Source organism: Paenibacillus sp. Soil787 (genome assembly GCF_001429545.1).
Classification (GTDB): Bacteria; Bacillota; Bacilli; order Paenibacillales; family NBRC-103111; genus Paenibacillus_E.
Window position 1 is genome coordinate 461,371 of the sequence record NZ_LMSP01000012.1, and the last position, 57,671, is coordinate 519,041.

Consider the following 57,671-nt stretch of genomic DNA (forward strand, 5'->3'; position numbering starts at 1 on the left):
GCTGCTTTTTATGTAAAGTCCCTTTGTTCGTGAGAGGTAGATAAGATTGTTGGTTACAAGCCTCCAGAAAATGAAACAGCTGCTGTGCCAAGCCTCTAGGATGTAATGGCGCTGCCGCATCTGATGTGTTTAATTGCCCTGAACTTTCGCCTTCCCACAACTCAAGAGCCAAATCCTCTTTACCTGTTTGAAGCTGATCTGAAGGAAATAACAACAACTGCCACGCTGCGAAAGCATCCTCAGGCAGGATAAAAAGCTGCTCCCCCCACGCTTTGCGGAAAGCGACAATTACGCCTGCTCTTCTAAGTCCTACAAGGCCTAGAGCGATTTGCGCACCCGCCATACGAAGAGCTGCTTGCTTTTCCAACGCGTCTCTTGTAAACGGTTCACAGCCAAATGCGGATATGATGAGTCGCAGCGTATGCTTTTCATCCAATGACAAATGCCGGTTCAATTCAGCAAGGTACTTCCGATCAGTCAATAAATCAGGGAATGCCACGCCTTGTTCCAGCAAAGAAGAGCACCATTTTTGTTCCATAATGAGCTTTCTTAGTTCTCGGGGCATTTTCCTATCGATATGTTCAAATCTCATCCTTTGCTCCTTCTCGCCATTTCGCCGCTTGATTCCAACTCTTTATGCTATATTGATAGCCCTGTTCAACTAGAAACAACTGCCTTTTTATCGCAAAATCCTGCTCCTTCGTATCCTCGCTAATGAGTGAATAGAAGACAGCTGCGTTCGTACCGCTGCTCTTAGGGCGAAGGATGCGCCCAAGCCGCTGCGCTTCTTCTTGCCTCGAACCATAACTGCCCGACACCTGAATGGCTACGACGGCGTCGGGCAGGTCTACAGCAAAATTGGCAACCTTCGATACAATAAGGAGGGGCAGCTGACCCTTCTTGAATTGTTCGTATAGGTCCTCTCGAATTTCATGCGCCACTCCGCCGCTGATCATGGGCGCGCCGGTATGGGCAGCGATAAGCTCTAATTGACTAATATATTGGCCAATAATTAATGTCTGTTCATCAACATGAAGCCGCAATAAGTAGTCAATAACGTCTAGCTTAGCGGCATTTTCTCCAGCAATCCTGAACTGCTGCCTGGCACCCGAGGCTCCATAACGATCCCGATCCAAAGCCGATAGAGGCACTCGTACTTCCTTGCAGGCGACCTTGGCTATCCAGCCCTTGGACTCAAGCTCTTTCCAAGCCATATCATATTTCTTCGGCCCTACAAGCGAGAAAACATCCTCTTCACGGCCGTCTTCCCTAATTAAAGTAGCCGTTAATCCTAGTCTGCGAGTCGCTTGTATCTCTGCTGTGGCCCGAAAAACGGGGGCTGGCAAAAGATGTACCTCATCATATATGATCAAGCCCCAGTCTCTCTGACTAAACAGCCGCATATGCGAGAATTCGTCCTCTTTTTTTCCTCTATGCGTCAAAATCTGATAAGTCGCAATCGTAATAGGCCTTACTTCCTTCGTAGTGCCGTTATATTCCCCTACCTGATCTTCCGCTAAACCCGTTTTGCTCAAAATCTCACGCTTCCACTGCTTCACCGAAGTCACATTGGTTGTCAAAATTAATGTCGCACAATTGCACCTTGCCATCGCAGCAATGCCGACCACCGTCTTCCCTGCCCCACAAGGAAGCACTAACACACCGCTGCCGCCTTCTCCAACACGGTTAAAGGCATCTACAGCATGCTTTTGGTAATCCCGCAATTGGAACGGCGCTTCCATCGTTTCTTCATTCCGAAGCTGTATCGGAAGATACTCACCGCGGCGATAAGCGGCTAAATCTTCAACAGGATACCCCAGCTTGATAAGTTCTTGCTTCAAGACCCCTCGTGAAATCGGAGAAATAGCAATAGCACGCTCTCCGCGGGTATCCTCTAGATAACTCTTCAACGAATCGTAAGCGCTAATTTCTTTTAACACGACCGTATCATCGCTAACTAAATAGAGCTCATTTCCGACATTCTCCATACGCAGAATGCCATACCGCTTCACATATTTACGTATGCTGCTTAGTACCCCGGTAGGGACACCAAATTTGGCATTTCGTTGTAAAAAGTCCGACATTTCTTCTATTGGCATCCCAGCAGCTGAAGCATTCCATAGCGATAATGGCGTAATCCGATACGTATGGAGATGCTCCGGGCTTTTGATCAGATCCGCGAAACGGGATATCGTCCCTCTTACAGCTTCAAATTCCGGGTGATTCGCTTCCACTAATATCGATAAATCACTCTGTACAATCAGAGGACGGGTAGGATCCATGGCAATCATGTGCTGCCTCCTTTTTTCCTAGTATGAAAGGAAAGCACTTGATTTAAACATCCCCGCCATGCTAACGTCTAAAACATACTTAAGGAAATGCTTTCGATCTATGCTTTCTTACAAAGAAAGTTTCCTTACGAAAACTTAAAGGAGGTGCTTCATGAGCAAATGGATGATCTCTCTTGCTATGCTGCTTAGTCTAGTTATCTTGATGACTGCTTGTGGGACTAAACCCGCGGCTGTAGCTGGCAGAGAGCGTGTAAAAGTAGAACGTATCGTGGACGGTGACACTCTTGAGGTCACAATGAAGGGGAAGAAAGAGAAAGTTCGATTAATTGGTGTGGACACACCTGAGACGAAGAAACCTAATACACCGGTTATGTTTTATGGGAAAGAAGCTAGTGCTTATACGAAAAAGCGGTTGGAGAAGGAAACCGTCGAGCTTGAATTTGATGTAGATAAAAAGGATCAATATGATCGCTTGCTTGCTTACGTATGGATCGGTGAAGAACTTTTTAACCGTACCCTGGTTCAAGAGGGGTATGCGCGGATCGCTACATATCCTCCGAACGTCAAGTACGTGGATGCTTTTAAGATAGATCAAGAAACAGCCCGCAATAAAAAGAAAGGCTTATGGAAGGATTACGATAAAGCATTTGATACCAAAAAATAACCAATAACTACCAAGGCAAGACCGTTACCGCTGAAACGCAAAATGGGCAGCTAGCGATATTACCGCTAGACTACCCGAATTTTAAGCTAAAACGTACAGCTGTATTATCATGCCAAAAGGCAATTATCGATGCCAATGAAGGTTTTTATCCAGTTAATGTCTCGATCTACTCCACACGGATTGCATTCGCCTGAGCAAGCAAACAAAGCTCTGCTGCTTTGAACGTATGCGCCTGTGTCATAGCATGCTCTGTACGATTCAGACAGTCCAAAATCAACTGACCGAAGAAAGGAAAGCCTACTTGTCCATGGAGACTGTAGTGCTTTTCTCCTTGCTGGTTGACCAGGTATAACTGATCTCCCTGCGGATCACGAGCGATGTCAATATATTTACGCAGCTCAATATAACCTTCTGTACCTAGAATAACTGTCCGTCCATCTCCCCAAGTACCTAGACCACTCGGTGTAAGCCAATCCACACGGAAATAGTTTGTCGCCCCGTTATCCCCGATTAGTGTTGCGTCACCGAAATCCTCCAGCTCCGGATAATCCTTCGCATGGTAATTCGCCACTTTACTGCTTACAACAGTAGCATCCTTGCAGCCCGCATAATGCAGAAACTGTTCAATTTGATGACTGCCGATATCACAGAGAATGCCGCCATAATTTTCTTTCTTGAAAAACCAATCTGGGCGATTCGAATGACTCAATCGGTGCGGCCCTAAACCAATGACCTGTACGACACGGCCAATTGCACCCTCTTCAATGAGCTGTCCCGCAAATACGGCGCTCTCCACATGAAGACGCTCACTGTAATACACTGCAAATTTGCGACCCGTCGCTTCAACCGTTACCTTGGCGGCAGCCAGTTGATCTAACGTTGTGAAAGGAGCTTTATCTGTAAAATAATCTTTGCCATTCTCCATTGCCCGGACACCTAATGCTCCTCGTTCCGAAGGTACGGCGGCTGAAGCGATTAGCTTGACTTCGGCATCGTCAAATATCTCTTGCTCAGACGCAGCTACCTTCACATGAGGATACTTCTCCACGAAAGCCTTTACCTTAGCAGCGTCCTGGTCATAAACCCATTTGAGCTCTGCTCCTGCTTCTTGCAAGCCATTGCACATCCCATAGATATGACCGTGATCCAAGGCAATCGCTGCAAAAACGAACTCCCCTTTTTGAACGACAATGTTCGGCTTCCCTTTTGGTGCGTAATTCATTCCATCGCTTTTCTGCATGTCCCAATTCCTCCACTATCTTACCCCATGTACGCATTTGCGCGGGGTGTTCATGTTTTTAAACTACAAGTGTTTTAAAACCAGCCTCTTTATTGACAGTGGAATTTTTTATCTTATCTTGCAAATGCTGCTCGAATAATTCTTCGTCAATCGGCAGGTCTACCCAATTGTCTGTCCACGTCGACAACAGCATGGCATTGGATAGCATCAGACCTTTGATTCCTTCTTCTCCTGGCGCGACGAGTGGAGTGCCATGTAGAATGGCATCCACCCAGTTTTGCGTGATGCCTTTGTGGCCTGTTTCTTGCCCTTCAATTGGAATCTCGCACTTCCAGCACTCCGGTTGGCCGAATCCACCCTTATAGGTTTCATTAAACTCTCTCTCGGATACGCGTAAACGCCAGAAAGTTAGCTTGCCATCTTCGATCACAATTTTACCGCGGTCACCGGACAATTCGAACCGGTTCGTACCCGGTGCTTCGCCCGTTGTTGTAACGAATAGGCCCGTAGCACCATTCTCATACTCTACGAATGCGGTTACATCGTCCTCAACTTCGATATTGCGATGCTTGCCGAAATAACAAAATGCACGAACTCGTTTAGGCATCATATCGATCGTCCACTGCCACAAGTCAAGCTGATGCGGGTCCTGGTTAATGAGTACACCGCCGCCTTCGCCCGCCCATGTTGCACGCCAGCCGCCTGAATCGTAGTAGCTCTGGGATCTATACCAATTCGTAATAATCCAGTTCGTTCTGCGAATTTCACCAAGCTCGCCAGATGAAACCAGGTCCTTCAACTTTTTATATAATGGATTTGTACGTTGATTGTACATCATACTGAATACTTTACCTGAAGCTTGCGCAGCTTCGTTCATTTGACGAACTTGTTTGGTGTAAACACCTGCAGGTTTCTCACACAACACATGGAGTCCGGCTTCAAATGCACGGGCAGCTACTTCCGGGTGATCATAATGTGGAGTCGCAATCAATACACCGTCAACTGTCCCTGAAGTAAGGAATGTATCGAGATTGTCGAATAATTGGACGCCTTCACCTAGGTTTTCTTTCGCCCATTCCAAGCGGTCAGCTCTGAACTCACATACAGCCGTTAGCTGAGCACCCTTCACTTCATTGTTCACCAAATATTTGGCATGTCCGGTTCCCATATTGCCCAGACCAATAATACCAATCCTTACTTTCTCCATATGGTTATCACCTTTTTCTTGTAAGTTTCATAATTATTGAACACGTTATCAATGTAGCATATTTAGAAGACCGCATCTTGTCGCAGATTGACCTCCTTATTGCGAACTTTGACAGTTACGAGATATGTACTAATGAAAAAAAGACCAGTTTCCTGGTCCATTCTTTCCCTATATTATGCGTGGATCATCTTATCTGCTGCCGACTAGTGTTTTGTCTGATGAGATTTTGCTAAGCGCTTCACCTGCTTCATCCTCAAAGCTGCCGCGAACCGCTAGGTCACCGATGGCTACGATTCCGACAAGCTCGCCGTTCTCCACGACTGGTAAACGTCGAATTTGATCCTTAGCCATTATTTTGGCGGCTTCATCAACAGATGTATCCGGGGTTATTGTGGCGATATCCTTCGTAATTACCTTATCGACAGCAGTAGAACCAGAATGCTTTTCTGCGTAACCGCGAATAACAAGGTCACGGTCTGTTACAACACCAATGAGCTTCTTACCCTCAACCACGGCAACGAATCCAATATCGTGATTCTTCATTTTCAAAGCAATCTCATAAATATTATCCTGCAGAGTAACGGTCACGCAATCTTTACTCATGATATCCCTTACTGTTTTACCTGCCATGTCCCATAATCCCTCCTCGGAGTTAACTTACCTCTATAGCATTCTCCAAAGGAAGGACGGCATTCATGCCATATAATCCAAAGCCATTCCTAACAATAAATTAGCCGCATTCAGCATGGATTTCTCGTCAATATCGAATTTCGGATGATGATGCGGATGTATAATGCCAGCCTCAACATTACCTGCACCTACGAACATAAAACAGCCTGGTCGGCGGTTCAAATAATAGGAAAAGTCCTCTCCGGCCATAATAAGTGGGGACTCGTGCACGGCTTCTGCCCCAAACAATTCGGTACTGACTTTGAAGAAACGCTCAGCTTCTTTCCCGTCATTAACAACCGTAGGGTAACCTAATTTATAGTTTATCTTATAGGAAGCCTGATACATCTCACAAGTGGCATGTACAATCCGTTCTAGGCGCTCCTTCACATCTTGTCTAAGTTCTGCATTGAAAGTGCGCACAGTGCCATTCAACACACTTGTTTCGGCTATAACATTGAAGCTAGAACCTCCGTGGAAGGATCCAACGCTAACCACACATGGTTCTATCGGATCTATTTGTCGGCTCACGATCGATTGAAGATTAACAACTAATTGTGAAGCTACATAAATACTGTCAATGGTTTGATGAGGTAACCCCCCATGTCCACCTTTTCCTTGAATTTGAATGGTGAATTCGTCGGGTGCCGCCATTAAGGGACCTGCTTTGGAATAAACATGGCCAACAGGAAATGGTGTCCATAAATGAACGCCAAACACGGCATCAACACCTTCAAGAGCGCCATCTTGGATCATGGAATCAGCGCCACCAGGCGTAATTTCTTCAGCATGCTGGAACAGGAAAACCAGATTCCCTTTCAGTTGAGAACGATGCTGACTCGCCACTTTGGCAATACCAAGCAGTGTCGAGGTGTGTGCATCATGTCCACAAGCATGCATAACTCCCTTCGTGAGCGAAGAGTACGCACAATTCTTTTCATCTTGAATAGGCAGTGCATCCATGTCTGCTCGAAGCGCAACTGTAGGACCTTCGCTGCTGCCGCGGAGCAATCCGACAATCCCATTGCCTCCTACATTTTTGCGCACTTCTATATCCCAACTTTGTAAATGATTCGCCACAAATTCAGCGGTGCGATATTCATGGAAAGAGAGTTCCGGGTTTTGATGTAAGTAGCGCCTCCAGGCAACCATTTCTTCATAATTCGCTTGTAAGCTAGCTTGAAAATCGTTCATAAGGAAAATCCTCCGCCCATCCTTGTTTCTTAACTTTTTCACGCTTGCTGTGTCATTGAACCTATTCTACCAAATAAATGGTCATGTTTCATCTGTAAAGTGCCATCAAATATTAGAAAATTGACGTTGCTATCGACTTGCAGAACCTTGGGAAACATACTATCATGAATAAAGAATGCATACGTACAATATGGAGGCGTTAAAAGTGATTATTGAAGCAACTGGCCTAAAAGGCTTAAAAAGTGATTTGGCTCACCTGGATGAAGTAACGACTAAACTTGGTTTTGTGCGTTGGCAGTGGGAATACACGCGTGCTACTTATGATTTTAAAATGGAAGATAACGCAAGTAAGTCCGTCTATTTCTTACGTGTAAATGCTCGCGTAGAAACCGGTAAACTAGAATCTCCTTATGCAATCTTATTCTTAGAAGATGCTTACATAGGTAAAGAAACGTTCCCGCATGGCTTGGATTACAATTCCCCTATCCCTGAGTCCGTTCTTAAGATCTCCAAACAAAAATTAGATCAGCTGCAGCAATTATTAGCAGACTAGGCGAGGTAACAGCATGAATCCCCCTCGAAGAGGAACGCCGGATTTTCTGCTGCTATTTTTAACCTTTGTACTTGTTTGCTTCGGTCTTGCCATGGTCTTTAGCGCAAGCTCAATGACAAGTGCTTATTATGCCAAATTTAACAATGATCCATGGTTCTTTACAAAAAAGCAGCTCATGGCCGTAGGCATAGGGACGGTCGGCATGCTTTTTTGCATGAACCTCCACTACTCCAAGCTGAAGAAGTTAGTTATTCCTGCTTTCTTTGTTGTCGTAGTGCTGCTCGTTCTCGTTATTTTCACTTCAAAATCAAATGGTGCAGCCAGCTGGTTTAATGTAGGTAAATTTGGTATTCAACCAACGGAATTTGCCAAACTAATCGTAATACTTTACTTAGCTTCTCTCATAAGTAATAAAGAAGAGAAGTTTCGTAATTTCAAAAAGGGGCTGCTCCCTGCCATACTTATCGTTGGCTTTGTATGCTTTCTAATCATGCTGCAGCCAGACTTTGGCTCCTGTATGATTCTGCTCGCTTGTGCAGCCATCGTCATCATGGTCGGCGGCTCCAACTTGAAGCATATTTTCTTTATTGGGACAGGCTTTTTTTCCATTGCCGCGATAGGTGTTGCCCTTTACCTGCTCAAAGGAAAAACCGATAACAACTACCGGATAAACCGTCTGACCTCCTTTCTAGACCCTTTCTCTGATCCACAAGGTAATGGTCTTCAAGTTGTTCAATCATTGTACGCTTTTGGTCATGGCGGATTAACTGGCGCAGGATTCGGACAAGGTATTCAGAAGCTGCATTATTTGCCTGAAGCTCATACTGACTTCATTTTTGCGATCATCGGGGAAGAACTTGGATTCATTGGCAGTGCCTTATTCATACTTATTTTTCTTATCTTCCTATGGCGAGGCATTCTCGTTGCAGTTCGCAGTCCTGATATGTTCGGAATGCTAACTGGTGTTGGTATCATGGTTATGTTTGCTTTTCAAGCCTTTATTAATATCGGCGGAGTAACGAACACCATCCCTTTAACAGGTGTAACCTTGCCCTTTATTTCAGCAGGAGGTTCATCCATGATGGTCTCACTCATCAGTATGGGGATCCTGCTCAGTATATCTCGGGAACAAACACACAAAGAAGATGCAAAACCCAAAAAAAGACCCAATCGATTTCAGTGAATTCGATTGGGTCTTTTTTCTATTTTACACGATGTGGATCGTCTGCCAACTCTTCTTCCTTAAACGCGACGCCTTCCACCTTGACGTTGACTTCCACCACGGTTAGTCCGGTCATATTTTCAACAGCTTCTCTCACGTTTTCTTGAAGATCCCTGCATACATCCTGAATACGGGAACCGTAATTGACGATAACACGCAGATCAATAGCTGCTTCCACTTGCCCAACCTCAACAGAAACGCCACGCTGCACATTCTTACCACTTAATCGCTTAGCTAAGCCTTCCGAGATACCGCCCGACATGCCTGCTATGCCTGCTGTCTCCAGAGCTGCAAGTCCTGCAATTGTCGATACTACATCATCAGAAATACGAATTAAGCCGGTTTGATTGTCTTCGGACATACAGATCAACTCCTCATATATAGTATATGGACCTTTAAGCTTGCTTAAAGTCTTTCAATGTTGAGTGGAGCTCAAAGTCTCTCCACTCAGGTATAAATCTATTGTAATAAGTTCACTAGATGAAAGCAAGAACATCAACAACAGTCAAATCGAATTTACATTGGGTTCCAAAGTAGGTATATTAAAAGAAGTCAAAAAGTACCAATAAAAGAATGAGTCGGAGGGTTTATTTTGAAAGGAAAATTGTTTTACATCGGGTTGATCATTTCTTTCGTTGCAACGGGTATCGCTCATTATATGCATCTGAATTCAACACTTCAATTCGTTATTGCTTGTATAGCGATCATTTTTGTAGCTGGATTTCTAGGTAAAGCGACAGAAAGTGTTGCCCACTATGCAGGTGAGCGAGTAGGTGGATTCCTCAATGCAACATTCGGTAATGCAGCTGAGTTAATTATTGCATTCTTCTTAGTTAGAGACGGATTGTTCGATGTCGTCAAGGCCAGTCTCACCGGAGCCATAATCGGCAATCTGCTGCTTGTTCTAGGACTGAGTATATTTGCAGGTGGATTAAAGTTCAAAGAACAGTCATTTAACGTAAAACTTGCTTCACACAATTCTTCCTTAATGATTCTTGGTGTTGTTGCGCTATTCATTCCAGCCATCTTCACCGGAGGATTGACAACCAAGGAAACGTCAACAACGAGCATGATCGTCGCCATATTACTGATCGTGGCCTACTTGCTTTGGCTCCTATTCTCCATGGTTACACACAAAAGTGTACTTTCTGATGAAGCCATTGAACATGGTGAGGCAGCGTGGTCCAAAGGAACTTCGATTCTATTTCTAATCCTTGCCACAGTCATGGTAGCTTTCACCAGTGAGTGGTTAGTTGGTACATTAGAAGAAGTCACCCATAGATTTGGACTATCTGAGTTATTTGTAGGTGCATTCCTCATTGCTATTATTGGAAATGCCGCGGAACATAGCGCAGCCGTGATGATGGCTATGAAGAATAAAATGGGCGCAGCCGTTGAAATAGCCATCGGCAGTTCATTACAGATCGCCTTATTCGTAGCTCCTGTGCTTATACTTATCAGCTTCTTCGTAAGTGGAACACCTATGAACATTGTCTTCTCCACCTATGAAATTGCTGCCATCGGAGTCGCTGTCTTTATTACGAAGTCGATAACCCAAGATGGCTCGACCAACTGGTATGAAGGACTTCTGCTGCTCGTGGTCTACATCATACTAGGTGTCGTATTCTTCCTCGTTTAACTACATAACAAAGACAAAAAAAGTAACCCATTGTGAAGGGTTACTTTTTGTTATTCAACGCTTCATATAGCTGCGCAAGGTTCCGTTCAAGCTTGCTGAGAATTTGTTTACCAGGCATTTCGGAAATAAGTCCCGCTCGAATGGCAAAATCAATTTCTCTAGAAAGTCCGTACATTTGCGTATCTAAAACTTCTTCATACAATGGACATTGACGCGTTGTCAAATTCTCCATTTGTACTTCGATTAGTTTTTCGATTTTATCTGCATCTTCTTGGAGAAGATTAAGCGCTTTTTGATTCATGTCCAGCAATAGATCAGATGAAGACATTCCCAACTTCCCCCTATACGCATAGTCATCCGTCCTTATATGATCTATATTAAGCGAAAATGGATCAATATACAAGAGAAGGTACCCTCAGAGATTCTGAGAGTACCTTCTTTAAGCATGAACTCTATTCTTGAACAACATTTACGCCCAAATTGTGCTTTGCGAAAACTTCAGCCATAGCGACTTTCGCTTCTTCTGCATCAGGCCCATGGACATGAAGATCATAGTTGCTGGAGCTAAGTAATGTAGTAAACAAACCTAAGATACTTTTTACATCGATATACTTATTATCATATTGGAGAACGATTGACGATCTGAATTTATTAGCTGTTTGTGAAATTTCAACAATTGCGGCATTATTAGCACTTGGCATATTTTCATTCCTCCATTTATTCGCATCTGAATTGGTCGACTTGCTCCCTATATGATAACTTGGAAAGGTTACTTACGCAACTAAAAAATTTCCTTCATTCTCCAAGTAAAGCGCTTTACTTCGTCTTTGCTGCAATGGCTTTCTTCACGCCGTTCCCCACTAGAATCAGAACAACGAAAATACCGAGCAACAAAAGTAATCTTCCCTTATATCTCTGGAAATGAAATAAATCATGCGCAATCATCGATTCCAGAAATACGATCGGCAGTTTCCCCAGCAAGGTCCCCCATAGAAAATGAGTAAACCGCATTCGAGTTAGCCCCGCACCATAATTAATTGCCGAGGAAGGTAAAATCGGAATCAATCTGCCTAAAAGGACATATAGGAATCCACGCTTCTCCATCCGCTTACTAAACTGCGTCACTAACGGAAATCGCTCGAGCTTTTTCTCTACCCATGCATGTCCATAATAGCGAGCAAAGTAAAAAGAGGAAATAGCTCCCAAACAAGACATTATGTAATTAACAAGAAACCCTATTTTAATACCGAAAATAGCAACATTCGTACCTGCAACAACAACAAACGGAATAAACGGAAAGAACGTTTGAAAAAAAATCAAAGCCATTCCGATGATTTTACCGGGCCAACCAATCTCCCTTAAATGTTCAGATAGCTGTCGCATGTTACTGTGAGTAAGTTTAATGCCTGTAGGGTTAAAAAATAAAAAGGCAATCAGGGCAACAAGCAAAATACAAATAAAAAAACCTAGCAAAATGTGCTTTTTGTTTCTGTTTCTGTTTCTGTTTAACACCGACAAATTTCGACCATCCTTCCCTTAGACCAAACCATTGTAACATTTTACAGAAGGTTCAGGAAGAGAAAATTGAGGAGTTATCTGTTCAACAATGGCGAAGTACTCTATCCTATTTCCATCCTTCATTCAGTTTACCCTACCTATGCAAATTTATTAGATAAGATAGCTTTTATCGACATTTTTTGCAAGTTGAGCAACCACGTACTTGATGTGAAAAGTGTTAAAGCGAAGCAAAAGCACCTGTCCTTTGACAAGTGCTTAGTACTAACCGATTCGAATTTGGTTGCGACCGTTATTTTTCGCTTGATAAAGAGCCATATCTGCCCGGTAGAACAGTGATTCTACACTAATCTTATCTTCTTCCCAATTCCAATCCGAAACACCACAGGAAACGGTTACTTGCGGATTAGTTTCCTCAAGTACGCGAACACGAATACGTTCAGCAATTCGAATCGTTTGAGCCTTGGCAACTTGAGGTAAATAAACCGCTAGCTCTTCCCCGCCCCACCTTGCTGCAATATCACTATCCCTAATACTAGTTTTAATAATTTGACTTACCTGGATCAAGATTTTATCGCCCACCTGATGGCCGTAAGTATCATTAACTCGTTTGAAATTGTCAATATCAACTACGATGAGTGAGCCGCAAAAGTCCTTCTTTTGCATCGAATTAGCCTGTTCATCCAAATAATGACGTACATAAAGTCCTGTCAAATTGTCTGTAATCACCATTCGTTTCACTTCAGCATGCAGGGAAGCATTCGTCATGGCAAGGCCGATATGCCCCGAAAGAACCTGCAGCAATTTGTAGTTATCATAGGAAAAAAAATTGGGTTTGCTATGCACGACTAGAATAACGCCCTCAACTTGTCCATTTACGAGAATCGGCGAACCAATAAGCGAGCGGGAGTTGGTTAACTTCATCAACTTTGACTCTACTTTCTCATTGCTCCAATAGTCCGAAATAATAAGCGGTTCTTTGGAAGTATAGACAACGCCAGAAAAGCCTTGACCTATGGTAAAGGTCTCATGAAACATCGCAGGCAAATTAGTTGCCTGCACGATTAAATTCTCACTATTTTTATCCGCTTGCAGAATACAACTATAATCCGCTCCGAAAATACTTAAAATCTCGCTCGATGCTGAATTAAAGATTTCATTTAAACGCAAGCTCTGATTTAACTGCTTGGTGATTTCATTAATAAGTCGAAGCTCGTTAATCAGTAAATTGGATTGTTCATACAATTTAGCGTTTTCAAAAGCAGAGCCAGCTGTATCCGCAAGCAATGAGATGAATTGCAAATCCGAAGCGTGAATCAAATCGCTCTTAGACGTCATATATAAAACACCATATACACCCTGTTTGCCTGATAATGGGGCAGCTATATGACCTGATCTTGGACCACTGCTCTCGGATGAAGGTTCAAATATTACATGCCCTTCCATGAAAGCCCGTGTTCGTATGTCATCCTCTGTACTTTGGAAATTCAGAGGCTTCACGGATAGATTCGTAGAGTCATTATCTTGTGAAAGCAATAAATCTACTTGCATATTGGGATAAACGCTATGCATGCACTCAATGACTTCAGTCAATACCGAATCGACATCAATTTTGGCGTGCAGCTTCTTAGAAGCCTCAAATAAAATATCATGCTTCTTAAACTCAAGTTCCCTATTCAGATGCTGCATAAACAAATAGTCGTACTTGCGACGATCCACCACGCTCTGCACACTGCCTTGGAACGAAAGAGAAAGTATATAAAACAATTGTGTAAGTTCGTCTACTTCTTTAAGTGTATGGGAAAATAGTCCCAAGTATAAAATTGGAATCCCTTGTGGATCTAGGACTGGAATCGAAGCAGCCAAAACTGACTTCAGTTCTTTTGCGCGCATTTCTTCGCTTGTCATGATATGCATTTTGGGATTCTCAGCACATCGTGCAAATAGATTGTCATTGCGTTCTGCATGGCTCCATGATGCTCCTACCTGCAGCAAAGCATCAGTAAATGGTGTATCATTAGAGCAAACATTAACCACTATCAGATCCGTATTTACGCATAACAGTGCGGTTTGAGGCGGTAGCATCGCTTGCCCGAATTGGTGAATCCATTCATCAAAAGCATCTAGCACTACGTGATGACAATTGGATTCCCAATAGGAAAAGCTGCTAGAAAGAACAAGTCCTTGCCGAAGAAACTCTTCGAAGTGTTCTGCACGACTATGTTGTTTCATACTACGAAGTGATTCACTCATAGGCTCTCCTTCACCAACAAACTGTAGTCCTATTGAACCAGGCTAAATCTTACCTCATATATCATACTATTTTTCTGTGCTTATTGCACTGATATTTTAGAATCACTTTAAAGGATTGAGACTTGACACATGGACCTGTTTTTAATAAAATTAGAAGTCGAGTAACAACATGATTTCGGTGAATGCCATTTGTGATCACCCTCACTGCTTTTGCTCCTGCCAAGACAGCGGCTGAACTACTCTTGTCAGGGAATCACAATATGATTCGTAAGCAAAACCAGGCACTTGTCTTCACCCTGACATCTAGATGCTATCTACTAAACTAATTGTTGAAAAGAAGGAGTTTTTCCTAAATGTCACGTTATACAGGACCTAAATTTAAATTAAGCCGTCGTGTTGGTATTTCTTTGAGTGGTAACGGTAAAGACTTGAAACGCCCATTCCCTCCAGGTCAACATGGCCCAGGACAACGCAAAAAAATGAGCGGCTATGGCGTTCAATTAAATGAAAAACAAAAGCTTCGTCACATGTACGGTTTGAACGAGAAGCAATTCCGCAACTTGTTCGATAAAGCTTCCAAACTTAAAGGTATTGCCGGTGAGAACTTCATGGTCTTGCTTGAAAGCCGTTTGGACAACCTGGTTTACCGTCTTGGTCTTTCCAACTCCCGCGCAGGCGCGCGTCAACTAGTAGCTCACGGTCACGTAACTGTGAACGGCAAAAAAGTAGATATCGCTTCTTACATCGTATCTACAGGCGACGTTATTGCTCTTCGTGAAAGAAGCAAAGGTCTTTCCGCAGTGAAAGAAGCTCTTGCTAACCGTAACTACCTGCCAACTTACCTTGAGTTTAACGACGCAAGCGTAGAAGGCAAGTACGTCCGTTTGCCAGAACGTTCTGAGCTTCCACAAGAAATTGACGAGAAACAAATCGTCGAGTTCTACAGCCGTTAATAAAAGCAAGCCCCTCAGGGATTTCCCTGAGGGGCTTATTTTGTTGTTAAGCTAACTGTACAAGGTAGTAATTCTTTTTACCGCGGCGAATAATAATGTAAGACTCTCCGAGCCTGCCCAAATCTCTGGCTACAGCATCGAATTGCGTTACTTTAACGCCATTGACCGTGACAGCTCCGCTCTCAATATCTTGACGCGCTTGACGTTTGGACGGTGCCGCTCCTACGGAAATCAGTAAATCAACCAACGCAATATCATCTTGATCTATGGTTGTAGATAGAACATCTTTGAACGCTTCTTCAATCTCCGTACGGGAAAGCTCCTGAATATTACCGCTGAATAAAGCCGTTGTAATGTTAAGAGCGCTTTCTAACGCGTCTCCACCGTGTACAAGCTTCGTAACTTCGCGGGCAAGTAATTTCTGGGCTTCCCTCTTCTCAGGCTGAGCCTGTACTTCTTCTTCGAGACGTTCGATTTCCTCATGCGAAACGAAAGTAAAATATTTCAGGAAACGGATGACATCATTGTCGGCTGTGCCCAACCAAAATTGGTAGAACTGGTAAGGAGACGTTTTGCTTGCATCCAACCAAATGGCTCCGCCTTCTGTTTTCCCGAACTTTTGCCCATCACTCTTTGTCACAAGCGGTAATGTTACTCCGTAAGCACGTTTATCTGTGGACTTGCCAATTAGCTCAAGACCAGCCGTAATATTACCCCATTGGTCACTTCCGCCAATTTGTACAGAGCAATTTTTCGTTTCATTGAGCTTCAGGAAATCGTAAGATTGCAGAATCATGTAGCTGAACTCTGTGAAAGAAATCCCTTTGGAAATCCGTGAATCAACAGAATCCTTTGCCAGCATGTAATTAACGGTAAAATTTTTGCCTACATCACGAAGGAATTCGATGACATTCAGCGATCCCAGCCAATCGTAATTGTTGACAAGCTCTGCACTATTTTCAATTTCAGTGGAGAAGTCGAGAAAGCGAGATAATTGATTTTTGATGCTTTGTGACCAAGCCTCGACAACTTCAGGACCGTTGAGAGTTCGCTCATTGGCTTTTCCGCTTGGATCGCCAATCAGACCTGTTCCCCCGCCAACAAGTGCCAAAGGAACGTGACCAGCGAGCTGAAAGCGTCTCAATGTTAAAATAGGTAACAAGCTACCGATATGCAAGCTGTCCGCAGTCGGATCAAAGCCGCAATAAAGCGTAACACGCTCCTCGCTCAGCTTTTTATCCAAGCCCTCTCGATCCGTAATTTGATGAAGCAGCCCGCGAAACTCCAAATCCTTCAAAATATCCATGTTCATCCATCTCCTTTTATCCTTAAAATACAAAAAAGCCTTCTTATCCACAAAGGGACGAGAAGACTTAACTCGCGGTACCACCCTAATTAAAACAGTAGTTACGTACATCTATAACAGATGTTATGTGCACGGCTAGCTATTTTCACTCAAGAACCTTTAACGGGGTTTAATCGGCAAATACTACTTGTGCAGCTGAAATTGCTGCAGGTTCCCATTCACTGCTCAAGACCGTAATTCACTAACCTGCAGGTACCGGTTCGCACCCTCCACCGGCTCTCTGAAAGCATCCACAAGCTACTTACTGCTGATCTTTCTACGCATTTGATAAAAATTTATCACATGTTTCTAGCTGTTGTCAAACCATGTCGGCATCGTTTCTTCGGTTCATCATTACCGCATAAGGTGCAATTATGGTATACTATTAGGGTTCATGTAAGGAGGATATTGGAACTTATGCGCAATTTTTTCGCTAAATGGAATCGCCCTTGGGTGAGAACGACATTCAAAGTAACTTGGATTACCTTAAAATGGACCATCATTAGTGCTTTTTTGGCAGGAATTGTCGGTGGATCCGCCGCATTCGGGTATGTGAGCGCCTTAGTCAAAAAAGATCCTGTACGCACCGAAGAATCCATACGTCAGCAGATGCAGGAAAATGCAGTCACAGGCTTTGCTTACTTCAATGATGATGCCGTCATAGGGCAATTGCGAACGGAAGAAGACAGGCGTCTCGCCCAACTGGATGACATTCCGCAAATCATGTTAGATGCTGTTCTATCTATTGAAGACAAGGACTTTAAAACTCATCACGGGATCGATTTCCGCGGGCTCTATCGTGCGGTAACACAGAAGTTGCTGAATGAAGAAGTTCAAACCGGCGGCAGTACGATTACGCAACAGCTTGCCAGACGGGTATTTCTTACACTAGACCGCGATGATGGCCGTAAAGCAAGAGAGCTGCTGCTCGCGCTGCGAATGGAACGTCTAATGTCCAAGGATGAAATTTTGCTCGCTTATTTAAACAAAATTCCGTATGGCAATGGTGCAACAGGCTACAATTTATATGGGATTAAAGCAGCTGCCAAAGGCCTCTTCAACATCGACGATCTGGATAAGTTAAACGTTGCTCAAGCAGCTTACTTAGCCGGTCTGCCGCAATCCCCATCGCAGTACTCTGCTTTTACGAGTAAGCCTGAGTTTGATGAAGATGGTTTCAAAAAAGCGGTTACGCGTGAACAATTAGTACTCAAACGGATGTTGGAAGAAAAGAAAATTACGAACGAACAGTACCAAGAAGCACTTAAGTTTGATCTCAAAGCTTCCATGCCTGATGCTGCTCAGAAAGCTTATACGACTTATCCTTATCTAATGATTGAAACGGAAAAAGAAGCAGCCGAAATTTTGTTGAAGATCCAGAAGCCTGATCTTGATCCTAAGAAAAATCAGGCCGCTTATAATGAAGCATTAAAGGGCATACATACTCAGCTCTTACGTGGTGGTTATCAAATCTATACAACCATCGATAAGACGATTTATGATTCCATGCATGAAATATCGAGTAACGATAAAAACTTCGCCCCTACGGATGATAAAAAAGGCATGGAACAGGTCGGGGCCATCATGATCGATTCTAAATCCGGAGCTATAAAAGGGATGATTGAGGGCCGTAATTTCTTCGAAGAGCAGCTCAATCACGCCACACAAGCATTTAGACAGCCTGGATCAACCATGAAGCCCATTGCCGCCTATATACCAGCTTTAGAGAAAGGGGCTATTCAACCGGCAAGTATCGTGGATGATATCCCTATTATTCTAAAAGACGGTGTCAAAGGCTTTCATCTTCCAGAAAACTGGGATCATAAGTTTCATGGATTAATGACAGCAAGAAGAGCTCTAAACCAGTCTTACAACATCCCTGCCATCGATATATTTTTGAATAAAGTGGGCATTAATGACTCCTGGGATTTTGCAAAGAAACTCGGTATCACGTCCATTCAAAAAGAAGATTATTATGCGCAGACCGGTGTAATCGGCGGTTTAAGCAAGGGAACTTCAGTAAGGGAACTGACTGGCGCTTATGCTTCTATTCCGAATAAAGGCGTATTTAATGAGACGTTTATGATTCGAGAAATCAAAGATTCGAATGGCAATACGATTTATAAGCATGATCTGAAGCCTGCCGCTGTCTATTCCCCACAAAGTGCATATCTAATTACGGATATGATGAAAACGGTGATTAGCCAAGGTACAGCGACAGATTTGATGAAAAACTATAAATCATACGGCAAAATTGAGATTTCAGGCAAAACAGGCTCAACGCAGGATGATGCTGATGCTTGGTTTATGGGCTTTACCCCAGATATCACAGTTGGCGTATGGATCGGCTATGATCAACCGATTAATAAATTGTCATCGTCGACGAAATCATCGCAAGCGCATCAAACTTATCACGCCAAAGATATATGGGCGCTCATTATGAACCGAACAATCGAACAAAAACCGGAGCTATTCCCTAACAAAACTTTCGCCAAACCGGATGGTATTGTCTCGGCAACCGTATCCAGTTTATCCGGCAAGCTGCCAAGCGAATTAACGTCGAAGTCCGAATTTCTAGTTACTGATCTTTTTAACAAGAAATATGTACCTACGGAAGTCGATAATGTGATGGTACGGATGAAAATCAGTTCATTTAACGGACTGAATTACATGGCGCAAGACAATACGCCGGCGGATTTCGTGCAAGAGAAAACGGTTATTAAAAGACAAAAGTCGATCAGTCAATTGCTCAAAGAAATCGAAGCAGCGATGAGTAAACTTCCTGAAAAAAGCCGTAAACCGATCGATAATTATAAGCCTACAGATTATGATGATGACGCACCCTCCGAAGTTGACCCTAGGGTTGATGACGGTAAAGAGCCTGTAGCACCAACGAACGTTGTAACAACGAAGTCCGGTGATACAGCAACCATTGTCTTCCAAGCAAGTCCGAATCCTGATATCGTCGGCTATCGCATATATCGTTCCGATAACCGCGGCAAGTTCCAGCTCATGGGCGGCAAAGTTGTTTTAGCAGGTGCTGAGACGAAATTTAATGATCAAATCCCCGGATCTAGCTTAATCGGTTATTATGTGACAGCAGTCGATGTAGCGGGGAAAGAATCGGCACCTAGCCGCTCCTCCTATACAGATGGAAGCTCGCTAGATTCACTGTTCGTACCTTCTATTGATGGTAGTCAAGTCCCAGGAGCTAATACCCCTTCATCAGGCTCTAATGGTGGAATTGGTGATCCCACAGGAAATAATGGAAGCACAAAGGACCTGCCAGCTGCACCAACCGGAATTAAAGCCAAAGCTGATGGTGCAGGTGTGATGTTAACCTGGAAAGCCAATGCGTCTAAAGATAAAGTAAAACAATATCATGTTTATTTTAGCGACAAAGAAAAAGGAACGTTTAAAAAGCTAGGTTCAGTTGAGGATGCGACCGAGTTTCACTATTACGCAGCAGCTTACAATGGTTATTACAAAGTAACTGCTGTCAATGATGCAGGCGAATCTAAACCATCGGCTGCTATCGCTTATAATAACTAATTCACGATGTACAAAGACCCGGGTATCCGGGTCTTTGTTATTTTCAAAAGCTTAGTATGTAATGAGGAAACCTCTATCGAGGCCATTCGAAGATGAGCGACCGCGTTTAGATGTAGGTTTTATCGCCAATAAGAAAGCCTCCCTCACACCAAGAAATCAGGTGCAAGGAAGGCTTGTTTGCTTATTAGTCTTCGATCGTCGATAAGTCGCCTGTTGGCAAATTGAGCTCCCAAGCTTTAAGAACACGACGCATAATTTTACCACTGCGTGTCTTAGGCAGCTTGTCTTTAAATTCAATTTCACGAGGAGCTGCATGGGCAGAAAGCCCTTCTTTAACAAATTTGGAAATGTCCGCTTTGAGCTCATCAGATGGTGTGTAGCCTTCACGGAGGGCAATAAACGCTTTGATAATCTCTCCACGCATCGGGTCAGGCTTACCAATAACACCAGCTTCTGCAACCGCAGGATGCTCAACAAGCTTACTCTCCACCTCGAAAGGACCTACCCGCTCGCCTGCTGTGTTAATCACATCATCCACACGGCCTTGGAACCAGAAGTAACCCTCTTCATCCTGATAAGCCGAATCACCGGAAACATACCAACCTGTCAAACGGAAATATTCTTCGTATTTAGATGGATTATTCCAAATTTTGCGCATCATCGAAGGCCATGGCGTTTTGATCGCTAGGTTCCCCATCCGATTTGGAGGTAAAATGTTCCCAGCATCATCAATAATAGCCGCTTCGACACCCGGAATTGGACGCCCCATGGAACCAGGCTTAATCGTCATGGATGGATAGTTACAGATGAGTTGTCCACCTGTTTCTGTCATCCACCAAGTGTCATGAATACGTTGGTTATAAACCTTTAGTCCCCAACGTACAACTTCGGGGTTTAACGGTTCACCTACGCTAAGTACGTGACGAAGCGAAGATAAATCAAATCCAGTAACCACATCATCACCGGCACCCATCAACATACGGAAAGCAGTTGGCGCACTGTACCAAACGGTTACTTTATATTTCTGAAGCGTATTGTACCAATCTTGGGGACTGAAGCGTCCACCGCGAATAACATTCGTTGCACCATTTAACCATGGAGCAAAGATCCCATAAGAGGTACCCGTTACCCAACCTGGATCCGCTGTACACCAGTATATATCGTCTTCTTGAAGATCTAATACAATCTTACCCGTATAATAATGTTGAAGCATGGCGTTTTGTACATGATAGACACCCTTCGGTTTACCCGTTGAGCCAGACGTATAATGGATAATTAATCCATCCTCACGATCCAGCCACTCGATGTCAAGTTCTGTTGAAGCGCTTTCCATCTCTTTATAGAAATCAACTTGTCCCGCAGCTAGCTCCACATTTTCACCAACGAGAATGACATGCTTCAAATGTGGCAGTTCATTATAAGGAACACGCGATAGTAAACTTGGCGTCGTAACGATCGCTACGGCTTCACTATCTTCCAATCGGTCTCTGACTGCTGTTTCCATGAAAGCCTCAAATAATGGCCCAACAACAGCACCTACTTTAAGGGTACCCAGTAATGAATAGTACAGTTCAGGTGTGCGTGGCATGAAAATAAAGACGCGCTCGCCTTTACCAACACCAAGTCCTCGAAGCACATTGCCAAACTGATTAGATTTCGCTTTCATTTGTCCATAAGTGATTGCTTCTTCTCGCTGACTATCGCTGTAATAAAGAGCGATTTTATCCTTTTTGGATGTGTCAGCATGACGGTCAATTGCTTCATACGCCATGTTAACTTTACCTGTTTCATACCAGGAAAAGCTCTTCTCGATGTCTTTCCAGTCAAATGTCGCATGCGTTTGTTCATAATTGCTCATGTTAGGATTAGGGGATACAGCTTCAATGAGTTCAACTTTCATTTGATCCATGTACGTAAAACCCTCCTCACGATATAAATCGCTTCCACTTTCACTTTACTGATTTATTTAAGCAAAATGTGATCGATTTTTGACATATTCTATTATATCATACTAGGAAATATTCGCCTATGTTAAAAATTCGTCTTTTCATTCAACCTAAAGTTTGGTATAAGAATACTATGACCTAACGGAAAAGGAAACGTTCATCATGCTGTTTTTCAAAAGGAGAGCTAAGGTTATGCAGCATATCAAAATATACCACTCACGCAGCCTGCACGCAGCTCCTGATCAGCCCGAAATTATTATAGAAGGTCCTGTTTCAGCAGAAACCTTGCAGCAGCTTATTATGCATACCAAATTAGATGCGTTCCGCAGACCTAAGGAACAGTTAGAGGCACTAGTCGAAATCGCACAATTAGCTGAAGGGCGTATTATCATTGCAAGAGACGGCTCCACCATTGTCGGCTATGTCACCTTTCACTATCCAGACGAGATTGAGCGTTGGTCACAGGGTCATATGCAGGATTTAATTGAACTGGGCGCCATAGAAGTTGCAGACGACTACCGATCCATTGGATTAGGGAAAAAGATGATTCGACTCGCTTTCGAAGATGAGCAAATGGAGAATATCATTTGCTTCACCACGGAGTACTATTGGCATTGGGACTTGGAAACAAGCAAATTAACGGTCTGGGAATACCGTCAAATGATGGAGAAGCTGATGAAAAGTGTCGACATGATCTGGTTTGCTACGGACGACCCAGAAATATGCTCACATCCAGCCAACTGTCTTATGGTGAGAATCGGTAAAAAGGTGCCGATCTCTTCCGTTGAGCAGTTTGATCGTATTCGTTTTCAGCAGCGTTTCATGTATTAATTTCTAAGTAATCGCAGGATTTCTAGGGCTTCAAGCGAAATTGTTAGTCCATTCGGGGGAATTAGGGATATGAACAAGAAGGCAAGTCCTGTCTTTATCTATGATGATCAAGAAATTAAATATAAATTTAATGAAAACCATCCGTTCAATCAAGCTCGCCTTACCATGACGGTGGATCTGCTGCGAAAAGCCGGCGCGCTCCCTGACAGCGCGCTATGGTCTCCTCGCTCCGCAACAGATAGTGAGCTGCTGCGGGTTCATGCACCCGCATACATGGAAGCGGTGAAAGCGCTTAGCTGTTCCGTGCCGGAGGAACGCTGGGTCCGAGAAGCATCGCGCTTCGGACTCGACACCGAGGACACGCCCTATTTCGCCGGGATGCATGATACCACGGCGAAGGTCGTTGGCGGTTCCATCACCGCCGTCCAGCTAGTGATGTCAGGTAAGGCTCCGCACGCCCTTCACTTGGGCGGCGGATTGCACCACGCCCTGCAAAGCAAGGGCGCAGGCTTCTGCGTCTACAACGACGCGTCAGCGGCGATTGCGCACGCCAAAGAGATGTACGGCGCCAAGGTGCTGTACATCGACACAGATGTGCATCATGGGGATGGCGTGCAGTGGGCCTTCTACGCCGATCCTCAGGTATGCACACTTTCTATTCACGAGACGGGGAAATATTTATTCCCCGGCACGGGCGCCGTGAACGAACGCGGTGAAGGCGACGCGTTCGGCATGAACATTAACATCCCGGTGGAGCCCTACACCGAGGATGAGTCCTGGCTGGAGTGCTTCGGCGAGGTGCTCACCGAGACGGTCGCCCGCTTCCAGCCAGATGTCATTATCTCGCAGCATGGGTGCGATGCCCATGCTTTCGACCCGCTCGCGCATGTCCATTGCTCTATGCGCGTGTACAAGGCTATGCCCGAGCTGATCCATTCCCTTGCGCACCAGTGGTGCGAAGGGCGGTGGATAGCGCTCGGGGGCGGCGGGTACGACATCTGGCGCGTCGTACCGCGGGCTTGGAGCCTGCTCTGGCTCGTCATGAGCGAGCAGGCGGTCTTAGATCAGCTGGAGGCGCAGCCCCAGCTGAAGCTGCCACAGGCGTGGCTGGACGCCTGGCAGAGCAAGAGCCCTGTCCAGCTGGTGGATACGTGGCTGGACCCTGTAGAGGCTTGGGCGCCGATTCCAAGGCGCCAAGCGATTGCCGAGAAGAACCGGCAAACGAAGGAACTCGCCATGATGTATTTGAAGTAGAAAAAAAGCTCAGAACCGCCATTTCGGCGATTCTGAGCTCTCTTTATATTTATAGATGTTTCACGATATCCTCAACCATTTTGTACGAATTCTCAGATGCCTGAACCGTAAACTCGGCAAAGTTAACATGAGCCGACCCATCTGCTTTATCAGACATCGATCGCAGCACGACATAAGGAGTGGCATTCATCGAGCAAACTTGAGCAACCGAAGCTCCCTCCATTTCAACACAAATGCCGTTAAGCTCTTCGTACAGACAAGCAACAACTTCCCTGCTTGCAATAAACTGGTCTCCAGAGAGTACTCTCCCCTTTTTAACCTTGCCTGCAAACAACTTTTCACCAGAAGCAACAGCCAACTCAACAAGCTTGCTATCCGCTTCGAAGATGGATTTCGCTTCATATGGGATGACGCCGCGAGAAAACCCTAATGCTGTAACATCCATGTCATGCTGCATGCACTCATTCGATATCACGAGATCCCCGATATTCAGCTCTGGATCTAAGGCTCCCGCTACTCCCGTAAAAATAACAGCTTCAACACCGAAGTTATCAATTAAAATTTGAGTTGTTACTGCCGCATTCACTTTCCCTACACCTGTCCGGCATACGACAACTTGCTTGTCAAAATATGTACCCTCACGAAACGTAATGCCAGCTTTGATCGTTTCACGTACATCAGTCATATGCGAAACTAGCAGTTCAATTTCTTCGTTCATCGCTCCAATAAGAGCAATTTTATTCCATGTCATTTCATTATCCTCTTTCCCTTATCAACATGAGAAAACCTCTACCGTGATCACCCCCGAAGGAATGGCCTCGCTTAGAGGTTTGATTTGATTAAGATTGTGTTACGGAGTTGCGGTAAATAATTTCGTGCGGCAGGATAACCTGCATATGATCCGTTGACTCTTTATTCATCAACTTCGTTAGAAGACGCATCGACACGGCGCCGATATCATACATCGGTTGTGCAACTGTCGTTAAAGTCGGTCTAACCATGGAAGCCATGCGGATATTGTCCACGCTAATGACGGCGATATCTTGCGGTACTCGGAGTCCATTGTCTTGAATCGTATGAATGGCGCCAATCGCCATCTCGTCTGTTGCGGAGAAGATCGCTGTTGGTCTTGGTGAAAGCTCCAAGAAATATTTCACAGCGTCTACGCTTGACTCATAACGATAGTTCCCAATGCGAACATATTCATCACGCAGTGGAATACCTGCAGCATCCAATGCTTTTTTGTAACCTTGATAACGCGCAAATCCATTCGCTGGATCATGCAGCGTACCGGATATCATGGCAATGTCACGGTGACCGGCTTCAATTAGCACATTCACAGCATCAAAAGCAGCTTTCTCGTGATCGATATCAACGGATGCCATAGCTTGGTTCTCATCCTTCGTGCCGCATAAAACGACAGGTACGGAAGACGTACGGAAAGCCTGTGTATGTTCCTCTGTTACTACTCCACCCATGAAGAGCAATCCATCAACCTGCTTCTCAAGCAAGGTGTTAATAACACGAATTTCTTTTTCTTTCTTCTTGTCCGCATTACATAAAATGATATTGTAATGGTACATATTGGCAATATCCTCAATCCCACGTGCTACTTCAGCAAAAATGGAATTGGAAATATCGGGAATGACAACACCGACTGTCGTTGTCTTCTTACTCGCTAAACCTCTTGCTACCGCATTAGGGCGGTAACCAAGCCTTTCAATGGCTTCAAAAACCTTCTTACGTGTTTGTGGCTTAACATTAGGATTGTTGTTCACAACCCTAGAAACGGTTGCCATCGAAACTCCTGCTTCTCTTGCTACATCATAAATGGTTACGGTCACGGTTACTCTCTCCATTTTCAAAAGTATTCTGCGATCCTAGTATATTATCGTTATGATACGACAAATTAATCCATCTTGCAATGTATATTGAAAATGCTTTGAAAATAATTTCAATGTTTTTTCAAAAGATGTACACATTATCCAGGTTTAAGCGAAGCTAACGTATAAACTTATACTTTCAGATCAACTATAAAAGCCAACCCCCATTGGGATTGGCCGCATACAGTTTATGTCGATATTGCACTCTGTGTGATTTGCGATAACCGCTTGCGAATTTCTTCGGTCCATGGTTCATCACCCAGCGATTGTGCTAGCAATAAGATGTCCAGAAGTTCATTGATCCGTTCTTCAACGATCTTTTCCATGGAATCATTCATATGCTCTTTTTCAGTCACCTTCAGCAGTAGAAAAGCAACTTCCGAAAGTTCATGAAAAAAGAGCTGCTGCTTCTCAGGCTTACTCCCCAGCCTACTGATTAAACCGGTCAGTTCGGGTTTGACATGAGGAACAACTTCACTGCGACCACACGCTTCACATGAGTAAATAGGTACATTCTCAATGTCGACTTTGTTCTGATAAATAACCGTGCGCAGACGAAGGTTCATCGTGCGTCCGCACTTACAATACTTTTGCATTCTAACACTCCTTCACTGGCGGGCGGCATGTACATGAGTTGCTTGTACTATGATATTCTACGATTTTAATCGATTTCCTGCCGAATGAAGAGTAGTAGTTTTTGCCACCTATGGTAGTAGAATGTTACTTTTCCTGTTGTTTATTAAATTGAATAAGCTCATCCACAAATCGCTTGGAAAATGCGGGAAGATCTGGTGGGCGACGCCCAGAAATGATGTTGCGATCGACAACCACTTCTTCGTCCAACCAAGTTGCTCCCGCATTTTCGAGATCATCTCGAATGCCTGGCGTCGACGTCATCGTGTACCCTTTAACGATTTTCGCCGAAATCAGCACCCAACCTGCATGACAGATTTGAGCAATCGGTTTAACTGCCGCGTGAAACTCCTGCGTTAGACGAATTACGTCCGGATAACGACGAAGCTTATCAGGTGCCCATCCTCCTGGAACATATAGGCCGATGTAATCGGAAGACTTTACTTCATTGAAGGCATAGTCTGTCGTAATGGGTACACCATATTTACCGTGATACACGGCTCCTGCCTTAGGACCGACAATATCTACTACGACCCCAGATTCACGCAAGCGTAAAACGGGATACCACATTTCCAAGTCTTCAAACTCTTCATCAACAAAAGCTAACACTTTCGTTCCAGTCAATTCCATGCTAATTTCCTCCTACTATGGATTCTGTTTGTTCGGTTTGAGCAAGCAGTTCTATGATTTCATCACTTGTTTTGCAAACTAGAATTTCATTGACTAACTGTCTGCACTTTTTAGCGTCACTGCTTAATAAACGGTGTTTCACTTGTAAAAGTGTCTGCACGGAAATACTTAGTTCTTCTATTCCCAAACCCAGCCATATCGGAAGTGCTCGGATATCACCCGCCATTTCACCACAAACGCCTACGGGAATTCCTACACTTTTGGCCGAATCGATCACATGTTTGAGAAGTCTAATAACTGCCGGATGATAGGGATTATATAAATGCGCGATGTTTTCATTCATCCTGTCCACAGCTAATACATATTGAACAAGATCGTTCGTTCCAATGCTCATAAAATTCACTTCACTTGCAAGAACATCCGCAATGAGAGCGGCAGCAGGCACTTCAATCGTCAATCCAATTTCGATATTCACATTATACGGCAAGCCCTGTGCATGCAATTCCGCCTTGGCCTTCTCGAGCAGAGCTTTAGCCTGACGCACCTCATCCAAGGAAGTGACCATAGGATACATTATTTTCACGTTGCCGTAATGGCTGGCCCTTAGAATCGCTCTAAGTTGTGTCATAAATAGGTCCTTACGGTCTAGCGAAATACGAATCGCCCGATACCCCAGAAATGGATTATCTTCTTTTGCAAGCGGCAAATAATCTAGCTTTTTATCTCCGCCAATGTCGAGTGTACGGATCACAATGGGGCGACCTTTCAGCTGCCTGGCTGCGTGACGATAAACTTCAAACTGCTCGTCTTCGCTCGGTAACGAATCGCGGTCCATGTAAAGATATTCCGTCCGGAACAAACCTACCCCAGAAGCCCCGTTACGTAACACCTGATCGATCTCCAGCACGGAATTGATATTAGCATGTAGATTCACATAGCTCTTGTCCAACGTTACAGGTGCAACTTCAGCTATCTCTTGCAAGCTTTCTTTGAATTCGAGCCAATTCTTTTTGCGTGCTTGATACCGCTCAATCGTTATTTTATCAGGATTGATGTATAAGGTACCCTCTTGTCCATCAATAATCAGGAAATCGCCATTTTGAATGGGCCGCAGAAGCTTCCCTTCCAAACCCAGCACATACGGAACGGACATTGCCCTTGCCATAATGGATACATGCGAATGCGTACCACCGAGAATCGTTAGCAGCCCAAGCACATTAGCCGGATCCAAATGAGCCAATTGAGACGGCGTTAGCTCCTTGGCAACCAAAATGTAAGGATGATCGATCGGTGGAACTGCCCCGCTTGTATCGCCGAGCAAGTGTTTCAGAAGCCGGTTTCCGACATCTTTAATATCAAGCGCTCGTTCCTTCATATATTCATCATCAATGAGATTGAACATATCGACAAATTTATCGATAACTTCTTTTACAGCCACTTCTGCCGCCTTGTACTGCAGTTCAATAATCCCTTGAATCTCGTTCATAAAGATGGGATCTTCCAAAATCGCCAAGTGTGCATCAAAAATATAGGCTTGATCTTGCCCAACTACATCCTTAATCTCTTGCTTAATGATCTCAAGCTCGTCTTTGGAAGATCGAATACCATCATACAAACGTTCAAATTCATAAGACAAATCGGTGACATCAATCATTTTCTCAGGAAAATCCCACTCCCAAGTAGGTATGACAAAAGCCTGACCCATCGCGATTCCTGAAGACGCTCCTATTCCTCTGATCATCCATTCGTCCCCCCCGTTTGTTTAGTAGGCTTTAGGACAACAGACATCACAGAACCTTGGCCTTTTTTGACAGCTTTAAATGGAGCAAAGCTCCAGGATTTAACAAGATCGGGATTCGTAATAATCATCGGTGTCGCCATCGATGAAGCGAATTTTTTAACTTTATTATAGTTAAATTTAACAAGAAGTTGCCCAGGTTCCACGTGATCGCCTTCTTTTACTACCGCACTGAAACATTTACCCGGCAAACTAGACGTATCGATGCCAATATGCAGCAGGACCTCCAAACCTTCCTCTGTCAAGATGCCAAGGGCATGCATAGTCGGATAAATGTGCATAATGGTCCCGGCAACGGGAGAAACCAGTTCTCCTTTCTCGGGAATAAAAGCAACGCCGTTACCTACCAAACGCGAAGCAAAGATATGATCAGGCACTTCTTCAATCGGGATCATGCGTCCTTGCATTGGCGAAGTAAATAACACCACATGAATATCTTTGCGCAATACTTTCATAATCTCTTCACGAATTAGCTCTGAGAATGTTCCGAACACGACCTGAACATTGCCTCCTCCAAGACGGATGACGCCTGCTGCTCCTAAGTGTCGTAATGCCGTGATGTCCATCAGACGATCATTGACAAGTGTAAGACGCAATCTGGTAATGCAGGCTTCAATCTTCTTAATATTGTCTTTCCCACCGAGTGCTTGCAGAATAAGTGGAGACCGATATGGAATATCGCCTGCCCACTCTTCAAGTGAAGATCCTTCTTCTCTACCAGGCGTAGGAATCTGGAACCGCCGTATAGCCCAGCGGAACAAGAAATAGTAGAGCAGCCCATAAACGATACCGATCGGTATAAGCAATAAACCGTTATGGGATAGGTGCAAATTAATGACGTAGTCGATGGCACCGGCCGAATACGAAAAACCGTGGTGAATATTCAATTCATAAGCCAACCACATGGCCACTCCAGACAAAATCGCATGAATAACAAATAAATACGGAGCTACAAAGAGAAAGGCAAATTCAATAGGCTCAGTGACGCCAGTTAAAAAAGAAGCTAGCGCTGCTGTCAAGAATGTGGCCTTAATTTTCGGCTTCAAATCTTCCCGCGCTTCTCCAATAATCGCAAAAGCGATGGCTGGGAGGGCAAACATCATAATGGGATATAATCCGGCCATATACATACCCGCTGTCGGATCCCCGGCAAAATACCTTGGCAAATCCCCATAAGCCATATGCCCCGTTGGCGTCTGATAAGCACCTACTTGAAACCAGAAAAAGTTATTCAAAATATGATGCAAACCCGACGGTACGAGAAGACGATGCGCTATACCATAAATAAAGGCGCCTAAACCACCTAATCCAAGCAGCCAGTTGGAGAGCTTGCCCATCCCCATTACTAAATAGGGGCCAATAGTGATCATAATATAAGACACTACAAGCGTGGACAGCCCCATAATAAGCGGAACTATGCGGGGGCCACCGAAAAATTGTATGTATTCCGGAAGCTTAATCTCTTTACAGCGATGATAAATAATAGCAGCCAGTAATCCAATTAAGATCCCACCTGGTACACCCAGTTGAAATTGAGTCCCCAGCTCATGTTCAATTAGTCTTGTGAACATAAAATAGCCCAGCATGGCTGATAAACCAGCAATCCCAGCACTCTCTGTAAGGCCTAGCGCAACACCAACTGCGAATATGATCGGTATATAATCGAAGACCGTATTCCCAGCCAACAGCAGCATATCCCCTAAGCTAGATGCGTGAATGACATCCCAAGGTAGATCCCCTAGACGAAGCAACACAGCAGCGATAGGAAGCGCAATGGTAGGCAGCATTAATGAGCGGCCAAGCTGTTGTAAGTTCCCCATCCAGTTCAAACGTATGCTACCTCCTTAGCGTTTTCGAAGAAAACTTGCATCGTAAGCATAAGCCCTCTCTTATCAAATCGTAAAGCTTGTTAGCCTGTTTGTCAAAATAAAATAAGCAGGTCGGTGTTCGACCTGCTCGTAAACTCTTTCAAAACGGTTCCCCTATTAAAACGAGGGATTGGAGCCGAATTGATGCCCCATGCCTGAAGTATTAAATCCGGTATTAAAAGATTGAAGCGATTGTTGTGGCATGTTTTGATGCATGCTTTGTTGTGATCCATAGCCACTTTGGAAGGATTGCTGAGAAGGTGTTGAGGACTCGCCACGCTTATATGCATCATGCCCAGGTTGATTTCCACGATAGTTCGCCATGTGAAAAGCGTTTGGAGAAACATTAGCTTGTGCAAAAGGTTGTTGGTTCATCTGTACCGAGCTGCCGAACTGACTAGGAATAAACGGTTGTTGCTGGGTAACGGCATATCCAAATTGCTGAGATTCGTTAGAAGCAAATTGGTTGTTCATTGGGATATAGGATGAATATCCGCTTTGGAAGCTTGATTGTTGCTGTTGAGCAGGCGTCGAAGAATCGCTACGTTTGTAAGCATCATGGCCTGGTTGATTTCCGCGATAATTCGCCGTGTGAAAAGACTCTTGAGAAGTGACTTGAGCTGCCTGAGTATTCATTTGATTGAATCCTTGATTGAATCCTTGGTTGTATCCTTGGTTGGTTTGAGCAGCGTTAGGTTGATTATAGAAAGATTGTACAGCCCCAATAGGTTGGTACTGTTTTGGGTTACCTTGGTATTGCGGATTATTCCCCTGAAAACCTTGTGAAGATTGATAACCTTGGGAAGCATTCCCAAAGCTGTTGGGATTGTTGTACATGTGTAAATCCTCCTCGGACTCTCATATTTTTGGACACCTATTTTTGGGGCCTTTTTTATTCTCTCCGCTTGTTGCTTTTTTATTTATGGAAGCCATTGGAATGTCCTAAATTAAATGGTGAACGGTACGTCGATCATGATATATTAAAAATATAGTTCCGAACATACATAATAACCGCTTTTCCCTTACCTATTTGGCAAGAGAAAAGCGGTTTTTAGTTTTGTCCAAAGTGCGATGATTTTAGTTATTTCGAGGATTTAGAATCGCATCTTCCACTTTAATGCAGCGGTCCATAATGACTTCTAACCCAGCTTCGCTGGCAATACGTCCAGCTTCTTCATTCACAATATCGAGCTGGAGCCAGAAAACCTTTGCTTTAATTTTAACGGCTTCTTCAGCGACAGGAACCACTTGATCAGCACGGCGAAACACATTGACGATATCCACGGGTTCAGGAATATCAGATAAAGAAGCGTAGCATTTCTCGCCTAGAATTTCAGTGGCGTTCGGATTGACAGGAATGATCCGGTATCCCCTGCTTTGCATAGCCGCGGAAACCATATACGAAGTACGATCTGGTTTATCAGACAAACCCACTACGGCAATATTTCCCGCGCTCGCTAGGATCTCTTTAATGTGCTCTCTTGACGGATTTTCAAAAATCGCCATCAGTTTCCCTCCTTTTTTTTCAGGTACGTGAGACCTTGTTTCCCCATCGCGGTCCAACTGTCGATAAACTGATTTTTGTTTACCTGCACTTGTTTTTTTCCGCTTAATGGATCATTCAAGTATACATTATTCTCATCATATCCTACCAATAATACAGCATGTTCTGCATATGTCGTCTGGATAGGTCCGATAGGTGTATCCCAAGTTACCCATTTGTAAGGGTTGTTGAAATCGATCGTGGTCCAAATAATAACCGGAATATCATTCGCAATCTGCTGCTCATACAACTCGAAGGACTCGCCCGTAATGTCAATGGCTTGAGGTATATACGATTTCAACAGTGGAAATAGACCAGAATGATAGATGCCAAAACCTCTCTGCTTCCTAGTGACATCGCCTACGAAACCTGTGTTCGGATTTCCCCAGTAATTAATTGTGCCGTCTGCATTTAAAGTAGCTGGTGTGTCATCTTTAGGCATCTCTGCAGCAAGTTCCATTTTGCTTTTTGTAATTCCATGATACTGCAGCATCATCGTTAAACTTGTTATTTCACAACCTGCTGGCAGTTCTGGTAGTTGTGCAAAGACAGGCGCATCAATCATTGCTGATTTTTTCATCTGGATAGCTGGCGACGGAGAAGCAACCTCATTGACTTTCACGGATGCTGTTGGCTTAGCGGCAAGTATCGCAGGACTGGACGCAAATAACGCTAGTTCTTTACCAGTCGCTTTGGCGTACAGCAATATAGCAAATACACTGCTTGCAAACACAAGTCCGACAACGAGGAAGAAACCGAACGTCACCTTTAACCCCTGCCAAATAATCGTCATGCTGACTCACCCATTCGTTGTTTTGGGAATCTATGTCTCACTCACAAGTTCAACCTGAGCACCAATGGAACGTAAATGATCAAAGTACTGCGGGTAGGATTTGGCCACATGATGGGCATCATGAATGATCAAACCCTTCTCAGAACGAAGCCCAACAACAGTTAGAGCCATAATCACTCTGTGATCGAAATGAGCATTGATTTCGACTCCGCCTGTAACACCTTGTGGTTTACCATGCACAATAATTTCACTTTGACGTTCTTCTACATCGGCACCCGCTTTACGCAGCTCGTTCAAATAATCGGTGATACGATCGCACTCTTTATAACGTAAATTTTCGACATTGTAGAAACGGGAAGTACCTTCTGCAAATACGGCTGCTGCAACCATAGCTAGAACGGCATCTGTAAAGTGATCCCCATCAAACTCACCAGCAATCAGCTTCTGATTGCCTCTAACATGCACAACACCATTGTCATGAGTTAAATTGACACCCATTGCTCGCAAAACATCCACACAAGCCTTCTCACCCTGCTTGCTATTCTCTTCAAGACGAAGAACACGTACGTCTGAATTCGTCACTGCAGCAGCTGCTAGAATCGCAGCAGACCCCGGGTAATCGCCTTGAATGACATATTCTTTGGCTTGATAGGATTGTCTACCTGGAATGCGGTAGTGCATAAGGTCAGCGCTTGCGTGTACAATAATACCAGCCTGTTCTAATACTTCCAGTGTTTGACCTACAATAATTTTGGATTTCAAATCATGCAGCACTTCAATCTCACTATCCTCTTCTAGCAGAGGTGTCATAAATAAGAGAGAGCTTAGGAACTGGGAACTGACATTACCGGAAACAGTGAGCTTGCCACCGCGCGGTTGTCCCCCTTTAATAGTTATCGGCAGACGTCCGTTAGAATGTTGCACTTCCACACCCATTTGTTGCAAAGTATCAATGAGATCGTCATGCGGTCGCTTGCCCAGAGATTCGGGATAAGTGTTTACAAATGTTACATCCGGACAAAAAGCGGCTATCGACATCAAAAAGCGAAGCACAGCGCCGGCATTCCCTACATTTAGCTCAGACACTTGCTTGGGATGCTTACCAAAACCCGTAATAACGATTTTCTCATCATCTTCTTCAATAATTGCGCCCAAATCACGGACACAGCGTCTCATGGCATCACTATCTTCACTATGAGCCGGATAATAGATGGTGCTTGTCCCATCTGCAAGTGCGCCAATTAGCAAATAGCGGGTTGTGTAATTTTTGGAGGAGAGAGCATTTATTTCCCCTTGTAGATGGGCAGTTGGTTTCACGATGGCTTTCATGTCATTGATATCTCCTTCATAAGTGTTTTATATGTAATATCCGAGGAATGTCATTAAAATTCCACCGGTATAACTGAGCAGTGTATATAGGATCCAAGCTTGCCACAGTCCATCGCGGAGCTGCTTAATGCTTTCGAGATTCAACGTGGAAAATGTGGTGAAAGCACCCATAAAACCCGTACCTATCAATAGTTTCCAATCGTCAAAAGAATGATATCTCATCAACAGGCCGAGCAAAAAACAACCCAAAAGATTTATTGTCAGTGTACCATACGGAATAGAACTTGGGAACCTGTTTGAAATGTAAGTCCCCAGCTGAAATCGGCAAATTGCGCCAAAGAATCCTCCAAAACCTACCAGGCAAATGGGCCATAACCATGTCATCATGAAGAGCGATCGCCCCCTAGAACAGACTCACCTATACGGACACCCATCCATGTAGTACCTAGTCCTCCCCATAAACTCCCCATAACATAAAGAGCAGCAAGGACCATATGCCCCTGGTTAAGCATACTCATGGATTCATAGCTGAACGTAGAGAACGTAGTAAAAGATCCAATAAAACCAGTTGTTATTGGTAATCGAAATCTAGCAGGTATGCGAAGCTTCGGGGCGAACGTAATAAATCCAAGAATCAGACAGCCGATTAGATTACAAATAAAAGTTCCCCAAGGAAAAACGGAAGCCGTCTTAGGGTTCCATAAGACAGAGAGCCCAAATCGGGCAATGGCGCCTAATATCCCGGCTAAACCAATGTACAGCATAGTAACACAACTCCTGTTATTAACCGTAGGTTTGACATCTAGACTTTTTGTTTCTATCATTACTTGTAATGGGGGCTACTCCCCACATATCAAGCATGGAGGTCCGAAATGGATACGATTTTACCATCCGAAATCAAAGAAAGACTGGACCGCGGCGAACAACTAGCGATTGTCGATGTTCGCGAAGATGATGAGGTAGCTGCCGGTATCATCCCAGGAGCTAAACATATTCCGCTAGCTCAATTGCCAGACCGCCTAAGCGAAATTCCCCAAGTCGAAGAGCTTATTCTCGTTTGCCGCAGCGGAAACCGCAGTGGGCGCGCAATTAGCTTCTTGGAGGCTCAAGGCTATAAAGGTCTTAAAAACATGACTGGCGGCATGCTAGAGTGGGAGGACTAAGCTTCTAAGCTTGTCCCTCCTCCTAAATTCCAGCTTGCTGGATGATAAGTGCAGTAATTTCGTCCGTTGTTAATTGCGAAGTATCAATAACCGAATGCGCGAAATCATAAGCAGACTTACGTTGTTCAAGCAGCAGGTGAACGCGCTCCTCTAAATTCCCTTGCAGCAACGGACGGCTGGTATCACTGCTTACTCTTTGAATGATGATCTCTGACGATGCTTTCAGCGCTACCACAAAGCCATTCTGGAGCATACAAGCTCGGTTACTCTCGGCTAGCACTGCACCACCGCCTGTAGCCACAACTTGTCCTTTACGAGTTAATATATGTTCCAGCGCCTTACTTTCCAAAGCGCGAAAATGCGATTCACCATGAGTGCGAAACAAGTCAGATATGCTTGTCTGATGCTCTTCTTCCAGAGCCGCGTCCGAATCTTGAAAGCTCCATCCCAGATGCTCGGCCAACTTCTTTCCAACCGTTGATTTGCCTGTCCCCATAAATCCTACAAGTACTATATTGCTTGCTGTCACGTTAATCCCCTTTTCTCATATGCTGTTCATACAAACTTTCCCAACATCATAGCATAGCCAAATCGTCATGAATACAATCCACCAAAAAATCATATAGTAGTGTGAATAAATTCCAGCACAAACAGTTAAGATTTTAAGAGAGACCATATGCCGACAAGGAGAGATGGAGCTTTGAACCCAACTGTTGCCTATCAAAACCGCACAAAAGGCAAACTGGAGCAAATTTTGCACCCAAGCTATACGCTTTGCAAAGAGGATGTTGTGTGGATACTGGAGTTTATTAAGAAAAAAGTGGCTGAAGAAGACCCGCTTATGCAAGGTCTTACTCAACCACGTTTATTAAGAAATTTTCGCTATTTTGCCGAAGTCTCGCTGATGCTTATTCATAGACGGAACGGCTTTGATCAAGAAGCTGATCGTCTGAAAACGTGGCTGCGTGAAGCGGCATATGGTTTGCAGGATGAGGCTTAAAGGCCTTATCCTCTTAGTTTTCCATCCAATTGAAGTGGAAGGAACCTTCTTTGTCCACACGTTGGAACGTGTGTGCACCAAAATAATCGCGCTGCGCTTGCAGCAAGTTAGCTGGCAATCTTTCTGTACGGTAGCTATCGTAGTAAGCAAGGGCCGATGCGAAAGACGGAACAGCGATACCGCGAGTAACCGCTTCTGTAATGACTTGTCTCCATGATTGTTGATAGTTGTCTACAACACCGTTGAAGTAAGAATCAAGCAGCAGGTTTTTGAGTCCAGGATCGCGGTCATAGGCTTCCATAATATTTTGCAGGAATCTAGCACGAATGATACAGCCGCCGCGGAAGATCTTTGCGATGTTGCCATATTTCAAATCCCAATTATATTCCTCGGAAGCTGCTCTCATTTGAGCAAAGCCTTGAGCATAAGAACAAATTTTACTAGCGTAAAGCGCTTGGCGAACAGCCTCGATAAACGCTTTGCGATCGCCTGTAAAGGCTGGAGCATTAGGCCCTTTGAGCACTTTGCTTGCCGCTACGCGTTCTTCCTTCATCGCAGAGATGAAACGGGAGAATACGGATTCTGTAATAATGGAAAGCGGTACGCCTAGATCCAGAGCACTTTGACTGGTCCATTTTCCTGTCCCTTTTTGACCAGCGGAATCCAGAATAACGTCAACCATAGGCTTGCCGGTTTCAGCATCATATTTAGTGAAAATATCACGTGTAATTTCGATCAAGTAGCTGTCGAGCTCGCCGTTGTTCCATTCTGTGAAGATCTCGTGAAGTTCTTCGACACTTACATTCAGAACATCCTTCAGTAATTGGTAAGCTTCGCAAATGAGCTGCATATCGCCATACTCAATGCCGTTATGCACCATTTTCACGTAGTGACCAGCGCCATTAGGTCCGATATAGGTACAGCAAGCATCATCGCCCACTTTGGCAGAAATCGCTGTAAGAATCGGCTCAACGAGTTTATAAGCGTCTTCTTGTCCGCCCGGCATAATAGATGGCCCTTTAAGCGCGCCTTCTTCACCGCCGGAAACACCTGTACCCACGAAACGAATACCTTTTTCTGCCAGCTCTTTGTTACGACGCTGCGTATCTGGGAAGAACGCATTGCCTCCATCGATCAGAATATCGCCTTTGTCCAAATAAGGAACTAGTTGGTTAATGGTATCGTCAGTAGGACCGCCTGCTTTAACCATAATCAAAATTTTGCGTGGAACTTCGAGCGATTGCACGAATTCTTCAATGCTGTATGTACCTACTAATTGTTTGCCTGGGGCTTCGTGCAGAAGCTCTTTTGTTTTTTCAGCAGAACGGTTAAAAACGGATACAGTGAATCCTCTGCTCTCGATGTTCAAAGCCAAGTTTTTACCCATAACCGCTAGACCGACTACACCAATTTGTTGTTTAGACATCTCTCTCATACACCCTTCCGATATATAAATATTTAAATCGTCATCGCGCCAAAACCGCCATCCACTCTTAAAACAGAACCTGTTACAAAGCTAGAAGCTTGTTCAGAAGCAAGGAACACAGCAGCACCCTGAAGCTCAGACGCTTCGCCGAATCGATTCATAGGCGTATGACGCATAATGGACTCGACACGTTCCGGTGAGAGAATCTTACGATTCTGCTCCGCTGGAAAGAATCCAGGAATAATCGCGTTAACACGGACGCGGCTAGGAGCGAATTCACGGGCTAGATTCTGCGTGATGTTATTGACAGCTGCTTTGGAAGCGGAGTAAGTGAATACACGGGAAAGCGGCGGATCTGACGAAACGGATGAAATATTAATAATACTTCCTCCCTCTCCTCGATCAACCATGTATTTCCCAAACACTTGGCAGGCTAACACGACGCTTTTCAAATTAACCTCCATAATAGAATCCCATTCTTCCATGGAAATGTCAAAGAAAGGCGTGGCACTATTTTTGCCGGGGCAATTCATTAGAATATCCGCACCGCCGGACCAAGCGATAACTTCTTTGAGAACAAGCTCCAAATCTTCCCGTCTCGTTGCATCCGCTTGAAAGGTATGTGCTTCCCCGCCAATGGCTTCAATGCTCTCGCGAACCTGATCACTTTTCTCTTGATTACGACCGACGATGGCTACTTTTGCTCCATGTCCAGCCAGGGCAAGAGCCATAGAACCTCCAAGCGTGCTGTTGCCGCCGATAATAACTGCTGTTTTCCCTGTAAGATTGAATAAATTCATCGTCATCTTCCCCTCCAGCATTTTGCCTGGTATAGCTAAGTTATGTTTGAGGGCTCCGAAGGTGCTGTTGTTGAAAAGCGGTAATCGCATCGAATTGATCTTTTAACTGATGATATACGCTTGTATAAATAGATGTCAATTGTTGATAGACGCGATAATCGTTTTCATTCACCTCATGAGCCTTTCCTACCTGAATCCATTGATGAGCGTGAGAGAGATCTTCGATTTCCCCCATTGCGAGCAGACCTAGTAAAGCTGCGCCAATCCCTGAGCTTTCAATCGAGTCTGGCACAGTGACAGATGTGCCGAGCATATTCGTCATCATCTGGCGCCAAAAATCAGATCGGGCAAATCCGCCGGACGCGCGAATCACAGTGGCAGGTCCCATAATCCGCTCCAAGGAAGCGCTAACTGCTTGGATCGAGAACATAACGCCTTCGAGCGCTGCACGAATCATATGCTTCTTCTGATGACTGAGTGAAAGCCCGAAGTAAACACCACGCGCATTCGCGTTCCAATAAGGCGCGCGTTCGCCGGAAAGCAGCGGCAGGAACAGCAGGCCATCAGAGCCCGCAGCAACTTGTGACGCTAGCTCCGTCAAATAATCATAGGGATCGATTCCCTGGCGGCGGGCTTCTTCTGCTTCCGCCGTAGCGATCTGGTCTCTCACCCAACGGAACACGATGCCACCGTTGTTGATCGGTCCCCCCACGACCCAGAAGTTTTCTGTTAGCGCGTAGCAGAACAGCTTGCCTTCGGGGTCGGTTTGCGGTTTGGTGACGACGCTGCGCACGGCACCGCTGGTGCCGATGGTGACGGCAACGACACCGGGCTCGAAAGCGCCTACGCCGAGATTCGCGAGGACGCCGTCGGACGCGCCGATAATGAACGGCGTGTTCTCGGACAAGCCCATTGCGGAGGCTAACTCGGCGCTGAGCCCTTCTACGCGGTGTGTTGTTGGCACCAGCTCAGAAAGCTGTTCCGGCGTCACACCGGCCTGACCAAGCGCTTCTGCATCCCAATCGAGCTTCTCTAGATTGAATAGCCCCGTTGCACTAGCTAGTGAATGGTCAATGAGATAACGACCAAACAGCTTCGCGAAGACGTACTCCTTAATGCCAATGAACTTGTAAGTTTCCTTGACGAGCCCTGGCTCGTTATCACGGAACCACATCAACTTAAGAAGTGGTGACATCGGGTGAATCGGCGTTCCTGTCCGCGAGTAAATCTGCTGGCCTAGTCCGGTCCGCTTAAGCTCTTCCGCATATTGCGCACTGCGATTATCTGCCCATGTGATACATGCAGTCAGCGGCTTCGTCTGCTCGTCAACAGCAATGAGGCTGTGCATGGCTGAGCTGAAGGAGACGCATAGCACTTGGTCAGGTGTGATAGTAAGCTTGCGAACAACAGCGCCAATTCCTTGCACAACGGCGCCAAAGATTTGTTCCGGATCTTGTTCGGCCCGATCAGCGGCCGGTGTGAAGAGCGGATATTCAATCGAGTGCGAAGCTAGAACTTGACCATCCCGATCAATTACAAGCGTCTTGGTACTCGTTGTCCCGATATCCGCCGCGACAATGTAAGGCTTATCTCTGACTGCGTCAACTGTCATTTGCTAATATTCCCCTCTGCATCAAATAAAAGGTCATAAGGTTCTGATAGAATTTCAATATCCGGATGCTGACGAGCTGCGTCTAACAAATTCACGGAAATTTCAATTTCGCCCAGATGAAGTGTATCTTGAATCCGAACTAGTTTGCAGGTCGTGTAATCTAGAATGTTACAGGTTTTAATGGCAGCCTTGATCGCGTAGAAATCATTCTCCAGCGTTGTTGCTATCTTGGTAGGTGCACAAACGGTTGAAGTTAGTCCGTTTGCGTAAGTGAACTCTAAATTCGTTTTATCCACTAATCTTTGTGTGGTGAAATCAGCCGTTCCTACACCGTTGGCATTACCCTTTGTTTCTGGCGTCAAGTCCAGAACAACCATTTTGGCAACATCTGGTCCGCCATGCGCGTAAGGAGTTGGGTAGCGGCCCGTAACATTGGGATCCATGCCATCGCCGCTAATATTTTTACCAATATAATCAATGACAAGGACATCGATTTCGTCGAATAATATTTTCGGCAGACGTGATTTTGCTTCTATCAGAAGTTGTTCCTCAATTACTTCAATTTCAGCTGCAGGCAGCACTTCCACTTGGCAAGTCTCGTCATAGGCATTTTCTACAAGTGCCACACCGAATACGATAGGCAGCTTCTCGATCATCAAATTGGCCATGGCCGGCACATTCTCCGCCATATACTTGAAGCCAAGCTGGTGACAGGCTTCAGCGCCTTTCTGCTTGCCAAGCCCAATAGCGATCATCTTCATGATCCCGCTCTCAATACGTCCGCGAAACGCCGTATGCGGCTTCACACGGTTAATAACGACGATAGCATCAGCTTCCGACGCAATGCGATCAACATAAACCGGCAAACCATTAGGCAGTTGGTCGATCTGTACGACTTCCATGGAAGAACGAATAGGCGCGCCCATCGAGGCTTCCGTAATGCCAAAATGCAGCAATACCTCCGTCTGTCCTTCGGCTGTAGCACCGCCATGACTTCCCATACAAGGTACGATGAAAGGGAACGCGCCTCTATCTTTAATGGCGTCGATGGTCGTTTTGGTGAAGCCTGCGATATTAGCAATCCCCCTGCTTCCCACAGCAACAGCAACCTGCTGACCTGGAAGTATGCTTTCCATAACTCCGCTGCTGGCAAGTTTATTCACTAATTCCAATTCTGGATTTTCTAAAATAGTACGATCAAACTTCTGCCGAATCTTAATCATTTTGGGAATCGGAATATCATTTAATAACTCTCTCAGAATGCTCATCGACTACTCCCTCTTTCCTTATGGTGTCAATAACCGTACAGATTCCCGCACGATCAACTCTGTTTTTAATAGCAATTGCTCCGTTTCGTGCTGCTTATTTTCTATATTTCCAAGAAGTCGCAAAGCGCCTTCTCTGCTAATTTGCTCAATCGGTCTGCGAACGGTTGTTAGTGCTGGGGTCACGTAGGCTGCGAATACCGTATCATCAAAACCTACCACAGAGATATCGTTAGGCACGTTCATCCCGGCTTCCGACACCGCTTTCATCGCACCAAGCGCCATTTCATCATTACAGCAAAATACGGCTGTTGGTCTTTCATCCAGCCTCAGAAATTGCTGCATGGCCTTGTGTCCGCTCTCCAAATCGTACAATCCCGGCATGCGATATGCGGGTGGAACGATAATCTGGTAATGCTTCATCGCTCGTTCGAAGCCGTCTTTCCGATTCTGTGCGGATTTAAATCCTTTGACACCCTCTACGAGAGCAATGCGCTTATGTCCCTGCTCAACTAAATAAGAGGCTGCTAGAAAAGCGCCTTGCTCCTCATCTGAGAGAACATTCAGCACGCCCGAAGTTTCAACAGGGCGATTCAGTACAACTTGCGGGATCCCTTTACTGGCAATGTGGTCAATGATGGCTTGATCATCATCACTCTGACTGACAATAACAATGCCGTCAAAGCTTTTCCGAGTAATCGAATGGAAACTGGTGTAATCATCAATCCCTTTAACGATCAATTGGTAACGATCCTGTATGACACTATTGACACCACGAATAGCTTCATAGAAGAAGCCGGCGGAAGTTCCTTTGCTTAGTGTGGTAAAGAACAACCCCAAGTTATACGAACGATCGAGTACCAAACTCTTCGCGCTGTAATTAGGCGTGTAATCCATCTGTTCAGCGATGTTTCGGATGCGTTCCTTCGTCTCCTCTTGAATGAGCGGACTGTTGTTCAGTGCTCTGGAAACCGTTGTATGAGACACACCTGCAAGCTTGGCAATATCCTTAATGGTAACGCTCATACCCTCACCTCTATCAGAAGCATATCACATCAATGCACACGTTAACAATGGTCTTTTTCACACAAGATAATTATTAACTCTTAAACTTTGTATACGGTTCAAATCAAAAATCCGACTGTTTTGCCTTCTCTCAGCAACTGAGAGGTTCTTTTCAGACGTCTCGCACCACTTTTGCTATATTCGGGCATCTGAGACAGCCTTTTCTGCCTTCTCAGTACGCAAACACACTAACTTGCCTTCACTCAGCAGCTGAGAGGTTCTTTTCAAGCGTCTCGCGCCACTTTTGCTGCATTCGGGCCTCTGAGACAGCCTTTTCTGCCTTCTCAGTACGCAAACACACTAACTTGCCTTCACTCAGCAGCTGAGAGGTTCTATTCGGACTTCTCGCACCACTTTTGCTGCATTCGGGCATCTGAGAAAGCCTTTTCTACCTTCTCAGTACGCAAACACACTAACTTGCCTTCACTCAGCAGCTGAGAGGTTCTTTTCAGACATCTCGCACCACTTTTGCTGCATTCGGGGCCTCTGAGACAGCCTTTTCTTCCTTCTCAGGCTGCAAACCCACTAACTTGCCTTCTCTCAGCAGCTAAGAGGTTCTTTTCAGACGTCTCGTACCATCTTCGCTCCATTCGGGCCTCTGAGACAGCCTTTTCTTCCTTCTCAGGCTGCAAACCCACTAACTTGCCTGCTCTCAGCAGCTGAGAGGTTCTTTTCAGACGTCTCGCACCACTTTTGCTGCATTCGAGCTTCCGAGAAAGCTTTTTCTGCCTTCTCAGGCTGCAACATACAGTATCGCTAACACTTTAGTTCTATAAATAACTTACATAATTTCATAAGAAAACCTCAGGATGCACATTTACCCTTAGATAAAACCCTTTTTTGTGCATAAGTAAAAATGGATGTTGGGTATAAAAGGACTACTTACTATTCGTGGGTGTACAAGGAGCCTTTAGCGTTTTAGTAGCTGAATTCCCTAAGGGGCTTTACCAATGTTCGAGGAGAACTATTGTTCAACCGTCTAAAATAACTGCGAAAGTGCAGGAATTTTGTTAAATCTTGTTTCAGAAGTGGAAAAGCCTGCTAATATGCAGGAATTTTTAACTTTTTCCATCCTGAAATTAAAAAAAGACCGAAAAGCCTGCACAATTGCAGGCATATCAGAACCAAAGTCACTCCTTCTCATTAAAATTCGCTCCAGCTCAAAACTTATTCTTATAAGATAAATAAGGGTTAAGCTCCGCTTAACTCCAAGCCCAAATCATATCAATTCTAGCGTTTTAAAAAGACTTCTCAGCCCGACTACGGCGCGTGAGGTCTGGATTGAGGGCTGAGAAAGCCTTTTCCGACTTCTCGGCTAGGTTTCGTTGGCGTGTGCTTCGCCAGAGCGCTTAAAAAGTTTACCCCTAAACTTTAGTTCGGAGAAGAACTTAAACATTCTGCCCTGAAAACTAAAAATTTTCATTCATCAGTGGTGCCGCAACGCGGCATGGAAGTCTTATCTGTCAAAAAAACTCCCATCTCAAGGAGCTTCTTCTTTAATTATTTGAAAAAAGCCGGTAAATACGCTTTATTCTTCTCCAGCATTTCTTCCATAAGCATCTTGGCTACTGCTACTGACGGCACCAATGGATGGTGAACCAACGCTTGTAGAACAAGATCTTTACTGCCCGTAACAGCAGCTTCAATGGTGAGGCGTTCATATGTTTTGACTGCATGAATAAGGCCTTTGATATGTTCGGGAACTTTGGTCAAGCCTACTGGAATAGGGCCGCCCGCTGTAATGACACAATTCACTTCAATACAAGCATCCTTCGGTAAAAAGTCGATGATATTATCGTTCATAACGTTCAGCGTTTGAATATCCCGCTTGTCATTGTAAATGGAATCCATGAGATTGACAGCTGCCTCGGAATAATAAGCGCCGCCGCGTTTCTCCAGCTGTTTAGGCTTCTCCTGCAAGTCAGGATCTTGATAAAGCTTGAACAATTCATCCTCAACGCGCTTCACAACTTCCGAACGCGTTCCGTTTTCTTTGAGTGACACCAACTGTTCATCAAGCATGATATCCGTCATGTAAAAATATTTCAAATAATAGGAAGGCAGGGCTTGCAGCGAACGCAAGAAATCCGCATCCCATTCACTTGCCGGGACATTTTTGCCGCTATATTCTTCTTTACGATCCAGCAATTCAGCTAATTTATCATCGCCTCTGATTTCAGCACGCGTTACCCAGTGGAGATGGTTTAACCCAACGAACTCGGTGTATATCTGTTCAGGAGCAGCATCATATTTGTTCATTAACCATTTGTGCAAGCCGATAGGCGCATTGCAAAGGCCTATACTTTTCACTTTGGAATACTTATGAATCGCCTCAGTCACCATACCTGCAGGATTGGTAAAGTTCAGCAGCCACGCATTAGGACTCAGTTCTTCGATATCCTTACAAATATCAAGCAGCAACGGAATCGTGCGAAGCGCTTTCATCATCCCGCCAGGGCCGGTCGTTTCCTGACCAATAACACCGTATTTGTTAGGAATATGCTCATCCCATTTACGGGCTTCCAAGAGACCTACGCGCATTTGCGTACTTACGAAATCCGCATTTTCGATCGCTTTTCTGCGATCCAAAGTTAAGTGCACCTCGATCGGTAAACCGGACTTCTCGATCATTCTTTTTGCCAAATTACCGACGATTTCCAGCTTGTGCTTACCTTCTTCTACGTCCACAAACCAAAGCTCTCTTACAGGCAACTGGGCATATCTTAAAATAAAACCTTCTACGATTTCCGGCGTATAAGATGAACCTCCGCCAATGATGGCAATTTTCAATGCATCTCTCATTGCACTCACATCCTAGTCTTATCTAATAATTGTATGGTTTGATAATCGGATGTGGTTCGGAGTTTCTCATACACATCTATGGTAACGGAATTACCTGCGGCTTCCATCGCCATCCAAACAGCGCCAACCACAGGCTCGACGTTCAATTTCACAATTGTGGCTTTGGGAGCGACTTCGCTTACTGCCTTTTCAATATAAGAATGAATAAAAGGCCCATCACCTCTTGCAATGACACTGCCCGCAAGATCAACTTGAAAAGTCTCTTGTTCCATATTTAAACGTTTAATTACAGCTGCGGCTGACTTGCCAAGCTCTTCCCCTTGCACCTTGAGAATGCGGCAAGCGACCTCATCACCCAGCTCTGCGGCTTCAAACAACAGTTTGGTCGTATGGAGCGGTACGGATTTGTTGTTATCCAGAAAATCGTCAAACATATCCTGCACCGAGTTGTAGCCAAGGAACTTAATCAGCAGCTCAGTCAGCAAAGTAGGCTGCTCCCTGCCATCCCATGACCGAATGACTGAACGAAAAGCCTCTACGGCGAGTGTGCCTCCCCCGCCAAAATCACCAAACTGATAGTTGAAGCCTCCACATTGAAAAAACTCACCCTGCCTGTTCTTGCCGGCACTATTCGTTCCACTTCCGCAGATTAGGACAACGCCAAATGGCTGGGACGTCCCGGCACGCAATGCAATCATGGTGTCACAATCAATCCCATAATTCGTAAATCCCAATCCGCCAATTAGCGGACGCAAGATCGTATAATCAATCGGTCGATCTGCGCCGGCAAGGCCGAAAAAAGCATATTCAATGTCGCTGTGTGTAAGCCCTGCCTGCTGTAGCGCCATTGCTACAGAGCTTGTAATATTTCTGAGTGCTTGTTCTGCACCGAGTTGATGATTGCCATTGCCGTTATGCCCTATACCGATGATATGTCCATGTTCATCTGTTACGAGCGTGTAGGTTTTACTCCCGCCTGCATCTAAACCCAAATAATATTTCATGCTTTCAACTCCTGTATATATCCATCATCTCTAGTTTCATTTTCTCGTGGTGGATTCTCGAATGATTAATTCCGGCTCCAATTGCACCGTTATATTACGCTTGGCTGTACCATCAATCCACTTGAGCAAAATATCGACGCCTTGCCTCCCCATTTTGTCCGCCGGTTGACGAACGGTAGTTAACCTAGGGCGGAATTCCTCTGAGAATATCTGATCATCAAAACCAACAATGGACATATCACCCGGTATTTTGCAGCCCTCATTTTTGAGCGCGTCCATCACACCAAAAGCCGTCAGATCATCTGCTGCAAACACCGCACTCGGAAGTTTTCCCGACTGAATCCAGCGACTTGCCGCTTGATAACCGGAGGTGATGCTGAAATTACCTTTTTCAATCCAAGTAGGATCTAAACCGGCCTCCTGCATTGCACGGACGAAACCGCGCCGCCGCTCGCTGCTGCTTAAGTAAGGTTCAGGCCCGGAAATATGGGCAATCTCCGTGTGGCCTAAATCAATTAAATGTTTCGTGGCTTCGTAGCCACCTTTATAATTATCAATGATGACAGAGGATATCGATGGATGAATATGCTGATTATCCAACATGACGAAAGGAATCTTCTTCTTTTTCAATTCCATGACATAGTCATCCTCATGAACCGGCGAGAGCATAATAACACCATCCACACGGTCCTCTTGGAACATGGAATTATCAAAAGATGCGAACACGTCTCTTGATATCGAAAGCGCTAAGAAGTAACCTTTCTCAGCAAGCCGATCGTTAATCTCTTTAACTACTGCATCCAAGAAAGAATCATTTAAAGTGGTAATGCCGAGTCCAATGATACCCGTCTTGCCGCGAGCCAAGCTCCGCGCAGCAGCATTCGGATGATAATCTAACTCTTTCATCGCTTGCAGCACTTTTTGGCGATTTTTTTCACGTACTGTGCCAGCTTGATTAATAACTCGCGAAACGGTAACGACGGACAAACCGCTTCTCTTGGCGACGTCAAAGATGCTTACTTTCATATCAAACAACTCCGCTCCTTTCACTTTTTTCTATGTAGTGAATCTTCATCACATAAAGTTTAACCGCTTTAACTTTTAGAGTTTAGTTCTCCCTTTATTCTAGGAAATAGGTAGATTTTATATTGTGCGCAAAAACGATCCCCTTCAAAAGTTAAAGTGCTTTAACTTTAGTAAGTTGATTATATACGATGACATTCGGGTTAACAAGCGTAAAATTCACAAGAAATTTAAAGAGAGACCCTATCTATTAACTAGATAAAGACTCTCCCTCATTTGATTCCACTATTCATTTTCACATCTCCAGTAAGAGCATTTCTTGTCTCATTTCGATCAGCTTGGTTTTACTCTCCATGATCGCCTTGACATCACCCGAGGCCATAGCATCATGCAGGGTAGCTAGTTCATAATCCAGCTCCATACGCAAAATAGGAATCCGATCATCGGTGCGTTTGGATCGCAGCGCTTGCATGACTTCCTCTACGGTCACGGCAGGCTCCTTCTGATACAGCACTTTATGTTCGATACCGCTAATCTCGACCATTCGAATAATTTCACCGAACATAATATTCTCAATGAGAATTTGCCGATCCTTGAATCTTTTTACAACAGCATGACCACGCGTATCACCTATCAGCTTCTCCATCATTTCGGCGAGCTTCTCATCTTTGAAGGAATAATTGCCTACGATTTTATACTTTTCACCGATTCGTTCGAATTTCAGCTTAATCAGCTTGCGTCCTGTGCGAATGGAGATGATGAACTGAAGCTCGCTTTCGTTCCAATACAGAGAATAACCTTCCTGAATGAGTGCTTTAATGAAGTTCCGGATTAGCCGGCGATCAAATCGTAACTCTAGGTTGCAATACTCCACTTCATGACTCTTACTCACGGCAATCCCCTCCATAATTGGCGCATATATTTTTGTTTAAATATTCAGACAACTTATCTGCTTACTCTTATCTTATTATGAATTCTATGTTTTAGCAACTTGGATTATTGACATTTTTTTAAGGAAAAACATACAAAAAAAGCTGCTGCCTGTATCATCACGGCTTCAGCCCTAAACTGGAAGAAAACGGCCTCAGCCTATGCAGTACCTAATATAGGGATCTTTGAGCGTAGCTCAAGGTCTCTCCGCTGCGTTTAATGCCATCCCCAGAAAAATCCATCGCGCTCCCAAGCTGCTTTACCGCCATGAAGCTTTTTGAAAATTTTTTTCACGTCTTTGGAAATGGCTTGATTCCCATTCTCGTTCACATAGATGAAGGATTCCCCAAAATGTTGAATTATATAGTCCACTGCTTCTTTCTGATGTAAAATACCTGCAGACTTCAACTGCTCCATCATCCATTCCGCAACTTCATTCGCCGTAACGGCCATTTGCATTCTCTCCCTTTATTCGTATGTTTCATGGGCCTGTGTACAGGCGAGTGACGTTATTGTACCATAGTAACACAATCTTTTCGAAATCATCGTTCGAATAGGTAAAGGGCTATTCTGCAGAAGCAGATAGCCCTTGATTTATGTTAACTAACCTCAGCATCTCCCGGTCTAAGAATGACCGACCCTACGCCCAAAAGAATCAATCCAAACAAGGTGAGTACCCCCATGTGCATCCACATCTGCGATAGAGTCTGACCAGAAGCCATTCGCTGAATGGCCTCAATCACCCACTTTTGCGGAACGAAATTCGCAAGCTTCTGCATCCAGTCCGGCATTAAGCTGATCGGCCAAAAACATCCGCCCAGCATACACGTTGGGGTAACAACAAGTGAATTAATCATGCCCATATTCGACGCATTTTTAACCATACTAGCTACAGCGCTGGCAATTCCCATGCTGGCTAATAAGAAAAACTCTAACAAAATAAACTGCGATACAAACGGTAGTCCGTAATCATAATTCGTTACATAGCGCGTAATTATGAGGATGACTAGCACCTGCAGCGTCCCGACCAAGAAACTGCCTATGAAATTCCCAAGTACAATTTCGTAAGAATGAATGGGAGCCGCATACGTTCTAGCCATTGTGCGTTGTCTTCGATCATCCATCATCACGGAAACGGTATTATTGATTAACCCCATCATGAACATCAGCATGAAACCAATAACTGTATGCATATTCGGATTCACATACAAATTAAGATCAGTGACTTGTGCGTTCACCTGATGCTTCTCCATCTGAGAAATTGTCTTCTCCACGGCTTCACGGAGCGCTGCATCTTGGAGCCCTTGCTTATTATGAAGCTCAATCGTTCCCTGATATCTAGATAGAATGCTATCCAGATTAATCTTGAGTGTGATCGAAGCCTCATTGATGTTTAGTTGGTACATATCTATTTGAGCTGGTGTGCCTCTCATCAACGTCTCGCTGAATCCTTCTGGAATGAGAAAGGCGCTGCTCACTTTATGCTTCGTGATGTCTTCTTTAAGCACCGTTTCAGAAGCTTCTTCTTTAAGCCGATAATCAGGCAGCATCGAAAGTTCTTGCAAGAGATGGGAACCCATCGCTCCCCGATCCAAATTGATATAAGCAATATCCACCCCGTGGTCACTCTGTTGACCTAGCATACCAATGATTAGCGAAACTGCTGCTGTTGGAATGACTAAATACATCAGAAAGCCTTTTTTCTGCAAAAGTGTACGACGCAGCATATTGAGAGCTATAAATAAGCTATTCATGATATCCCGCCTTCCGATAAACAATCAGGGTAAGAAGCAACAATCCCCCGCTAATACACGCTAAGATTGATATATGTTGCCCGATGATTGCAGCATCACTTCCGAGCATAATACGAAACATACTCTGCATGGCCCAATGATTGAGTGTAAACTCCCCCATTCGCTGCAGAAGACCTTCTGGAAGAGGTGTGAAGCCTCCACTTAGGAAAGTCATGGCAAGTATGATCATTTGGAACGTCGTGCTGATTGTTTTTGAAGATTTTGCTGCCAGCATAATCAATATCGCTAGACTCATCGAAGCTACAATAATTAATAAGCAAACCAGGAAGAGGTGGAAGAAATCATTTCCCCAATCGACACCATAGCACAGAATGGTTGTACCAATAACGAGAGCTGCCTGGACGATCGAGCTGAAAATATTTCCTAGAATTTTACCCAACAAAATTTGATATTCGTGAATAGGCATCGCATTTAATCGGGATAATGTGTGCCTTTCTTTCTCTCCTTGCAAACCCAAGGCGGCTCCCATACCGGAATATAACAAAAACATGACTAGCATAGACGCTGTGTAATACTGCATGGCCGTATAATTGGAGTTAGAAGATGTAAGCTTACCAAGCCGTACATGCGAAGAAGCCTCCGCTGCCGGTTTGAATGAACTGTCAATACCTTGTTTCTGCAAGAGCTCCGCTGCCCCGGGACCTGCCGAAATTATCGCGGATTGCATGTAATTAACTTGATCCAAAAAGGAGCGAAGCGCCATCTTAGCGGTCAAATTTTGCCCATAATCCTGGCCTAGAATCATTTCACACTCTGCTTCTTTTCCCTCAAGCACGCGGCTGCTAAAATCACTTGGAATGATGAGTGCAAACTCCGAATCCCCAGACTTGAGCCTTTTGACCGCTTCATCACGTGATTGAATGTTCATAGGCTGTATAATCTTCATTAACTCCGGTGCGCTGAGAAAGGTTTTAAATCCTGCACTTAAGACTCCCGAATCTGACTGCACCACATCTACCTTAACGGGCTTCAGCGTCCGGTCTTCCATTTTGAACGCACCTGAGAGTGCCGAACCCAAAATAAATATAAGTAAAAGCGGCATCAAAAATCGAATAATGAGTACATATCTCATGCGCATAAAACGCAATATTTCATACTTAGCAATGATCCAAATCGGCATGGCGACCTCCTCCTAATCCCGTAAGGTTCTTCCGGTCAACGACAGGAATAATGCCTCAAGATCAGGCTCTACCTGTGTGAGCGATTGAATTTTCACTTCGTGTTTGGAAAGGATGAACAGGATATCCTGTAAATAGGTTTGGGAGGAACCCACCAGCAGTTCAAGTGTCTGTTCATGAATGGTGACTTGCTTAATCCGCGGATGATCCCTTATTTCTTTGACGGCTTCTTCCCTCAGGTTAACTGCTTGAATGATAATTTTATTGTCCTGCTCAACTTTACCGCGCAATTCTTCTTGAGTTCCGCAAGCTATGAGATGCCCATGATCCATGATGCCGACCCGTGTGGATATGGCGGACACTTCCTCCATGTAATGTGAGGTATAAATAATCGTTGAGCCCATACGGTTCAGCGTCCTAACCGATTCCAGAATGTGGTTTCGGGATTGCGGATCGATGCCCACCGTAGGTTCATCCATAATAATCAGTTTTGGACGATGCATAATTGCACACGCGATATTCAATCTTCGCTTCATCCCGCCCGAAAAGGAACTTGGTCTATCACGAGCGCGATCCAATAATCCTGCAAATTCAAGCGCTTCGTCCACTCTTTCTTTTAGCAGCTTCCCCCTTAATCCATATAACTTCGCGAAAAAAGTAACATTTTCTCGTGCTGTTAGATTTTCGAAAATCGCGAGATCCTGTGGAACAAGGCCAATTCTCCGTTTCACTTCAATGGTATCTTTCGCTACCGAGAGTCCATCGACAAACATTTCGCCTTGATCGATTTTAAGCAGGCCGCTCAGCATTTTGATCGTTGTGCTTTTCCCAGCCCCATTGGGACCTAACAATCCGAAAATTTCACCTTCCTGAATCGAAAAATTCAAATGATCGACAGAAATTTGATTGCTATACTTTTTGACTACATTTTTTATATGAACAAAGCTCACAAGATCCTCTCCCTATTCCCTTATTCCAATTAGTTTTATTACAATCATTGTATCTCCAAGGGATCCCACTAACAGGTAGATTAAGTCATTATTCAAAGGTGACAAAAGTCATTATCTGTCTATTAGACGTGTTAACCGGCTTGGCTAGTATGGTATACTTTGCTTACACTTGCCCTGCAAAGGAAGGAAATCGATTGGCACAATTACGCTCGTTAACCCGCTATTTACTCATTCTCATTCCAGCGATTGCCTCGATGTATTTCGAAAGCTATTCATCTATTGGCACGTATGTTTTCCTCATTCTCATTTTCCTTTGGATTGCGGAACTGCGCAGAACGATATTCTCGAAATCCGTATGGATGCTTTTAATCGAAATCGGATTCAGCGGATGGATGAGCTATCATTATGACGGCATTTTGTTTATTACCTTTTACTCTACGCTCTTATCCTATCTAAGCACCGTAAATAGTCATATTCGTTACTATATCGTGAGTATTCACTTGATTTTATTGAACATATCCTTACATAGTCAGCCAAACAGCTACTACCTTATTGCCAATCTGGTCTTCTTGTCTCTGACGATTCTCCTGCTGCAGATGCTCCAGACAGAGCAAAACAAAGAGGAAATCGAACTGCTCTATGATAGGCTTCGGAGGCAGCATTACGAGCTGGACGAAGCTCGCCTTCAGTTAATGGATTACGCCCGAAAAGTCGAAAACATTGCGCAAACGGACGAACGAAATCGAATTTCCCGAGATATTCATGATGAATTGGGACATAAGCTGATCCGGCTTAAAATAATGATGGAAGCATCCTTGCAAATCCTACCCACGCAACAAAAGAAAGGTGTAGACATGTTAATGTCGGTCCGAGACCAGTTAACAGAAAGCATGGAACTGCTCCGCTCAACTGTACGTAGACTGAAACCAGATGAAGAAACGCTGCAAACCTATTCACTGGATCGACTCATTGAAGGATTGACAGCAGATAAAGGGATATCTATTGAGGTTGAGATACAGGGGATGCCCTACGTGCTGTATCCGAGTTTAGAGTTCATTCTATACCGTAATGCACAAGAAGCCATCACGAATGCCATTCGTCACGGGTCCGCAACCCAGGTTCTCATTCAGTTAACCTATGAATCCAAACAAATTACCATGTGTATTTCGAATAACGGTAAACTGCCTGCTGAGCACACTATGAACGGACTAGGAATGTCAGGCATGGAAGAACGAAGCAAGCTTATAGGCGGTCAGCTTATGGTGTCGATCGGGGATCGATTTACAGTGACGACTGTCTTGCCCACTTTTCGCCAAATTGAATCTACCTAAGAAAGGGTTGAACGCATCATGATCCATGTGCTCATTACAGACGATGATCCATTCATCCGCGAGAGCTTACAGTTAATCATTGGACTTGACGAAAATATTAAGGTTGTTGGTACGTGCACGCATGGAGACGAAGCTTTTGCTTTTATCCAGAGCGGCATTCAGGTTGACGTTGTCCTGATGGACATTCGGATGCCAATCTGTGACGGTGTGCAAGGCACACTCAAGATTAAGCAAGCTTATCCGCATATTGCTGTGCTTATTCTGACCACATTCGACGATGATGAATTTATCGTTCAAGCCTTGCGAAACGGAGCCAGCGGTTATCTGCTCAAAAATATATCGCCGGATCGGATTATTCAAGGAATCAAAACAGTAGAACAAGGCAATCTTCTTATTCATCCTGATATTGCAAAGAAATTGACGACCTTTATCGGCACTAGTTCATCTTCGAACATAAACGCGCCCAAACCACTTGGCGGATATGGGTTAACTGCAAGCGAACAAGCTGTCGTAGCCAAAATCGCTGAAGGTCTGTCCAATAAAGAAATCGCCCAGGAGCTGTTCCTGAGCGAAGGTACCGTTAAGAATTATATTACGGAAATTCTCAGCAAGCTGAACCTCCGAGATCGCACGCAAATTGCTATTTTTTATTTAAAAAAGCAATCCGGCACCGGCAGTTAATTATTTAACTCTCGTCACCTGGATGTCCTCTTTGGAGGAACTTCCAACTACATAATCAGGCTTATTATCATTGCCATTGATTTGCGTCAGTTTGAGAATTGTACGATAGAAATGCCCATTTTCCGTAAGCAAGTAGCTGTATGTATTCTCTTCAGGCAGCGCATCGATGATAATTGGATTCGTCATGTAAGGTACTTTATTGATCTCATAGTATCGGAAACCTTCCACGTACGCTCTGATTGTCTTGAGCTTGACTGGATCCTGCTCCCCTGTAATGACGATGGGTTCATTAATCAGATAGGAAATTTGCGGCGTTTCTTTCCAGCTCTTTTTCAATTCTTCTTCGCTGACATAGATATCCTCTGAATACTTTTCCTTTGCTTTCCGCAATCCGCCCGTAGAGACTCCCATTCGGTCCAAATCTTTCAATCGGTAATACGTCTGATCCGTCATATTAACAAGAACCGGGTAAGTCCCCCCTAAATAATCTAAGTACTGTGGATACGGGTACTGCAGCACAATTTCTGTATAATTCGTTTCGTTGCCTTCCGCAGGCTGCTGAGGATTAATACGGGAATTCAGATAAATTGTTTTCGTGCTATCCTTCCAATTCACAACCGCTCCTAAGTAAGTTCCTAGTTCCTTCACAGGCAAATAACTGGAATTATTATAAATTAATGGCGGATTCGCCAGCTTCACTTCTTGCCCGTTCACGACGACTTTAAAATCATTTCTTAAGTAAGCATCAACACGTTGCAGCACATCCTGTGCGTAAACACCCGCTGTGAAACAAGTTCCCATTAAAGTGCCAAGTACCGCTATTTTTGACCATTTTGACATCCTCATACGTATAAATTCTCCTGTCTTCCTAATTGATAGTTATCACATATTTCGGCATGGTTCCACTTTTTTCCTGCTTTTCAGGCAAGAAAGGTCCAATGGCCTACTTCCTTTCTACAAAACTCGTAATTATTGCGGGAATACACGAATTGCTTTAGAATAATTGAAAACGTATTTGAAAAGAGGAATTTAACAGATGAGTTTCACTGGATTTGCACAGCATGATTTTGATACCTTTGCTATAGACGGTCTTGATGGACGTATGGAAGCCATTCGAGAGCGCATTCAGCCTAAATTTAAAGCTTTAGGTGATTCTTTGGCCCAGGATTTGTCCGTCCTTTCCGGTACAGAAATGTTCCTGCATATCGCTAAACACTTAAGACGAAAAGTGAATCCCCCAGTTGATACTTGGCTGGCAATTTGTCCAAACAAAAGAGGCTATAAACAGGTGCCTCACTTCCAGGTCGGTCTATTTGATGATCGTGTGTTTATTTGGTTGGCTCTTATCTATGAACTTCCGAATAAAAGCAGCATTGCAACTACATATATGAAAGAAATTGACCGTTTGCAAAAAGAAATTCCATCTGATTTCGTCCTTTCCTTCGACCATATGAAAAAAGACGTTACTTCCCTGTCCGATTTAGACCGCAGCGGCTGGAACGACGCATTAATTCGTTTCCGCGATGTCAAAAAAGCGGAGCTGCTAATCGGCCGCAACCTCAGTTTCAAGGACCCAGTTCTAGGGAAACCGGCTGAACTTGAGCTGCTTATTAAACAAACCTTTGAGAAGCTCATCCCCCTTTATCAGATGGCTGTGAACGCAAAGTAAATCAGATTTATGGGAATTTTTATGTGAGACTAAGGTTTCTTTAAAGTAAAATTAACCCCTTCTGCACAGACTAAGCGCTGTAGTCCTAATCCAACAGGAAAGGAGGGATTAAAAAGTATGAACCCTACGTATATGAAAAAGCTAGTGGTGAGCTCTATTGCTTTCACAATCGCTCTTGGCTACACGGCACTTCCCTCCGTAACGGCAGTCGCTCAATCTCCTTCCGAGGATCAGGAGCAAACGATTCGTTTGCAACAGACCGATGAGAAGGACCATGGCGGTCACCGCCGGAAATGGCCGATTGTCGATGAGTCTGCTACTGTCATCGGTGTTGACAAAGAAGCGCTCGTCAAAGCGCTGAAGAGCGGCAAAAGCATCGTAGAAGCAGCCGCGGACAAGGGCATCAGCGAAGACGACTTGACTGCCAAGCTGCAGCAGCTTCGAACAGGCAAAATTGAAGCGGCCGTCAAAGACGGCAAGCTGACAGCTGATCAAGGTGAGCACATGAAGATGAAACTCAGTGAGCATTTGAAGTTCATCCTCAACGAGAAAAACTTGTTAGATGGTCACGATGGCCACGGGAAGTGGCACAAGTTCGGACTGAAGCCGGATACAGAGAAGCTCGCTAAGACTCTCGGTCTGAGCAAAGACGAACTTCACGCCCAGCTCCGCTCCGGCAAATCGCTGGCTGAGATTGCCAAGTCTAAGGGCATATCGAAGGACAAGCTAGTATCGTCCATAAAGGATCAATTAACCCCGTCTATTGAACAATGGGTTGATCGTAAGAAAGACGCGAAAGTCAAAGACTGATAGTTGCAAGTGATAGCAAAAAGGCATTCCTCTGGGTTCCTCTGGGATGCCTTTTTGCTGTTTGGGGTAAGGTGAATAAACTTATGAATGCATTCATCTCCGATTGGTGCGATTCCGACAGTGATGATCCCTTGCCCACCAAACTGTTGTACTTTGTGCAACAATATGGCGGTTTCTATGGACAAATTGGCTTTTTGTTGTACCGCGTACAACATTTTGGTGGGAATCGCTTAGAAATAGGTGTTTTAAACTCGAATTGTTGTACGAAATGCAACAATAGCAGTCTAAAATAGGGTGAGGCAGGTGTATTGTTGCACAAAATACAATTTGGACTATCGTGTACTCGGGGATTTTCAAATGACGGTACCCAACATGTGGTGGATGCCCAGTTGCTAGATGTAAA

At 44.5% G+C, this 57,671-nt stretch carries 54 protein-coding genes and 1 other annotated feature (1 of these 55 running past the window's edge); of the genes, 14 read left to right on the plus strand and 40 right to left on the minus strand.

What is annotated here, in order from left to right; genetic code table 11:
* Nucleotides 1-592 carry the start of a helicase-associated domain-containing protein gene (locus ASG93_RS14695; RefSeq protein WP_056833102.1) on the minus strand. Its footprint begins 1,445 nt before the window's first position, so the window shows 592 of its 2,037 coding nt (coding positions 1-592); its start codon is at nt 590-592; the stop codon falls past the left edge of the window.
* Complete coding sequence (locus tag ASG93_RS14700; protein WP_056833104.1) at nt 582-2,291, minus strand: DNA repair helicase XPB; 1,710 nt, start codon at nt 2,289-2,291, stop codon at nt 582-584. The genes ASG93_RS14695 and ASG93_RS14700 overlap by 11 nt, the downstream gene beginning before the upstream one ends.
* A 151-nt stretch (nt 2,292-2,442) precedes the next feature.
* On the opposite strand from ASG93_RS14700, the gene ASG93_RS14705 reads away from it, so the two are divergent.
* A complete protein-coding gene (locus tag ASG93_RS14705) occupies nt 2,443-2,955 on the plus strand; it encodes a thermonuclease family protein (protein WP_056833106.1) in 513 nt (170 codons plus the stop codon).
* Between the two features lie 166 nt (nt 2,956-3,121).
* On the opposite strand, the gene ASG93_RS14710 is transcribed toward ASG93_RS14705, so the two are convergent.
* The 4 genes from ASG93_RS14710 to ASG93_RS14725 all read right to left on the minus strand — a co-directional run bounded on the left by ASG93_RS14710 (nt 3,122) and on the right by ASG93_RS14725 (nt 7,265).
* The gene (locus ASG93_RS14710) at nt 3,122-4,195 is read right to left on the minus strand and encodes a Gfo/Idh/MocA family protein (RefSeq protein WP_056833108.1); all 1,074 of its coding nucleotides are present in this window, start codon (nt 4,193-4,195) and stop codon (nt 3,122-3,124) included.
* Between the two features lie 58 nt (nt 4,196-4,253).
* Nucleotides 4,254-5,402: a Gfo/Idh/MocA family protein gene (locus ASG93_RS14715; protein WP_056833110.1), complete on the minus strand. Its 1,149-nt coding sequence runs from the start codon at nt 5,400-5,402 to the stop codon at nt 4,254-4,256.
* A gap of 189 nt (nt 5,403-5,591) precedes the next feature.
* Nucleotides 5,592-6,032, minus strand: a complete 441-nt coding sequence (locus tag ASG93_RS14720; RefSeq protein WP_056833112.1) for a CBS domain-containing protein — start codon at nt 6,030-6,032, stop codon at nt 5,592-5,594.
* Nucleotides 6,033-6,095: 63 nt separating this feature from the next.
* Nucleotides 6,096-7,265: a M20 family metallopeptidase gene (locus tag ASG93_RS14725; RefSeq protein ID WP_056833114.1), complete on the minus strand. Its 1,170-nt coding sequence runs from the start codon at nt 7,263-7,265 to the stop codon at nt 6,096-6,098.
* Between the two features lie 205 nt (nt 7,266-7,470).
* Between ASG93_RS14725 and ASG93_RS14730 the strand changes: the two genes are divergently transcribed.
* Both ASG93_RS14730 and ftsW read left to right on the plus strand, forming a co-directional pair.
* On the plus strand, nt 7,471-7,818 hold the full coding sequence (locus ASG93_RS14730; protein ID WP_056833116.1) for a YugN family protein: 348 nt from the start codon (nt 7,471-7,473) through the stop codon (nt 7,816-7,818).
* Between the two features lie 13 nt (nt 7,819-7,831).
* Complete coding sequence (gene ftsW / locus ASG93_RS14735) at nt 7,832-9,001, plus strand: putative lipid II flippase FtsW (protein WP_056833118.1); 1,170 nt, start codon at nt 7,832-7,834, stop codon at nt 8,999-9,001.
* Between the two features lie 19 nt (nt 9,002-9,020).
* Here the strand turns inward: ftsW and ASG93_RS14740 are convergent, their stop codons facing one another.
* Nucleotides 9,021-9,401, minus strand: a complete 381-nt coding sequence (locus ASG93_RS14740; RefSeq protein ID WP_056833121.1) for an Asp23/Gls24 family envelope stress response protein — start codon at nt 9,399-9,401, stop codon at nt 9,021-9,023.
* Between the two features lie 231 nt (nt 9,402-9,632).
* Between ASG93_RS14740 and cax the strand changes: the two genes are divergently transcribed.
* Nucleotides 9,633-10,679, plus strand: a complete 1,047-nt coding sequence (cax, locus tag ASG93_RS14745; RefSeq protein WP_056833122.1) for a calcium/proton exchanger — start codon at nt 9,633-9,635, stop codon at nt 10,677-10,679.
* Nucleotides 10,680-10,719: 40 nt separating this feature from the next.
* Here cax and ASG93_RS14750 read toward each other — a convergent pair whose 3' ends face one another.
* From ASG93_RS14750 to ASG93_RS14765, 4 genes are all read right to left on the minus strand, one after another.
* Nucleotides 10,720-11,007 carry a YlaN family protein gene (locus tag ASG93_RS14750; RefSeq protein WP_056833125.1) on the minus strand — a complete coding sequence of 96 codons (288 nt, stop codon included), beginning with the start codon at nt 11,005-11,007 and terminating at the stop codon, nt 10,720-10,722.
* Nucleotides 11,008-11,131: 124 nt separating this feature from the next.
* Nucleotides 11,132-11,380: an HPr family phosphocarrier protein gene (locus ASG93_RS14755; RefSeq protein ID WP_029195595.1), complete on the minus strand. Its 249-nt coding sequence runs from the start codon at nt 11,378-11,380 to the stop codon at nt 11,132-11,134.
* A 115-nt stretch (nt 11,381-11,495) separates the two neighbouring features.
* Nucleotides 11,496-12,191 (minus strand): TVP38/TMEM64 family protein, encoded by a 696-nt coding sequence (locus ASG93_RS14760; protein WP_235550857.1) that lies wholly within the window; start codon nt 12,189-12,191, stop codon nt 11,496-11,498.
* A 267-nt stretch (nt 12,192-12,458) separates the two neighbouring features.
* Nucleotides 12,459-14,447: a sensor domain-containing diguanylate cyclase gene (locus ASG93_RS14765; protein ID WP_056833127.1), complete on the minus strand. Its 1,989-nt coding sequence runs from the start codon at nt 14,445-14,447 to the stop codon at nt 12,459-12,461.
* Between the two features lie 353 nt (nt 14,448-14,800).
* On the opposite strand from ASG93_RS14765, the gene rpsD reads away from it, so the two are divergent.
* Complete coding sequence (gene rpsD / locus ASG93_RS14770; RefSeq protein ID WP_056833129.1) at nt 14,801-15,400, plus strand: 30S ribosomal protein S4; 600 nt, start codon at nt 14,801-14,803, stop codon at nt 15,398-15,400.
* Between the two features lie 46 nt (nt 15,401-15,446).
* Here the strand turns inward: rpsD and tyrS are convergent, their stop codons facing one another.
* A complete protein-coding gene (gene tyrS, locus ASG93_RS14775) occupies nt 15,447-16,706 on the minus strand; it encodes a tyrosine--tRNA ligase (protein WP_056833130.1) in 1,260 nt (419 codons plus the stop codon).
* A 50-nt stretch (nt 16,707-16,756) separates the two neighbouring features.
* Nucleotides 16,757-17,034: a binding site (T-box leader), on the minus strand.
* Between the two features lie 128 nt (nt 17,035-17,162).
* Here tyrS and ASG93_RS14780 point away from each other — a divergent pair.
* The gene (locus tag ASG93_RS14780; protein ID WP_056833132.1) at nt 17,163-20,297 is read left to right on the plus strand and encodes a transglycosylase domain-containing protein; all 3,135 of its coding nucleotides are present in this window, start codon (nt 17,163-17,165) and stop codon (nt 20,295-20,297) included.
* A 184-nt stretch (nt 20,298-20,481) separates the two neighbouring features.
* On the opposite strand, the gene acsA is transcribed toward ASG93_RS14780, so the two are convergent.
* Entirely contained in the window at nt 20,482-22,206 is a 1,725-nt protein-coding gene (acsA, locus tag ASG93_RS14785; protein ID WP_056833134.1) for an acetate--CoA ligase, read from the minus strand.
* A 229-nt stretch (nt 22,207-22,435) separates the two neighbouring features.
* Between acsA and ASG93_RS14790 the strand changes: the two genes are divergently transcribed.
* Nucleotides 22,436-23,074, plus strand: coding sequence for a GNAT family N-acetyltransferase (locus ASG93_RS14790; RefSeq protein ID WP_056833136.1), 639 nt, complete (start codon nt 22,436-22,438; stop codon nt 23,072-23,074).
* Between the two features lie 69 nt (nt 23,075-23,143).
* Nucleotides 23,144-24,328, plus strand: coding sequence for an acetoin utilization protein AcuC (locus tag ASG93_RS14795; RefSeq protein WP_056833138.1), 1,185 nt, complete (start codon nt 23,144-23,146; stop codon nt 24,326-24,328).
* A gap of 49 nt (nt 24,329-24,377) precedes the next feature.
* On the opposite strand, the gene ASG93_RS14800 is transcribed toward ASG93_RS14795, so the two are convergent.
* The 12 genes from ASG93_RS14800 to crcB (ASG93_RS14855) form a co-directional block, all read right to left on the minus strand.
* Nucleotides 24,378-25,079 carry a 5'-methylthioadenosine/adenosylhomocysteine nucleosidase gene (locus tag ASG93_RS14800; RefSeq protein WP_056833140.1) on the minus strand — a complete coding sequence of 234 codons (702 nt, stop codon included), beginning with the start codon at nt 25,077-25,079 and terminating at the stop codon, nt 24,378-24,380.
* A gap of 88 nt (nt 25,080-25,167) precedes the next feature.
* Entirely contained in the window at nt 25,168-26,172 is a 1,005-nt protein-coding gene (gene ccpA / locus ASG93_RS14805; RefSeq protein ID WP_029195586.1) for a catabolite control protein A, read from the minus strand.
* 227 nt (nt 26,173-26,399) lie between these two features.
* Nucleotides 26,400-26,807, minus strand: a complete 408-nt coding sequence (locus ASG93_RS14810; RefSeq protein ID WP_056833142.1) for a hypothetical protein — start codon at nt 26,805-26,807, stop codon at nt 26,400-26,402.
* A 124-nt stretch (nt 26,808-26,931) separates the two neighbouring features.
* On the minus strand, nt 26,932-27,474 hold the full coding sequence (locus ASG93_RS14815; protein WP_056833145.1) for a type 1 glutamine amidotransferase domain-containing protein: 543 nt from the start codon (nt 27,472-27,474) through the stop codon (nt 26,932-26,934).
* Between the two features lies 1 nt (nt 27,475).
* The gene (ptsP, locus tag ASG93_RS14820; RefSeq protein ID WP_056833147.1) at nt 27,476-29,215 is read right to left on the minus strand and encodes a phosphoenolpyruvate--protein phosphotransferase; all 1,740 of its coding nucleotides are present in this window, start codon (nt 29,213-29,215) and stop codon (nt 27,476-27,478) included.
* Nucleotides 29,212-31,101 (minus strand): glucose PTS transporter subunit IIA, encoded by a 1,890-nt coding sequence (locus ASG93_RS14825; protein ID WP_056833149.1) that lies wholly within the window; start codon nt 31,099-31,101, stop codon nt 29,212-29,214. Before ASG93_RS14825 ends, ptsP begins: the two co-directional genes overlap by 4 nt.
* A gap of 156 nt (nt 31,102-31,257) precedes the next feature.
* Nucleotides 31,258-31,977: a hypothetical protein gene (locus ASG93_RS14830; RefSeq protein ID WP_056833151.1), complete on the minus strand. Its 720-nt coding sequence runs from the start codon at nt 31,975-31,977 to the stop codon at nt 31,258-31,260.
* A gap of 240 nt (nt 31,978-32,217) precedes the next feature.
* On the minus strand, nt 32,218-32,646 hold the full coding sequence (locus ASG93_RS14835; protein ID WP_056833153.1) for a CoA-binding protein: 429 nt from the start codon (nt 32,644-32,646) through the stop codon (nt 32,218-32,220).
* Nucleotides 32,646-33,476, minus strand: a complete 831-nt coding sequence (locus tag ASG93_RS14840; protein ID WP_056833154.1) for a C39 family peptidase — start codon at nt 33,474-33,476, stop codon at nt 32,646-32,648. The genes ASG93_RS14835 and ASG93_RS14840 overlap by 1 nt, the downstream gene beginning before the upstream one ends.
* 30 nt (nt 33,477-33,506) lie before the next feature.
* Entirely contained in the window at nt 33,507-34,805 is a 1,299-nt protein-coding gene (gene aroA, locus ASG93_RS14845; protein ID WP_056833157.1) for a 3-phosphoshikimate 1-carboxyvinyltransferase, read from the minus strand.
* Between the two features lie 27 nt (nt 34,806-34,832).
* On the minus strand, nt 34,833-35,192 hold the full coding sequence (crcB, locus tag ASG93_RS14850) for a fluoride efflux transporter CrcB (protein ID WP_063891871.1): 360 nt from the start codon (nt 35,190-35,192) through the stop codon (nt 34,833-34,835).
* Nucleotides 35,189-35,569 (minus strand): fluoride efflux transporter CrcB, encoded by a 381-nt coding sequence (crcB, locus tag ASG93_RS14855; RefSeq protein ID WP_056833159.1) that lies wholly within the window; start codon nt 35,567-35,569, stop codon nt 35,189-35,191. The genes crcB (ASG93_RS14850) and crcB (ASG93_RS14855) overlap by 4 nt, the downstream gene beginning before the upstream one ends.
* Nucleotides 35,570-35,677: 108 nt before the next feature.
* Here crcB (ASG93_RS14855) and ASG93_RS14860 point away from each other — a divergent pair, with 108 nt between their 5' ends.
* On the plus strand, nt 35,678-35,968 hold the full coding sequence (locus ASG93_RS14860; RefSeq protein ID WP_056833160.1) for a rhodanese-like domain-containing protein: 291 nt from the start codon (nt 35,678-35,680) through the stop codon (nt 35,966-35,968).
* A gap of 22 nt (nt 35,969-35,990) precedes the next feature.
* Here the strand turns inward: ASG93_RS14860 and ASG93_RS14865 are convergent, their stop codons facing one another.
* Entirely contained in the window at nt 35,991-36,497 is a 507-nt protein-coding gene (locus tag ASG93_RS14865; RefSeq protein WP_156410899.1) for a shikimate kinase, read from the minus strand.
* 147 nt (nt 36,498-36,644) lie between these two features.
* On the opposite strand from ASG93_RS14865, the gene ASG93_RS14870 reads away from it, so the two are divergent.
* Complete coding sequence (locus tag ASG93_RS14870; protein ID WP_056833162.1) at nt 36,645-36,968, plus strand: hypothetical protein; 324 nt, start codon at nt 36,645-36,647, stop codon at nt 36,966-36,968.
* Nucleotides 36,969-36,981: 13 nt separating this feature from the next.
* On the opposite strand, the gene gndA is transcribed toward ASG93_RS14870, so the two are convergent.
* The 13 genes from gndA to ASG93_RS14935 all read right to left on the minus strand — a co-directional run bounded on the left by gndA (nt 36,982) and on the right by ASG93_RS14935 (nt 52,777).
* The gene (gndA, locus tag ASG93_RS14875; RefSeq protein ID WP_056833164.1) at nt 36,982-38,394 is read right to left on the minus strand and encodes an NADP-dependent phosphogluconate dehydrogenase; all 1,413 of its coding nucleotides are present in this window, start codon (nt 38,392-38,394) and stop codon (nt 36,982-36,984) included.
* Between the two features lie 32 nt (nt 38,395-38,426).
* Nucleotides 38,427-39,194 (minus strand): SDR family oxidoreductase, encoded by a 768-nt coding sequence (locus tag ASG93_RS14880; protein WP_029195571.1) that lies wholly within the window; start codon nt 39,192-39,194, stop codon nt 38,427-38,429.
* A 40-nt stretch (nt 39,195-39,234) separates the two neighbouring features.
* Nucleotides 39,235-40,806, minus strand: a complete 1,572-nt coding sequence (gene gntK / locus ASG93_RS14885; protein WP_056833166.1) for a gluconokinase — start codon at nt 40,804-40,806, stop codon at nt 39,235-39,237.
* A complete protein-coding gene (locus ASG93_RS14890) occupies nt 40,803-42,074 on the minus strand; it encodes a lactate racemase domain-containing protein (protein ID WP_056833168.1) in 1,272 nt (423 codons plus the stop codon). The genes gntK and ASG93_RS14890 overlap by 4 nt, the downstream gene beginning before the upstream one ends.
* Before the next feature lie 18 nt (nt 42,075-42,092).
* Nucleotides 42,093-43,097, minus strand: a complete 1,005-nt coding sequence (locus ASG93_RS14895) for a LacI family DNA-binding transcriptional regulator (protein ID WP_056833170.1) — start codon at nt 43,095-43,097, stop codon at nt 42,093-42,095.
* Between the two features lie 1,539 nt (nt 43,098-44,636).
* Complete coding sequence (locus tag ASG93_RS14900; protein ID WP_056833172.1) at nt 44,637-45,938, minus strand: 6-phospho-beta-glucosidase; 1,302 nt, start codon at nt 45,936-45,938, stop codon at nt 44,637-44,639.
* Nucleotides 45,939-45,943: 5 nt separating this feature from the next.
* The gene (locus tag ASG93_RS14905; RefSeq protein ID WP_056833174.1) at nt 45,944-46,942 is read right to left on the minus strand and encodes an N-acetylglucosamine kinase; all 999 of its coding nucleotides are present in this window, start codon (nt 46,940-46,942) and stop codon (nt 45,944-45,946) included.
* Between the two features lie 36 nt (nt 46,943-46,978).
* On the minus strand, nt 46,979-47,968 hold the full coding sequence (locus ASG93_RS14910; RefSeq protein WP_056833177.1) for a LacI family DNA-binding transcriptional regulator: 990 nt from the start codon (nt 47,966-47,968) through the stop codon (nt 46,979-46,981).
* Nucleotides 47,969-48,260: 292 nt separating this feature from the next.
* Complete coding sequence (locus tag ASG93_RS14915; RefSeq protein WP_056833179.1) at nt 48,261-48,857, minus strand: hypothetical protein; 597 nt, start codon at nt 48,855-48,857, stop codon at nt 48,261-48,263.
* A 254-nt stretch (nt 48,858-49,111) separates the two neighbouring features.
* Nucleotides 49,112-49,348 carry a DUF6953 family protein gene (locus ASG93_RS14920; RefSeq protein WP_056833181.1) on the minus strand — a complete coding sequence of 79 codons (237 nt, stop codon included), beginning with the start codon at nt 49,346-49,348 and terminating at the stop codon, nt 49,112-49,114.
* Between the two features lie 146 nt (nt 49,349-49,494).
* Entirely contained in the window at nt 49,495-50,649 is a 1,155-nt protein-coding gene (locus ASG93_RS14925) for an ABC transporter permease (RefSeq protein WP_056833183.1), read from the minus strand.
* The gene (locus ASG93_RS14930; protein ID WP_056833185.1) at nt 50,642-51,829 is read right to left on the minus strand and encodes an ABC transporter permease; all 1,188 of its coding nucleotides are present in this window, start codon (nt 51,827-51,829) and stop codon (nt 50,642-50,644) included. The genes ASG93_RS14925 and ASG93_RS14930 overlap by 8 nt, the downstream gene beginning before the upstream one ends.
* A gap of 12 nt (nt 51,830-51,841) precedes the next feature.
* Nucleotides 51,842-52,777: an ABC transporter ATP-binding protein gene (locus ASG93_RS14935; RefSeq protein ID WP_056833187.1), complete on the minus strand. Its 936-nt coding sequence runs from the start codon at nt 52,775-52,777 to the stop codon at nt 51,842-51,844.
* A gap of 194 nt (nt 52,778-52,971) precedes the next feature.
* Between ASG93_RS14935 and ASG93_RS14940 the strand changes: the two genes are divergently transcribed.
* Both ASG93_RS14940 and ASG93_RS14945 read left to right on the plus strand, forming a co-directional pair.
* Nucleotides 52,972-54,108 carry a sensor histidine kinase gene (locus ASG93_RS14940; RefSeq protein ID WP_056833189.1) on the plus strand — a complete coding sequence of 379 codons (1,137 nt, stop codon included), beginning with the start codon at nt 52,972-52,974 and terminating at the stop codon, nt 54,106-54,108.
* Between the two features lie 18 nt (nt 54,109-54,126).
* The gene (locus ASG93_RS14945; RefSeq protein ID WP_056833191.1) at nt 54,127-54,789 is read left to right on the plus strand and encodes a response regulator transcription factor; all 663 of its coding nucleotides are present in this window, start codon (nt 54,127-54,129) and stop codon (nt 54,787-54,789) included.
* On the opposite strand, the gene ASG93_RS14950 is transcribed toward ASG93_RS14945, so the two are convergent.
* A complete protein-coding gene (locus ASG93_RS14950) occupies nt 54,790-55,635 on the minus strand; it encodes a stalk domain-containing protein (RefSeq protein WP_056833193.1) in 846 nt (281 codons plus the stop codon).
* 190 nt (nt 55,636-55,825) lie between these two features.
* Between ASG93_RS14950 and ASG93_RS14955 the strand changes: the two genes are divergently transcribed.
* On the plus strand, nt 55,826-56,458 hold the full coding sequence (locus ASG93_RS14955; RefSeq protein ID WP_056833196.1) for a YktB family protein: 633 nt from the start codon (nt 55,826-55,828) through the stop codon (nt 56,456-56,458).
* A gap of 117 nt (nt 56,459-56,575) precedes the next feature.
* The gene (locus tag ASG93_RS14960; RefSeq protein WP_056833198.1) at nt 56,576-57,268 is read left to right on the plus strand and encodes a hypothetical protein; all 693 of its coding nucleotides are present in this window, start codon (nt 56,576-56,578) and stop codon (nt 57,266-57,268) included.
* Nucleotides 57,269-57,671 lie beyond the last annotated feature (403 nt).

Coding starts and splice junctions, on each gene's coding strand:
- ASG93_RS14700 (WP_056833104.1), bottom strand. CDS start 2,291: ATGATTGCCATGGATCCTACCCGTCCTCTGATTGTACAGAGTGATTTA.
- ASG93_RS14705 (WP_056833106.1), top strand. CDS start 2,443: ATGAGCAAATGGATGATCTCTCTTGCTATGCTGCTTAGTCTAGTTATC.
- ASG93_RS14710 (WP_056833108.1), bottom strand. CDS start 4,195: ATGCAGAAAAGCGATGGAATGAATTACGCACCAAAAGGGAAGCCGAAC.
- ASG93_RS14715 (WP_056833110.1), bottom strand. CDS start 5,402: ATGGAGAAAGTAAGGATTGGTATTATTGGTCTGGGCAATATGGGAACC.
- ASG93_RS14720 (WP_056833112.1), bottom strand. CDS start 6,032: ATGGCAGGTAAAACAGTAAGGGATATCATGAGTAAAGATTGCGTGACC.
- ASG93_RS14725 (WP_056833114.1), bottom strand. CDS start 7,265: ATGAACGATTTTCAAGCTAGCTTACAAGCGAATTATGAAGAAATGGTT.
- ftsW (WP_056833118.1), top strand. CDS start 7,832: ATGAATCCCCCTCGAAGAGGAACGCCGGATTTTCTGCTGCTATTTTTA.
- ASG93_RS14740 (WP_056833121.1), bottom strand. CDS start 9,401: ATGTCCGAAGACAATCAAACCGGCTTAATTCGTATTTCTGATGATGTA.
- ASG93_RS14750 (WP_056833125.1), bottom strand. CDS start 11,007: ATGTCTTCATCTGATCTATTGCTGGACATGAATCAAAAAGCGCTTAAT.
- ASG93_RS14755 (WP_029195595.1), bottom strand. CDS start 11,380: ATGCCAAGTGCTAATAATGCCGCAATTGTTGAAATTTCACAAACAGCT.
- ASG93_RS14765 (WP_056833127.1), bottom strand. CDS start 14,447: ATGAGTGAATCACTTCGTAGTATGAAACAACATAGTCGTGCAGAACAC.
- rpsD (WP_056833129.1), top strand. CDS start 14,801: ATGTCACGTTATACAGGACCTAAATTTAAATTAAGCCGTCGTGTTGGT.
- tyrS (WP_056833130.1), bottom strand. CDS start 16,706: ATGGATATTTTGAAGGATTTGGAGTTTCGCGGGCTGCTTCATCAAATT.
- ASG93_RS14780 (WP_056833132.1), top strand. CDS start 17,163: ATGCGCAATTTTTTCGCTAAATGGAATCGCCCTTGGGTGAGAACGACA.
- acsA (WP_056833134.1), bottom strand. CDS start 22,206: ATGGATCAAATGAAAGTTGAACTCATTGAAGCTGTATCCCCTAATCCT.
- ASG93_RS14790 (WP_056833136.1), top strand. CDS start 22,436: ATGCAGCATATCAAAATATACCACTCACGCAGCCTGCACGCAGCTCCT.
- ASG93_RS14795 (WP_056833138.1), top strand. CDS start 23,144: ATGAACAAGAAGGCAAGTCCTGTCTTTATCTATGATGATCAAGAAATT.
- ASG93_RS14800 (WP_056833140.1), bottom strand. CDS start 25,079: ATGACATGGAATAAAATTGCTCTTATTGGAGCGATGAACGAAGAAATT.
- ASG93_RS14810 (WP_056833142.1), bottom strand. CDS start 26,807: ATGCAAAAGTATTGTAAGTGCGGACGCACGATGAACCTTCGTCTGCGC.
- ASG93_RS14815 (WP_056833145.1), bottom strand. CDS start 27,474: ATGGAATTGACTGGAACGAAAGTGTTAGCTTTTGTTGATGAAGAGTTT.
- ptsP (WP_056833147.1), bottom strand. CDS start 29,215: ATGATCAGAGGAATAGGAGCGTCTTCAGGAATCGCGATGGGTCAGGCT.
- ASG93_RS14830 (WP_056833151.1), bottom strand. CDS start 31,977: ATGTACAACAATCCCAACAGCTTTGGGAATGCTTCCCAAGGTTATCAA.
- ASG93_RS14835 (WP_056833153.1), bottom strand. CDS start 32,646: ATGGCGATTTTTGAAAATCCGTCAAGAGAGCACATTAAAGAGATCCTA.
- ASG93_RS14840 (WP_056833154.1), bottom strand. CDS start 33,476: ATGACGATTATTTGGCAGGGGTTAAAGGTGACGTTCGGTTTCTTCCTC.
- aroA (WP_056833157.1), bottom strand. CDS start 34,805: ATGAAAGCCATCGTGAAACCAACTGCCCATCTACAAGGGGAAATAAAT.
- crcB (WP_063891871.1), bottom strand. CDS start 35,192: ATGATGACATGGTTATGGCCCATTTGCCTGGTAGGTTTTGGAGGATTC.
- crcB (WP_056833159.1), bottom strand. CDS start 35,569: ATGCTGTACATTGGTTTAGCCGGGATATTAGGCGCCATTGCCCGATTT.
- ASG93_RS14860 (WP_056833160.1), top strand. CDS start 35,678: ATGGATACGATTTTACCATCCGAAATCAAAGAAAGACTGGACCGCGGC.
- ASG93_RS14870 (WP_056833162.1), top strand. CDS start 36,645: ATGCCGACAAGGAGAGATGGAGCTTTGAACCCAACTGTTGCCTATCAA.
- gndA (WP_056833164.1), bottom strand. CDS start 38,394: ATGTCTAAACAACAAATTGGTGTAGTCGGTCTAGCGGTTATGGGTAAA.
- ASG93_RS14880 (WP_029195571.1), bottom strand. CDS start 39,194: ATGAATTTATTCAATCTTACAGGGAAAACAGCAGTTATTATCGGCGGC.
- gntK (WP_056833166.1), bottom strand. CDS start 40,806: ATGACAGTTGACGCAGTCAGAGATAAGCCTTACATTGTCGCGGCGGAT.
- ASG93_RS14890 (WP_056833168.1), bottom strand. CDS start 42,074: ATGAGCATTCTGAGAGAGTTATTAAATGATATTCCGATTCCCAAAATG.
- ASG93_RS14895 (WP_056833170.1), bottom strand. CDS start 43,097: ATGAGCGTTACCATTAAGGATATTGCCAAGCTTGCAGGTGTGTCTCAT.
- ASG93_RS14900 (WP_056833172.1), bottom strand. CDS start 45,938: ATGAGAGATGCATTGAAAATTGCCATCATTGGCGGAGGTTCATCTTAT.
- ASG93_RS14905 (WP_056833174.1), bottom strand. CDS start 46,942: ATGAAATATTATTTGGGTTTAGATGCAGGCGGGAGTAAAACCTACACG.
- ASG93_RS14910 (WP_056833177.1), bottom strand. CDS start 47,968: ATGAAAGTAAGCATCTTTGACGTCGCCAAGAGAAGCGGTTTGTCCGTC.
- ASG93_RS14920 (WP_056833181.1), bottom strand. CDS start 49,348: ATGGCCGTTACGGCGAATGAAGTTGCGGAATGGATGATGGAGCAGTTG.
- ASG93_RS14925 (WP_056833183.1), bottom strand. CDS start 50,649: ATGAATAGCTTATTTATAGCTCTCAATATGCTGCGTCGTACACTTTTG.
- ASG93_RS14930 (WP_056833185.1), bottom strand. CDS start 51,829: ATGCCGATTTGGATCATTGCTAAGTATGAAATATTGCGTTTTATGCGC.
- ASG93_RS14945 (WP_056833191.1), top strand. CDS start 54,127: ATGATCCATGTGCTCATTACAGACGATGATCCATTCATCCGCGAGAGC.
- ASG93_RS14950 (WP_056833193.1), bottom strand. CDS start 55,635: ATGAGGATGTCAAAATGGTCAAAAATAGCGGTACTTGGCACTTTAATG.
- ASG93_RS14955 (WP_056833196.1), top strand. CDS start 55,826: ATGAGTTTCACTGGATTTGCACAGCATGATTTTGATACCTTTGCTATA.
- ASG93_RS14960 (WP_056833198.1), top strand. CDS start 56,576: ATGAACCCTACGTATATGAAAAAGCTAGTGGTGAGCTCTATTGCTTTC.